Annotated in this window: 42 protein-coding genes, 3 pseudogenes and 1 riboswitch (2 of these 46 only partly in view); of the genes and pseudogenes, 39 read left to right on the top strand and 6 right to left on the bottom strand. The window is 49.4% G+C overall.

The genetic code is table 11. From position 1 onward, the window contains the following. Both PaeBR_RS03335 and PaeBR_RS03340 read left to right on the top strand, forming a co-directional pair. A protein-coding gene (locus tag PaeBR_RS03335) for a GH32 C-terminal domain-containing protein (RefSeq protein WP_410513498.1) crosses the window boundary here: on the top strand, positions 1-298 show its end. 2,027 nt of this gene lie to the left of the window's left edge; 298 of the gene's 2,325 nt are visible here — the last part of the coding sequence; its start codon lies beyond the left edge, outside the window; its stop codon occupies positions 296-298. A 23-nt stretch (positions 299-321) separates the two neighbouring features. Then, the gene (locus tag PaeBR_RS03340; protein WP_410513499.1) at positions 322-1,806 is read left to right on the top strand and encodes a glycoside hydrolase family 32 protein; all 1,485 of its coding nucleotides are present in this window, start codon (positions 322-324) and stop codon (positions 1,804-1,806) included. Between the two features lie 111 nt (positions 1,807-1,917). On the opposite strand, the gene PaeBR_RS03345 is transcribed toward PaeBR_RS03340, so the two are convergent. Then, complete coding sequence (locus PaeBR_RS03345; protein WP_410513500.1) at positions 1,918-2,775, bottom strand: DUF6544 family protein; 858 nt, start codon at positions 2,773-2,775, stop codon at positions 1,918-1,920. A gap of 324 nt (positions 2,776-3,099) precedes the next feature. Then, on the bottom strand, positions 3,100-4,110 hold the full coding sequence (locus tag PaeBR_RS03350) for a LacI family DNA-binding transcriptional regulator (protein WP_410513501.1): 1,011 nt from the start codon (positions 4,108-4,110) through the stop codon (positions 3,100-3,102). A gap of 207 nt (positions 4,111-4,317) precedes the next feature. On the opposite strand from PaeBR_RS03350, the gene PaeBR_RS03355 reads away from it, so the two are divergent. From PaeBR_RS03355 to PaeBR_RS03410, 12 genes and pseudogenes are all read left to right on the top strand, one after another. After that, positions 4,318-6,411 carry a glycogen debranching N-terminal domain-containing protein gene (locus PaeBR_RS03355; RefSeq protein ID WP_410515061.1) on the top strand — a complete coding sequence of 698 codons (2,094 nt, stop codon included), beginning with the start codon at positions 4,318-4,320 and terminating at the stop codon, positions 6,409-6,411. Between the two features lie 104 nt (positions 6,412-6,515). Next, the gene (locus tag PaeBR_RS03360) at positions 6,516-7,781 is read left to right on the top strand and encodes an ABC transporter substrate-binding protein (RefSeq protein WP_410515062.1); all 1,266 of its coding nucleotides are present in this window, start codon (positions 6,516-6,518) and stop codon (positions 7,779-7,781) included. A gap of 75 nt (positions 7,782-7,856) precedes the next feature. Beyond that, positions 7,857-8,756, top strand: a complete 900-nt coding sequence (locus tag PaeBR_RS03365; protein WP_410513502.1) for a carbohydrate ABC transporter permease — start codon at positions 7,857-7,859, stop codon at positions 8,754-8,756. Between the two features lie 12 nt (positions 8,757-8,768). Further along, the gene (locus PaeBR_RS03370) at positions 8,769-9,599 is read left to right on the top strand and encodes a carbohydrate ABC transporter permease (RefSeq protein WP_410513503.1); all 831 of its coding nucleotides are present in this window, start codon (positions 8,769-8,771) and stop codon (positions 9,597-9,599) included. 439 nt (positions 9,600-10,038) lie between these two features. After that, positions 10,039-10,200, top strand: coding sequence for a hypothetical protein (locus PaeBR_RS03375; RefSeq protein ID WP_410513504.1), 162 nt, complete (start codon positions 10,039-10,041; stop codon positions 10,198-10,200). Positions 10,201-10,497: 297 nt separating this feature from the next. Next, positions 10,498-11,523 (top strand): LacI family DNA-binding transcriptional regulator, encoded by a 1,026-nt coding sequence (locus tag PaeBR_RS03380; protein WP_410513505.1) that lies wholly within the window; start codon positions 10,498-10,500, stop codon positions 11,521-11,523. 18 nt (positions 11,524-11,541) lie between these two features. Then, positions 11,542-12,426, top strand: a complete 885-nt coding sequence (locus tag PaeBR_RS03385; RefSeq protein ID WP_410513506.1) for a carbohydrate ABC transporter permease — start codon at positions 11,542-11,544, stop codon at positions 12,424-12,426. After that, complete coding sequence (locus PaeBR_RS03390; RefSeq protein ID WP_410513507.1) at positions 12,416-13,243, top strand: carbohydrate ABC transporter permease; 828 nt, start codon at positions 12,416-12,418, stop codon at positions 13,241-13,243. The genes PaeBR_RS03385 and PaeBR_RS03390 overlap by 11 nt, the downstream gene beginning before the upstream one ends. Before the next feature lie 6 nt (positions 13,244-13,249). Next, positions 13,250-14,605 carry an ABC transporter substrate-binding protein gene (locus tag PaeBR_RS03395; RefSeq protein ID WP_410513508.1) on the top strand — a complete coding sequence of 452 codons (1,356 nt, stop codon included), beginning with the start codon at positions 13,250-13,252 and terminating at the stop codon, positions 14,603-14,605. Positions 14,606-14,715: 110 nt separating this feature from the next. After that, positions 14,716-18,429 (top strand): TIM-barrel domain-containing protein, encoded by a 3,714-nt coding sequence (locus PaeBR_RS03400; RefSeq protein WP_410513509.1) that lies wholly within the window; start codon positions 14,716-14,718, stop codon positions 18,427-18,429. A gap of 46 nt (positions 18,430-18,475) precedes the next feature. Further along, positions 18,476-20,548, top strand: a pseudogene (locus PaeBR_RS03405) (TIM-barrel domain-containing protein); the annotation flags it as partial. Between the two features lie 456 nt (positions 20,549-21,004). Further along, complete coding sequence (locus PaeBR_RS03410; RefSeq protein ID WP_410513510.1) at positions 21,005-21,472, top strand: HEAT repeat domain-containing protein; 468 nt, start codon at positions 21,005-21,007, stop codon at positions 21,470-21,472. A gap of 107 nt (positions 21,473-21,579) precedes the next feature. Here the strand turns inward: PaeBR_RS03410 and PaeBR_RS03415 are convergent, their stop codons facing one another. The 3 genes from PaeBR_RS03415 to PaeBR_RS03425 are packed head-to-tail and all read right to left on the bottom strand — an operon-like array spanning position 21,580 to position 24,463. Then, positions 21,580-22,239: a methionine ABC transporter permease gene (locus PaeBR_RS03415; RefSeq protein ID WP_410513511.1), complete on the bottom strand. Its 660-nt coding sequence runs from the start codon at positions 22,237-22,239 to the stop codon at positions 21,580-21,582. Further along, positions 22,236-23,261, bottom strand: a complete 1,026-nt coding sequence (locus PaeBR_RS03420) for a methionine ABC transporter ATP-binding protein (protein ID WP_410513512.1) — start codon at positions 23,259-23,261, stop codon at positions 22,236-22,238. Before PaeBR_RS03420 ends, PaeBR_RS03415 begins: the two co-directional genes overlap by 4 nt. Further along, positions 23,258-24,463 carry an amidohydrolase gene (locus PaeBR_RS03425; RefSeq protein WP_410513513.1) on the bottom strand — a complete coding sequence of 402 codons (1,206 nt, stop codon included), beginning with the start codon at positions 24,461-24,463 and terminating at the stop codon, positions 23,258-23,260. Before PaeBR_RS03425 ends, PaeBR_RS03420 begins: the two co-directional genes overlap by 4 nt. Positions 24,464-24,681: 218 nt before the next feature. Between PaeBR_RS03425 and PaeBR_RS03430 the strand changes: the two are divergent. The 16 genes and pseudogenes from PaeBR_RS03430 to PaeBR_RS03505 form a co-directional block, all read left to right on the top strand. Next, a pseudogene (locus PaeBR_RS03430) lies at positions 24,682-25,362 on the top strand (uroporphyrinogen decarboxylase family protein); the annotation flags it as partial. Further along, positions 25,362-26,186: a MetQ/NlpA family ABC transporter substrate-binding protein gene (locus PaeBR_RS03435; protein ID WP_410513514.1), complete on the top strand. Its 825-nt coding sequence runs from the start codon at positions 25,362-25,364 to the stop codon at positions 26,184-26,186. The pseudogene PaeBR_RS03430 and the gene PaeBR_RS03435, both read left to right, overlap by 1 nt. 12 nt (positions 26,187-26,198) lie before the next feature. Next, a complete protein-coding gene (gene proC, locus PaeBR_RS03440) occupies positions 26,199-27,011 on the top strand; it encodes a pyrroline-5-carboxylate reductase (protein ID WP_410513515.1) in 813 nt (270 codons plus the stop codon). Further along, on the top strand, positions 27,008-27,706 hold the full coding sequence (locus PaeBR_RS03445) for a VOC family protein (protein ID WP_410513516.1): 699 nt from the start codon (positions 27,008-27,010) through the stop codon (positions 27,704-27,706). Before proC ends, PaeBR_RS03445 begins: the two co-directional genes overlap by 4 nt. Positions 27,707-28,147: 441 nt before the next feature. Continuing rightward, a complete protein-coding gene (htpG, locus tag PaeBR_RS03450) occupies positions 28,148-30,028 on the top strand; it encodes a molecular chaperone HtpG (protein ID WP_410513517.1) in 1,881 nt (626 codons plus the stop codon). Between the two features lie 193 nt (positions 30,029-30,221). Further along, positions 30,222-31,151, top strand: a complete 930-nt coding sequence (locus PaeBR_RS03455; protein WP_410513518.1) for an ATP-binding cassette domain-containing protein — start codon at positions 30,222-30,224, stop codon at positions 31,149-31,151. Between the two features lie 2 nt (positions 31,152-31,153). Next, positions 31,154-32,272: an ABC transporter permease gene (locus PaeBR_RS03460; protein WP_410513519.1), complete on the top strand. Its 1,119-nt coding sequence runs from the start codon at positions 31,154-31,156 to the stop codon at positions 32,270-32,272. A 129-nt stretch (positions 32,273-32,401) separates the two neighbouring features. Beyond that, the gene (locus PaeBR_RS03465) at positions 32,402-32,542 is read left to right on the top strand and encodes a hypothetical protein (RefSeq protein WP_410513520.1); all 141 of its coding nucleotides are present in this window, start codon (positions 32,402-32,404) and stop codon (positions 32,540-32,542) included. A 99-nt stretch (positions 32,543-32,641) separates the two neighbouring features. After that, the gene (locus PaeBR_RS03470; RefSeq protein WP_410513521.1) at positions 32,642-34,069 is read left to right on the top strand and encodes an NAD-dependent malic enzyme; all 1,428 of its coding nucleotides are present in this window, start codon (positions 32,642-32,644) and stop codon (positions 34,067-34,069) included. 4 nt (positions 34,070-34,073) lie between these two features. Beyond that, on the top strand, positions 34,074-34,778 hold the full coding sequence (locus PaeBR_RS03475) for a DUF554 domain-containing protein (protein ID WP_410513522.1): 705 nt from the start codon (positions 34,074-34,076) through the stop codon (positions 34,776-34,778). Between the two features lie 26 nt (positions 34,779-34,804). Next, entirely contained in the window at positions 34,805-35,068 is a 264-nt protein-coding gene (locus PaeBR_RS03480) for a zinc ribbon domain-containing protein (RefSeq protein WP_410513523.1), read from the top strand. A 153-nt stretch (positions 35,069-35,221) separates the two neighbouring features. Beyond that, on the top strand, positions 35,222-37,345 hold the full coding sequence (locus PaeBR_RS03485; protein ID WP_410513524.1) for a methyl-accepting chemotaxis protein: 2,124 nt from the start codon (positions 35,222-35,224) through the stop codon (positions 37,343-37,345). A gap of 70 nt (positions 37,346-37,415) precedes the next feature. Then, positions 37,416-37,521, top strand: a riboswitch (TPP riboswitch). A 108-nt stretch (positions 37,522-37,629) separates the two neighbouring features. Continuing rightward, the gene (gene thiC / locus PaeBR_RS03490) at positions 37,630-39,414 is read left to right on the top strand and encodes a phosphomethylpyrimidine synthase ThiC (protein ID WP_410513525.1); all 1,785 of its coding nucleotides are present in this window, start codon (positions 37,630-37,632) and stop codon (positions 39,412-39,414) included. Positions 39,415-39,777: 363 nt separating this feature from the next. Then, positions 39,778-44,847 (top strand): AAA domain-containing protein, encoded by a 5,070-nt coding sequence (locus tag PaeBR_RS03495; protein WP_410513526.1) that lies wholly within the window; start codon positions 39,778-39,780, stop codon positions 44,845-44,847. Position 44,848: 1 nt separating this feature from the next. Next, complete coding sequence (locus tag PaeBR_RS03500) at positions 44,849-45,016, top strand: hypothetical protein (protein WP_410513527.1); 168 nt, start codon at positions 44,849-44,851, stop codon at positions 45,014-45,016. Between the two features lie 642 nt (positions 45,017-45,658). Continuing rightward, entirely contained in the window at positions 45,659-47,113 is a 1,455-nt protein-coding gene (locus tag PaeBR_RS03505) for an ATP-binding protein (protein WP_410513528.1), read from the top strand. Positions 47,114-47,369: 256 nt separating this feature from the next. Here PaeBR_RS03505 and PaeBR_RS03510 read toward each other — a convergent pair whose 3' ends face one another. Beyond that, positions 47,370-47,648 carry an AAA family ATPase gene (locus tag PaeBR_RS03510; protein ID WP_410513529.1) on the bottom strand — a complete coding sequence of 93 codons (279 nt, stop codon included), beginning with the start codon at positions 47,646-47,648 and terminating at the stop codon, positions 47,370-47,372. 129 nt (positions 47,649-47,777) lie between these two features. Here PaeBR_RS03510 and PaeBR_RS03515 point away from each other — a divergent pair, with 129 nt between their 5' ends. From PaeBR_RS03515 to PaeBR_RS03555, 9 genes and pseudogenes are all read left to right on the top strand, one after another. Beyond that, positions 47,778-48,827, top strand: a complete 1,050-nt coding sequence (locus tag PaeBR_RS03515) for a Wadjet anti-phage system protein JetD domain-containing protein (protein ID WP_410513530.1) — start codon at positions 47,778-47,780, stop codon at positions 48,825-48,827. Then, positions 48,818-50,347 carry a replicative DNA helicase gene (locus PaeBR_RS03520; RefSeq protein WP_410513531.1) on the top strand — a complete coding sequence of 510 codons (1,530 nt, stop codon included), beginning with the start codon at positions 48,818-48,820 and terminating at the stop codon, positions 50,345-50,347. Before PaeBR_RS03515 ends, PaeBR_RS03520 begins: the two co-directional genes overlap by 10 nt. Further along, complete coding sequence (locus PaeBR_RS03525; protein WP_410513532.1) at positions 50,331-51,110, top strand: DUF6063 family protein; 780 nt, start codon at positions 50,331-50,333, stop codon at positions 51,108-51,110. The genes PaeBR_RS03520 and PaeBR_RS03525 overlap by 17 nt, the downstream gene beginning before the upstream one ends. Beyond that, positions 51,094-55,539, top strand: coding sequence for a chromosome segregation ATPase (locus PaeBR_RS03530; protein ID WP_410513533.1), 4,446 nt, complete (start codon positions 51,094-51,096; stop codon positions 55,537-55,539). Before PaeBR_RS03525 ends, PaeBR_RS03530 begins: the two co-directional genes overlap by 17 nt. Before the next feature lie 300 nt (positions 55,540-55,839). Further along, positions 55,840-56,298 (top strand): helix-turn-helix domain-containing protein, encoded by a 459-nt coding sequence (locus PaeBR_RS03535; RefSeq protein ID WP_410510947.1) that lies wholly within the window; start codon positions 55,840-55,842, stop codon positions 56,296-56,298. Between the two features lie 14 nt (positions 56,299-56,312). Next, positions 56,313-56,969, top strand: a complete 657-nt coding sequence (locus PaeBR_RS03540; RefSeq protein ID WP_410515063.1) for an IS630 family transposase — start codon at positions 56,313-56,315, stop codon at positions 56,967-56,969. Between the two features lie 82 nt (positions 56,970-57,051). Further along, entirely contained in the window at positions 57,052-57,294 is a 243-nt protein-coding gene (locus tag PaeBR_RS03545; protein WP_410513534.1) for a hypothetical protein, read from the top strand. Positions 57,295-57,312: 18 nt separating this feature from the next. Continuing rightward, positions 57,313-57,510, top strand: a pseudogene (locus tag PaeBR_RS03550) (helix-turn-helix domain-containing protein); the annotation flags it as partial. A gap of 14 nt (positions 57,511-57,524) precedes the next feature. Next, positions 57,525-57,671, top strand: partial view of an IS630 family transposase gene (locus PaeBR_RS03555; protein ID WP_410515064.1) — the 5' end (the start) only. 510 nt of this gene lie beyond the right edge of the window; 147 of the gene's 657 nt are visible here — the first part of the coding sequence; the start codon lies at positions 57,525-57,527; its stop codon lies off the right edge, out of view.

Below are 57,671 nucleotides of genomic sequence, written 5' to 3' on the forward strand. Positions count from 1 at the left end.
CATCCTGTTTAACCGTCCGGAGCAGCGGCTGCTGGTCAACCGGACCAAGACGACGCTGGACATGAGAGAACGTACCCGGGGAATTCAAGGCGGCAGTCTTCCAATCGGGCAGGAAGAGCTGAAGCTGCATATTTTCATAGACCGGTCTCTGATCGAATGTTATGCCAACGGATTGAAGAGTCTGACCACCCGGGCTTATCCCTCGCGGGAAGATGCACTGGGGTTGCTGCTTCTGGCGAGCGGCCCCGCCGGACTCATCCGTATGGACATTTGGGAGATGAACCCTGCCTATCAATGACAGTGATTAGAGGAGATGTTGAAGTGTTGAAGACAACGACAACGTATGACGAGCGGTTTCGTCCGCAATATCATTATACGCCGGAGGCCAACTGGTTGAATGACCCCAATGGCATGGTTTGGTTTGAAGGGGAATATCATTTGTTTTACCAGTATCATCCCCATAGTACCGTATGGGGGCCCATGCATTGGGGACACGCGGTAAGCAAGGATCTGGTTCATTGGGAACAGCTTCCCATCGCACTTTGGCCCGATCATAACGGGGCTGTATTCTCGGGCAGCGCTGTTGTGGACTGGCAGGATACGACGGGGTTTTTCGGCGGGTCCGCCGGCCTTGTTGCGATGTTCACTCATGCAGATCTGCATCCGGAAACTGGAGAACCGCGGCAGCGGCAAAGTCTTGCCTACAGCAACGATAAAGGAAGAACCTGGGTTACCTATGCAGGCAATCCCGTACTGGAGGATGAACGCTATACCGATTACCGGGATCCCAAAGTGTTCCGGGATGAAAAAAGGAGCCGTTGGGGCATGGTGCTGGCGGCGGCGGACCGCGTTCTGTTCTATCACTCCACAAATTTGATTCATTGGACGTACGGTGGTGAGTTCGGAGCCGCAGAGGGTTCGCATGACGGCGTTTGGGAGTGTCCGGATTTGTTTGAGCTTCCGGTTGACGGAGGCCAAAGTGAATCCAAGTGGGTGCTCATTGTCAGTATTGGGGCCAATGATGCACTGGCTGAGGGTTCCCGGACCCAGTACTTCATTGGTGACTATGACGGCGTCTCATTTGTAAACGACAACCCTCAGGACACCGTGCTTTGGCTCGATCACGGCCGGGACAATTATGCCGGAGTCAGCTGGTCGGATATCCCGGAGCATGACGGGCGCAGGCTGTTCATCGGCTGGATGAACAACTGGAAATACGCCAACCTGGTGCCGGCCGGCAGTTGGAGAGGCGCAATGACTTTGCCGAGAACGCTTGAGCTGGGGACCTGCGAAGACGGAGTCCGGCTTCGCCAATCGCCTGTAGAAGAGCTTAAGGCATTAAGAACGCCCCTGTTTCAGCTTGAAAATTCAGTCGTGGAGGCCAGTGATGGTAATATCCTTAAGGATATCAAGGGAAATACACTGGAGATAGAGGCGGAAGTCAGAACAAGCGGTGCGGAGGAATTTGGATTTCGGGTTCATGGCTCAGGGCATCGGGGAATCATTATCGGTTATCATTCAGACAGCGAATTTTTGTTTATAGACCGCACGAATGCCGGAGAGACAGGCTTCCACCCTGAGTTTTCCTGCAGGCACGGCGATGATCTCCAGCCTTCAAACGGAACGGTCAAGCTGCGGATATTCGTGGACCGCTCTTCGGTTGAAGTATTCGCGAACGACGGCTGTCTTGCCTTGACGGATCAAGTCTTTCCGGACCCCGCTCATCAGGAGCTGGAGTTATATGTTCGGGGAGGCAGCATTGAAGTCCTGTCTATGAACATATACGGCTTACGCTCCATCTGGTAAGGCTGAACTGCATTTGATTGAAATATCCTTTCTTGGCAAGTTTAGCGTAGCTGCTAAAATCCCATAGAAAGGATATTTTTTTGTAAAATTATTTTATTGAAGCAAAGAGTTTTAATATAATTCCGGTTTATTGTACTCGATTTCTGTAATCTCACACTGGAACCAGTTGAAATCCCCGGTTTTCTCTTTCCAAATGATATCCGACTTTGAGGGAATGCGTATTCCGTTAAACTCTTTGAACTCTTTATTGACTCCTCCCCAGTCGCTTAATTGATATTTTCCGTTTACTTCCTTGTATCTTTTGGCGGTAAAGCTGATCAGATCGCCTGTCTCATTGAAAGTGAACACCCCGGAGGCTTTTACCCCTTTGTAGCTCATGACAGCCCGTGCGGAGTTCCCAATAATAGGCTCCCATTTGATGTAAGGATTTAAGGCCGCAGTCGGAAACCAGGGCAGCTCGGCCAGATACCGCAGCAGTGTGCTTAAATTCATTTCAGGGCCGCTCGCATCGACAACCGGAAATAAGGAGAACAGCTTAATGCTCATCTTCCCCTTGCCTTCCTGGTAGTTATCCAAGCCGGATAAATGGAGAAAAGGGGCCATTTGGACATCGGCTTTCCATACAAATCCCGGTTCATCCGCTCTAAAATATTGTTCGGCCTGGGCCGGCATCCAGGGTCCTCCTTCTTGGGTTCGCATTACCCCTTGTTGTTTCAGCCGCACGGATGTGATTTTTTCTTTTCCGATGATATGACAGTTCTCCAGCCATTTCTGAACGGGAAGCGGCAGACCCGCCAGGTCTTCTTCGCGGATGATCCCGGTATTTCTTATTGGGCTGGTTTTAAACAGCCGCTTCACTTGCTTCTTTGCTTTTCGGTTAAACACCAGATTGGCAATCGTTAGTGCAATGCAAAACACGACAACAAGAACTAGGAGAACCACTAACACAATGAATAGCCATTTAGACATACACATGATCCTTTCTTACTTGCACTGTGGTGCGATGACATCTATTTTAGTATATCCGGGGTTTTGTTTAGTTGAACCGACATGACTTCAATCAGGTATTTGGAGTGATCTTGCGGTAGCTGTTGGTCATCAGGTGGTTGGCACCGGGGGGTGTATTTTTGAACGTTGTTTATATTTTTATCGATGTTCAAAATTAATTTACTACGTTAATAGTTAATTGTCAATTTTCTTTTGTAGGCGTTCTCTCAGGGATTTTCCAATAAAAGAACGCCTTTTGTGTAAGACCAAACCCGTCTCCTTCGCTTGCAAAGGCAAAACTCGACATTATCTTTTACAAACGCTATCTCTTTGGATTAGCTCGGTAGCAAGCATGATATGATGAATGGCTTGTTGTGTCTCCAACAGATCAATGAGGATCTGAGCGGCATGGTAACCCAACTCGTATTTATGCTGATGAATTGTGGTCAACGCTGGTGTGCAATAGGCTGTCAGGTCTATATTATCGAAGCCTATGATGGAGATATCCTCAGGTACCAACTTCCCTGATTCCTTAACGCTCTGTAATGCCCCTAAAGCCATTAAATCACTAGCGCAAAAAAAGGCAGTGACATCAGGGCGGGAGGACAGTATTTTGAAGGCAGCTTCTTTTCCGCCATGTTCGGAAAATAATCCGTCAACAACGAGTGATTCGTCGAATGGTATGCCGTAATTCTCTAGCGCCTGACGATAGCCCTCCAGCCGCAGAAGACTTACATCCGCTTGGGTATGGCCATTAATCATGGCAATATGACGGTGTCCTGACTCCAGCAGATGGGTTACTGCGGTTAGGGCACCATTCGTATTGTCCGATGTAACGTAACCGACATTAGGTCCCTGAAGTGTAATATCGATGAGGACGCAAGGAATATCAGAGGAGACAATCTCCGTTAAATAGGGATCATCCAGCCGGATCCCCATAATAATGACACCATCTACACCTCGTTCCTGGCATAAAGTTTTATATGATTTCACTCTCTGTTTCTGCGGGGTCGTGCTGAACAATACCAGGTCATAATCCAGTTCTCCCGAACGGTCATTGATACCGCATAGCACTTCATACGCAATATTGTCTTTAGAGCTGTCCCTTGTAACGTTGGAGAGAAGAAGACCAAGTGTCTTGGTCTTCTTCGAAATGAGCGATCTGGCAGCCATGTTGGGACTGTAGCCCAACTGGTCTGCAATGTTTCTGATTTTGAGCCGAGTGTCCTCGTTTACGTCGCTATATCCATTCAAGGCACGGGAAACCGTCGTAACGGATACGCCGGCCGCTTTGGCAATATCTTTAATGGTAATCATATGGATACCTCCGGAATAGTATGATACAGGTGATATTTGATAGTCCCAAAATTTTATAATTCAGACTTGTAAATGCTTTCATTATGAACTATAATTCGATTATAACTGATCCGAAACGTTTTGGAAAGATTCCCGTATTCATAGTTATTTTTTTTGAGAAATTTCCGAAACGTTTCGGATTTAATGAAAAGAAATGAGGGGGAAATTTTGGATTATCGAGTCATCAAAGAAAACGATCTGTTCCTTATGACGGATAAGAACGGGGACATTGTGGGAAATGATGTTTCCGGTCAGGGTCTCTATACGAGAGATACCCGGTTCCTCAGCAGGATGGAGATCCGAATCAACGATCAGAAGCCTATCTTATTATCCTCCGCCGCCGACGAGAATTATATCTCTACCATTCGTCTTACCAATCCACATATGGAGGAGAACGGTGAGCTGATTTTGTGGCGTGAGTCCGTAGAAGTTGAACGCACGCGTTTTATCTATGAAGGTGCGTTATATGAAACCTTCAAGCTAACAAGCTACTACCCCAAAACCATTCGCTTCGATTTCTCTGTGCTGCTAGATGCGGACTTTGCTGACATGTTCGTCGTTCGCGGCTTTCAGCATGGGGAGTTGGGAAGGAAGACGGCCGAGCGGAGGAGTTCAGGCGAGAGGGTGATTGGCTATCTCGGGGCAGACGGCGTGCGGCGTGAGACAAAGGTGAAGTGGAATACGAAAGAAAGCCGAATAAGTGAGACAGGAGAGCTGCATTTCGACGTGGAACTGAATTCTCAGGGAAGTATTGAAATCGCTTTCTTTATCGCTCCGATTACGGATGGAAACGAGCCGCTTCAACATGAGCCTAAGGATGCGATGAACAAACTTAGAGCCTCTTATGCCGGTTGGAATGCTTCATCAACTTCGATCTCCAGCGATTTGCCGCTTTTCAACAACCTGTATCATCGAAGTGTTCAGGATTTGCGGGTGCTGCTTACCGATCTTGGGTACGGCCCATTTCCGGTAGCAGGCTTGCCTTGGTACTCCGTTCCCTTTGGGCGCGACAGCATCATTGCAGCCCTGCAGATGTTATCCTTGAATCCTCAAATTGCAAAAGGAACCTTGCTGACAATGGCTGCTTATCAGGGCCAGAAGGAGGATGTGTGGCGTGACGAGCAGCCGGGCAAGGTTATGCATGAAATTCGGTACGGTGAATTAGCCGGTACAAATCAGGTTCCATTTACGCCATATTACGGCACGATCGATGCGACACCGCTATTTCTGATGCTTGCCGCCGAGTATTATCACTGGACGGGAGATGCCGATTTTATAAGCTCGTTAATGCCGCAGCTCACAGCAGCGCTGACGTGGATTAAGGAATATGGCGATGATGACGACGATTCCTTTGTGGAGTATTGTCAGAAGTCCTCCAAAGGCATTGCAAACCAGGGGTGGAAAGATTCCGCGGATTCGGTTATTCACCGCAACGGTGACTACGCGGAAGCTCCGATCGCACTGGTTGAGGTTCAGGGCTATGTGTATCAGGCACTAACCCGGCTTGCACCCATATTCAGGTACTTGGGCCGCGATGAGCAGGCGGACGTTATGGAGAAAGACGCGTCCCTGCTTCGAGCCCGTTTCGAGCGCGACTTCTGGATGGAGGATGAGCAGTTTTACGCGATTGCCTTGGATAAGGATAAAAAGCGGGTGGATTCCGTCACTTCAAATGCAGGACATATTCTAATGTCCGGAATCGCTTCGCCGGAGCGGGCAAGGGCTGTAGCCGCACGATTGGTAGCTCACGATCTCTTTGGGGGTTACGGGATTCGGACCATGAGTACGGCTGCCGCAGGCTATAACCCGATGAGCTATCACGACGGAAGTGTATGGCCGCACGATAACTCCCTATGCCTGCTTGGCCTTAGTCAATCCGGTTTCACAGAGGAGGCGATCACGGTCATGCAAGGATTATTGAAGGCTGCCGGCAAATTCGAATATTACAGGCTGCCTGAATTGTTTTGCGGGTACGATGATTTACTTGGCGCTCCTGTTCCATATCCGGTTGCCTGCTCACCACAGGCATGGGCGGCCGGGACACCACTGACATTCGTGCAAGTGCTGCTTGGTCTTCGGCCTGATGCTCTATCCCGCCAAATCAGGATCAAGCTATCTCTTCTGGAAGAGATGAATGAGCTTACGGTGGAGCAGCTTCAGATTGGCAGCGGTACTCTCAGCCTGCGTGTCACTCGCGTTAACAATGGGCCACAGGTGGAGATATTATCTAATCAGACCGGGTATGAGCTGCTGATTTTATAGGATTCTAGCAATTTTAATATAAGGTTTACATTACAAAGGAGGTTATATCGATGATGAGAAAATCAGGTCTTGTTATTCTGTCTTTGATGTTGGCTGTCGTTCTTATGTTAACCGCATGCAGCAGTAATAACGGGAACACCAACGCAGGGGCTGTGGAAACAAACCAGGGCACAGAAAAAGAACCGGCAAAAAAGTCAGCTGATGAGGAGGTTACCGTTACGCTTGCAGGCTGGGGATCAACCCCGGAAGAGCAGGAATTGCTTAACCAGACGCTGAAGGAGTTCGAAGCCAAAAATCCGAATATTAAGGTTAATTACGAAGTCATTGCCGATCAATATATGGATGTTATTAAGACAAGACTTATTGGCGGAGATGGCCCTGACGTCTTTTACCTGGATGCATTCGAGGCTCCCGGACTGATTGAGCGCAATGTATTGGAGCCGCTGGACAGTTATGTGACACCGGAATTTGACGTTGCGGACTTTGAACAGCCAATGGTCGATGCCTTTAAGAAAGAAGGCGCAACCTACGGATTCCCCAAGGATTTCTCTACCCTTGCCATGTTCTACAACAAGAAGGATTTTGCCGAGGCGGGAATTACAACTCCTCCGACAACATGGGATGAGCTAAAGGCCGACGCGATTAAGCTGACCCAAAAAGAGGGTGACAAAATCACTCGTTATGGCTTCGGCGTTGCGCCTGAGCTTGCACGTCAGATGTTCATGATTCAAGCGTTCGGAGGCAAAGTTTCAGATGAAGAAGGCAAGGCGACTTTTGCATCCGCAAATGCACTCCAAGGACTGCAGCTTGTTGTAGACATGCATAACGTGGACAAATCATCCGGCGAGCCGAAGGAAGTAGGTGCTGGATGGGGCGGAGAGATGTTCGGTCAGGGCAAAGCTTCGATCGTATTCGAAGGCAACTGGGCGATTCCTTTCCTGGAAATCAACTACAAGGATCTTGATTACGGCACCGCTGAGCTTCCGACTGTAAACGGTACTAAAGCTACAATGGCCTTCACAGTTGCTTATGTAATGAATAAGGAATCGAAGAAGAAAGAAGCGGCTTGGCAGTTAATCTCTTACTTGACAGGCAAGGAAGGAATGAAGACGTGGACCAGCAAAGGTTTCGCACTTCCTACGCGGAAGTCGGTCGCACAGGAACTGGGTTACGACAAGGATGAACTGCGCGGCGCGATTGTAGCGGGTGCTTCTTATGCGACGCCATGGCAAGCCGGTCCCACCCTGCCTACCATTATGAATAATTTCAATAACCAATTTGTAGATGCATTTATGGGCAACTCCAAACTTGAGGATGCAATGAAGAAAGCGGAGGATGTCGCTAATAAGGAAATCGAAGCAGCGAAGTAAGCGGATTGCGGGGTGGGATAGTCATATGTCCCATCCCTTCATTCTTTCATTATGATACGAAAGGAAAAGTGAAGCATGACCCAAGTCTCATCATTTCGAAAGAAGCTGAAAAATAATGTGACCGCCTATCTGTTCCTGCTTCCAACCCTTCTGGTGCTGGGTACTTTTTTGTTCTTGCCTGTTGTTTATTCACTTTATTTATCAGGGCATAAGGTCGACCTGCTTGGTGAAGTCAGTTATAAATGGGTCGGATTTGATAATTTTGCCCGTATGGCCAGTGACGAAAGAGCCTGGATCGCGTTAAAGAATACGGCATCCTTCGCGCTGTTCGTTGTGCCGCTGCAAACGGCGTTTGCGCTTTTGCTTGCCGTTATTTTGAATGCCAAGCTGAAATATAAAAATTTCTTTCGAATCGTATTCTTTATGCCGACCGTAACCTCTTCGGCTGTATTGTCGCTTATTTTTATGTGGATATACAATTCAAACGGTCTTTTAAACCGGGTGCTGGAATTCGTGGGTTTGCATGGTTACAACTGGCTTGGAGATCCTGCGGTCGCCCTCAAGGGGATCATGCTTATGAATATATGGTCTACCGCTCCATTCTTTATGGTTGTCTACCTGGCTGCGCTGCAAGATATCCCTGACGCGCTATATGAATCTGCGATGCTGGATGGGGCAGGAGCCTGGAGGCGGTTCATTTCCATTACAGTCCCGATGATTAAGCCCGCCACCTTCTTCACCGTCGTTATGGGAATCATCGGGACCTTTCAGCTATTCGATCAATCGTATATTTTTTCGGCAGGCTCGGGTGGTCCGAATAACTCCACCTTGACGGTGGCGCTGCTTATTTATCAATACGCTTTCAAAAATCTCGACTTCGGCTACGCATCCGCGCTGGCTGTCATGCTGGCTGCGGTCATAATGCTCGTAACGTTGATTCAGCGCAAGCTGTTCGCCGAAGAGAAGCTGAACTAGGAGGATGATTAGGTGGTATTTAAACATTCCAAATGGGGAAAGGTGATTCTTTACGTTCTGTTGTTCGGATACGGTTGTATAACAGTTACACCCTTCCTATGGGCCTTGTCCTCTTCATTTAAGCCGTTAAGCGAGATCGTGTCTGGGGGCATCAACTTTATTCCGAAACAGTTCACCTTTCAAAACTATTATGATATCTTCGTTAAAGAACCGCTGTTCCTCAGGTGGATGTTTAACAGCGCATTTATTGCGGTAGTTTCGACGCTTTGCAATACCTTGTTCAACTCCATGGCAGGCTATGCGCTTGCCCGTATTGATTTTACCGGAAACAAGGTGATGTTCTTCCTAATCTTGGCGGTACAGATGATCCCGGGCCAGTTAACCATCGTGCCAGCGTATCTGATCATGAAACAACTGGATTTGTTGAACACCTATGCTGCATTGACCCTGCCGATGATGGTGAATGCGACATTTATTTTTATGATGCGGCAGTTCTTCCTGAGCTTTCCGAAAGAGCTGGAGGAGGCCTCCGAGATGGACGGCCTCAATAAGTTCGGGACCTTCTTCCGTATTGCTCTGCCGTTGGCCTTACCGGCATTAGCGGCCCAGACGATCTTCGTATTCATGGGAGCATGGAACGAATTCCTGAAGCCACTCATGTTCATGTCTGACAAGTCGATGTTCACGCTGACGCTAGGGCTCAATACCTTCAAGGGGCAATACATCAGCCATTGGAATTATATTATGGCTGCGTCCATGGTGTTCACGCTCCCGGCACTGCTGATCTATGCGTTCTTCAACCGCTTCTTTATTAAGGGAATTACGTTCACCGGCAGTAAATAACAGGAAAATAAGAGAACGGAATAACTCGCAGTAGTTAAGAGTCGAAACGACTAAGCTTAGACTATATAATCTGGTTTAGAAAAACATTGAAATAAAGCCTTAGATAAGTTGAACTAAAGAATACCGGCTCAAAACCAAAATCAGCGGTTGACCGATCGTGAATCAAGCGACTAAGGGTTCGGAGCGGTCCTCCGATCGCTGTTATAGGCGAAACTATCGTATCTCCAGAATCCCGTAGGGTCCTCCGCTGTGTTGCGCGTTATTAAATAACGGGAATTTCTCCCTCTAATGTGAGTGTTCGCCTCATTATGGCCGGATTAGTGGTATAAATTCCCTTTAATTCTCTAAAAAACGGTTTATTGCCTGAATTAAAGGGAGTTTTTCCTGCTAATGCTCATACGCCAAGGCAAGGCCAGTAAACCAAAGAGCAAAGCTTGAGATGGACCTGAAGGGTTACGCTGAACCGAGCAGAGAGGACGGAACGATTGCCGAAAAGCGGCAGCGGTCGCATGGGTCTCCGGATTTCAACCGCGGACAGCGGTACACATCAAGAAATCTGGAGATGGGCAGCGGCCGGAAGTCCAACATTCATTGTAGTTAGCGGGTAAATCCATTTTAGAAAATTCATAAGTTCAACTTATATAGGCTATAAGCTGCATCCGGTATTCTGCCGATGACAGCTTATTTAGCTTTTTTTGCGTTATAGGCTGCTCAAATCCTTTCTCATAGCTCTCGACAACTCTAGTAGTGATGCGCTTAACTAGAAATATTCATATAACGGAATTATTTTTCAAAAATATCTTGAATAATAGCGCTTACATACATATAATTAACTTAAGCGGTTAACCAAGTATGATCAGATACATAGCTAAATGATTTTTCAAGAAGAGGTGCAGTGATGAAGCGGACAACAATCAAGGATGTGGCGGAGAGAGCCGGAGTTTCCACCGCCGCAGTTTCCTACGTACTGAACGGCCGGGAGGGTAAGGTCTCTGAAGATACATTGCTCAAAATTCAGGATGCGGTTGCAGCCTTGAATTATATCCCGGACTATTCGGCGAGAAGCTTGGCGAGCAATCGCTCCAATCTGATCGGAGTTGTTATTCCGCAGACTGAGGATCAGAAGAGACTACTGCTGGAGAATCCTTTTTACAGTGACTTGATCTGCGGAATTGAGTCGGAGGTGCGTCAGCGCGGATATCACATCCTCATGTCCGGCGTAGATAAAGGCCAAAGCTATCTGGACCTGACCATGCAGCGCAATTTGGATGGGGCGGTCATTATGGGGATTTACCAGGAAAGCTTTTATGAAGAATTGAAAAAGGTGGATATTCCGATTGTGCTGATCGACAGCTACATAAATGATGATTCTTTCAAAAAAATCAGGATCGACGATGAGTTGGGCGGTTATCTGGCTACGAAGCATCTGATTGACAACGGTCACACCAATATTGGTCTGGTGACGGGGATGATCCGTAAAGACGGTGTTGTGGAGAAACGGTACCTCGGCTATAAAAAAGCCCTTCAGGAGGCGAATTTATTTTACGATCATGATCTTGTCCTGGAAGGTCAGGTCAGTTATGAATTCGGCTTGGAAGCCGGAGGTTTGATCGCAAGTGAACACAAGAATATGACCGCTGTATTTGTTACGGGGGACATGATGGCCTTTGGGGTCATTAACGGTCTGCGACAGGCAGGATTGCAAGTACCCGCTGATATCTCGGTGATCGGCTTTGATGATATTTCCTTATCGAATATTTTCTATCCAAGACTGACAACGGTGCATCAGGATATTAAGGCTCGTGGTATTGATGCAGCCAAACATCTGATGGATGTGCTCGTGGGTAAAAAGGATTTGGATCATAGCGTGACTTTGCAGCCGATTTCAATCGTGGAGCGGGAAACGGTGAGAAAATTAAACTGATCCGAAAGGAGTCATCACATGGTTGGTCAGAACAAATGGTTGAAGCGTACAGCAATCGTTGTGTTTTTACTTCCCAGTCTATTAGGCCTGCTGCTGTTTCAGCTCATTCCTATGATTACATCGGGCGTTATCAGCTTCACCGACTGGAATATGCTCTCCTCACCCAAGTTTGTGGGTTTTGCTAATTTTGCAAAGGTGTTCACGGATGAGAAATCATACACCTCGTTATTGAATGTATTCAAGTTTATTGCCGGTTATTTGCCGCTGGTGCTTATCCTGGGCACTTTTCTCGCCGTATTGCTGAACCGCAGAATGAGGGGGGTCAAATTCTACAGGGCCATGATCTTTATCCCTGTGATTACCTCCTGGATTGCCGTCTCCATTGTATGGCGGTGGTTCTTGAACGGTCAGAGCGGACTCATTAATTATTTCCTGTCGCTGGTAGGCATTGACGGCCCGATCTGGCTGCAGGATTTCCACTGGGCACTGCCGGCTGTAATCGGAGTTACGGTGTGGAAGGATGTCGGCTTTATTGCGGTGATTCTATTGGCGGGGCTGCAGGAAATTTCGGATGATTACTATGAAGCCGCCCAGATGGATGGGGCCAGCTCGCTGACGCAGCTTTTCCGGATTACACTGCCGCTGCTCACTCCCGCGTTATTCTTTGTCATGACGATTTCGCTCATAAATTCGTTCCAGTTATTCGATCAGGTCATTATTATGACGGGCGGCGGACCGGCCGGAAGTACGAGCACGATTGTGGAACAGGTCTATAAGAACGCTTTCATGAATAATAAAATGGGCTTCGCCTCTGCACAATCCTGGGTGCTGTTCGCTATTATTTTTGTGGTTACGGTAGTTCAGAACCAATTGCAAAAAAGGTGGGTTGTATATGATAAGTAACTCTAACTTGCGCAAAAACATTACAACTCATTTCTTCTTAACCGTGGCTTCCATTATTCTTGTATTCCCGTTTATCTGGATGGTCAGCGGGGCTTTCAAAGATAGCCTGGAGGTTGTCCAAATGCCGCCGCAGTGGATTCCATCTCATTTTGACTTTGCAAATTTCACGGAGATTCAGAAGTATTTCCCGATCTTCAAGTCGTTATGGAACAGCGTAATCGTATCCGTTATTTCAACGGGTCTGCAATTACTGGTTTGTTCCATGGCAGCCTTCGTGTTCGCCAAGATCGAATTCAAAGGAAGGGAAGCCTTGTTCTTCTTGTTCCTGATCACTTTGATGGTGCCGATGCAGGTAACGATGACCCCGCTGTTTATTATTTTTCAAAAGCTGCATTTGGCAAATACGATGGCGGGCCTGATTCTCCCGGGAATCTTCAGTGCGTATGGCACTTTCCTGCTAAGACAGCATATGATCGGCATTCCAAACTCATTGTTGGAGGCGGCCTATATTGACGGTGCATCCTACTTCCAGGTGTTCCGGAAGGTAATTCTGCCACTGAGTAAGCCGGTACTGGCTACCTTATTGATTTTCTCATTCATGAGTTCATGGAATAACTTCTTATGGCCCCTGATTATTACGAGTGATACCGATCTGATGACCTTGCCGCTGGGTCTTAGCAGGCTGCAAGGACGCTGGGCCACAGAATGGAACGTGTTAATGGCTGGCAACGTGATTTCGTTTATTCCGATATTCATTGTTTATCTTTTCGCCCAAAAGCATTTTATAAAGGGCATTACAATGAGTGGAATAAAATAGATGGAAATGCAGGGCACAAGAATTTTAAAGGAGAGATGCGAAGTGGTCAAAAAGGGTCTGGCATGTCTTGTATTGCTCAGTCTGATGGTAATGACAGCAGCTTGTAATTCTTCGCCGAAACAGGAATCAGGGAGTGTCAACAAAAGTACAGAAACGGTCAAAGCCAGTCCGGAAACGACAACAACGATCAAGTTCATGCAGTACACCGCAAGCGGGGCGCAAGAAGAAACCTTGAAGGGTATGATCCAGAAGTTTGAAGATCAGAATCCGAACATCAAGATCGACCTGGAAATCGTAGATTATGCGAACTACACAACTAAGCTGAATACGACGATTGCTTCCGGTACGGCTCCTGATGTATTCGAAGTGGGCTATGAGAATTTTATGATCTATGCCTCGCAAAATGTGCTGAAGGATCTGTCGGATACCATTGCCAGCGACAAGGATTTCAATGCCGATCAATACAAGAAGCTTGCTTATGACGCATTCAAATATAACGGCAAGCAGATGGGGATCGTGGAGAGCTTCTCGGACGTGGTGCTCTTCTATAACAAGGATCTGTTTGATCAGAAACAGGTAGCTTATCCGCAGGATTCCTGGACCTGGAAGGATGAGCTCGCAGCAGCACAGAAATTGACCGATGCGAAAATGGGGATCTGGGGGACTTATTCACCAATCCAGTTCTATGAGTTCTACAAAACTATCGCCCAAAACGGCGGCGGGATCTTTGATGCCGATGGTAAGCCGACTGTGAATAGCCCGGCTAACGTGGAAGCCCTGCAGTGGATGATCGATAAAGCCTCCAAATATAAGGTATCCCCGCCGCTGAACGACGATACGTTCTCTCAGCCGGATGCGGATGTAAACGCGTTCAAGGCCGGACAAATCGCGATGTACCGCACGGGTATCTGGAATATGGCACGTTTTGCGGATGCCGGCTTCAAGTGGGATATTGCTTTGGAACCGGGAAATACACAGAAGGCGCATCACTTTTTTGCGGATGGGTTAGTCGTGTCGGCGAACACCAAGGTTACGGATGCGGCGTGGAAGTTCCTGAAGTTTATGTCTTCAGATCCTTATGTTGTGAATACCCGAATCGAGAAAAACTGGAGTATTCCGGCGATATCCGATGAGAAGATGCTGGATACGTATTTCAAGCAGACGCCACCTGAATCGAAAAAGAAAATTATCGAAGCACTGGATTCCCTGGTTCTTCCTCCTGTCGGTCCGAAGCCTGAAAAGTGGGGTGAGCTTTCGACAGCAGTAGGTGAAGAACTGGATAAAGCAAGACTCGGCTCTTCAGATGTTCCAACGGCTCTGGGCAATGCACAGAAAAAGTTGGAAGCCATTATGAAAGAGTAGTACGAAGGTTTGGATGATCCGGTTAAAGAATAAGGGGTCGTCGTTTAGGGACGATCCCTTATTTTTCTTGCAGCTTTGGCCTAAAGTTACCGATACGGGGTGAATGAGACATGACAAAAATATTGGAGAACACTCAGCTGATTCGTGATCAAGCGTTCAACTGTTATGCGGAGCTCCGGATGAAGAATTCAGCGCAGACCGTGAGCTTTTTGCGTGAAATGGATATTATTCTCCGGGGTCAGGATGCGCCGGGCTTGCTGGATCTATCCTATTGGCTGTGGATTTTGGGCGAATATACGAATGTGACGGAGGATATGTCGCTGATTACCACTTTGAAAGAAGGGGCGGCAAGGGCGCTGCTGGAGATAAGCCTGCACTGGAAAGAGCCTCAGCTTCATTGGCTGGAGGTTCCCGGTAAAGAGCCTGCGGTTTATTTGAGCAATCTGGCGATTATGTATGGTGCTGTGCTGGCTGTGCAGCCGTCCTGGTCCAATCAAGATGGGGCAGATCCTGTTACGGCTGCCGGGCTGCAGCTGCTGCTGAAGAATATCCGGGAATTGCTGTTTGCGAACCTGCTTAAGGATGGCAAAGTGGTCAGCTGCTTGGGCGGACGGGAGATTTATGGCGATATTATACTGGCAGCCGTTCCATTCGGTCTGCTCGGGATCGAGGACCGCATCTTAATCGAAGCCTTGTTTGTCGTGGAACGGGAGCTGCTATTCAAGGGAGTGCGCTTCTCAGAAAGCGATTTATATTTCGGAGGTTGTGAGCGTCCTGACCTTAGCAGCCTGTTGGCTTGGTACTATACGGAAAAAGGCGATCTCGCGAAAGCAAAGCTGTTAGTAGAACATACGGCAAAACTGCAAACAAGCGTCAATGCATTGGAGCTGCCGGTGGTGGATTGCGGTACGGTCAGGGAACAGCTTTACTACGATTACGACTTAAAAAAGAACAACGGTACAGTTCCGGCAAGTCCGCTGGCTTCCACATTGTACGGCATTGCAGCAGAAGCGCTTAACACGGCAATACGGGGAAACGGCAGCCTGTCCGATACGGAACTTGTTCATATGCAGCATGAACCTGCCGGTACGGATGATCCATATATCTATGCTCCCCATGAACGTACGCCGCGTTACCCGCAGGCTGGAGAACTGGTGTTCCTTCATATGATGACAGTCCCTTTGCGTCAATTAACCCAGAGGGTATGGGTAGAGTATAGCGTAGATGGCGGGGAGTTCAGGGAAACCCCGATGACACTGGAAAAGGCGGCAGACGGCGAGGAGGTGTGGCAGGCTGCGATTGGCCGTTTTCACTACAGCCAAGAGGTCGTTTACCGCTTCAAGGTGCAGGAGGCCGAAGCTACGGCAGTCTCGGAGTCCTTTGCTTTTCGGGTAAGAGATTGGAAACCGCTGGGCGAGATTACCGGAGTAGTCTCTGAAGCAGATCGCGTGCTGCTGCAATTTGCTGCTCTGCCGGAAATGAACACGATGCCGACATTGCAATTGATCAAAGGGCAAAATCATGCGCTGGAGCTGCAGCTGAAGTGGATGGCGGAGCGGGTGGAAGGAGCGGGCGCTAAGGCAGAGGCCCATTATTCATTGCCGCTTGGTGGGTATACCTTGGAAATCTCCCAGACAGCAGGGAAGACTTCATGGCAAATTACCGGGGACTTGAATGAAGCCGTTGTGCAATCGGTTCAAGGTTCGGGAAAGGTTCCCTTCGAAGTGTTGACGGATGGCAGCCCGGAGGTTTACAAAGCCCGCATCAATCTGTTACTCCAGGACGGTGAACACATGTACGGCATGGGGGAACGTTATGCACGCATGGAGTACCGTGGCTACAGCCTCGATAATCATGTATATAACGAATACCGCAGTCAGGGATTAAAGACCTATATGCCGGTACCCTTTTACATGAGTTCATCCGGATATGGCTGCTTTTTGGATACGACGATGTATTCACAGTTTCATTTTGGTTCCCGGGAGTCGGATGTACTGGAAATTGAAGCGGATTTAGAATCGTCGCAGTCGGGTTTGTCGTTATTTTTATTTCTGGGTAAGCCGTTAGTCTTAATTCAGCAATTAACGAATGTGACCGCCAAACCGGTTCTGCCGCCCAAATGGTCGTTCGGACCCTGGATGTCCAGCAATAATTGGGACAGTCAGGCCGAAGTGATGAAGCAGGTTGAACTTACGAATCAATATGAGATCCCTTCTACCGTCATTGTGCTGGAACAGTGGAGCGATGAGGCTACTTTCTATATCTTCAATGATGCGCAGTATGAAGCAGTAGAGGGTGATGAGATGCTGTCGTACAGCGACTTTACCTATCCGGAATGGGGACGTTGGCCAAATCCGAAGCAGATGGTGAAGGATCTCCATGACAACGGGTTAAAGGTGCTTCTATGGCAGATTCCCATTCAGAAGTATATGTACGGCATTACGCATGAGCAGAAAGACAACGATGAGAAGGCAATGCTGGAGAATCACTACCATATTCACCGGTCCAACGGTGATCCTTACCGTATTCCGTATAATTGGTTCAAGGATTGTCTGCTGATCGATTTTACAAACGAAGCGGGCCGTGAGTGGTGGTTCCGCAAGCGTCAATATTTGCTGGATGAAGTGGATATTGACGGGTTTAAGACGGACGGCGGCGAATGCATTCTCGGACATGATCTGGCCTTTGCGGACGGAACGTCTGCGGCGGGCATGCACAATCGTTATCCGCTGGATTATATCGGCAGCTACTACGATTATGTGCAGGAACACAGGAACGGCAACGGTCTCACCTTCAGCCGGTCCGGCTACAGCGGAGCGCAGAAATATCCGATGCACTGGGCGGGGGATGAACGGTCTACCTATGAGGCTTTTCGGGCCTCGATAATTGCCGGCCTCACGAGCGGAATGTCCGGTATTCCTTTTTGGGGCTGGGATTTGGGCGGATTTCACGGGGATATTCCGACAGCGGAGCTTTTTATCCGCTCAGCGCAAATGGCAGCGTTCTGTCCGGTCATGCAATATCATGCCGAGACAAAAGGTGAATTTAACCAGGACCGCACCCCGTGGAATATCGCAGCGCGTACAGGCAAACCGGAAGTAATCGGGCTATACAAACAATACGCGGATATCCGGATGAACATCCTGCCGTATGTATATGCAGAGGCTATGCACAGCAGTGAATCCGGCGAACCGATGATGCGGGCGATGTTTGTGGAGTTTCCTGAAGAGAAGGCGTGTTCAGCCATGACGACTCAATATATGTTCGGAGATAGTCTGCTGATTGCGCCTATTACGGATGAAGGACATTACAGTAAACGGGTGTATTTTCCGCAGGGAAGCTGGATTTCGTTGTTTGGCGGCGAACGGATAGAGGGCGGCCGGTCGCTTGCAGTAGCGGCGGATTTGGATCAGATTCCTGTATTTATACGCCAGGACCGGGTCATTGCTCTGAATCTGGATGAGCAATTGCAGCTCGGCGCACACGTGGGAAATAGGGTGGATGGTTATGAACGATTGGCCTTTATGATGTTCCCGGTGAAGGAACTGAATTATGTTTTTCAGGATGATTTGGGCTGCCAAATTTCACTGCACGGCAGGTTGGAAGACGAAAGCATGCATTTTACAGTGGTCTCTAATGCGGTTGAACCCAGCTATTGGATTGTACGGGGGATGGAGGAGGTGCGCTCTGTAGCTATCCATGGGACGGACTTAAAGCGTGTGGACGATGTTCTGGCCCTGGATGAGCAGAGCTACTGTGTTCGCGGTAAGGATGTATTGATTACATGTTTGCCGGGAGAGCAGCAAGTTCGTATAAACCTGTAAGCGGGGGAGGGATCAGCATGTTAAAGGGCAGAATGGGACGATTCTGGTGCAGTGGGTTAACGCCTATGTAGTGCGGATTACAGGGACATCAATTTCGCATGATCCCACAAACGTGCTGCCTGCTTATGCAGCGATACTTTCCGGGAATGGTGATTCTTTTCCTATACAGATTACCGAGACAGAAACACAGGTCATTATTCATGGCGGTGTGCTGAACGTTCGAGTGGATAAGGTGCAGATGTGTTTTGATATCGTGGATCTGGACGGCATAGCCGTATGCAATAATCACCAATATTTCAGCGGAGAGCAGCACCTTCAATGCCGCGGCAGGATGACGGCGGGCTCACAGATATACGGACTTGGAGAGACTACGGGTTACCTGAATAAACGCGGCGAACGGTATACGATGTGGAACTCGGATGTATATTCGCCCCATGTGGCGGATACCGAGTCGCTATATCAGTCCATTCCGGTGCTGGTTCATCACTATGAAGGCAAAGCCTATGGACTTTTTCTGGACAATCCGGGGAAGCTCACCCTGGATATGAGGGTAGATGCAGATACCTACCGGATTGACCTGGAAACGGGTGTCCTGGATGGCTACTATATTGCCGGGCCTTCGTTAAAAGAGGTCACTATGCGCTATACCGGACTAACCGGACGCATGGATATGCCGCCTTTGTGGGCAGCTGGGTATCAGCAGTCCCGTTACAGCTATATGAATCAGGAAGAGGTGCTGGAGCTTGCCCGCAGTTTCCGCGCCAAGCAAATTCCCTGCGATGTGATTTATTTGGACATCCACTATATGAATGAATTTAGAGTTTTTACATTTGATCCTGTTCAGTTTCCTGATCCCGGAGGCATGATTGCCGAGCTGAAGCTGATGGGCTTCCGCATCGTACCCATCGTAGATCCGGGTGTGAAAGTGGAAGGGCAGTTCAAGGTATATCGTGAAGGGGATCGGAACGGATATTTTTGCACCAAGGATGAAGGCGTTCCGTTTACAGGTGAAGTGTGGCCCGGCCCCAGCGTCTTTCCGGATTTCTCGGATGACGAAGCCTCCCGCTGGTGGGGAGATCTCCACAAGTTTTATACTGATATGGGGATCAGCGGAATCTGGAACGATATGAATGAGCCGAGCGTGTTCCGCTGTGATTCCAAAACAATGGATCTGGATGTAGTGCACCGGAACAATGGAAATCCCATTTCGCATGGGGAATGGCACAATATGTACGGTCTCGCCATGTCGAAGGCCACCTACGAAGGGTTGTCCCGTTCCCTGCGCGGAGAGCGTCCATTTGTCCTGACGCGCGCCGGCTATGCCGGTATTCAGCGGTACGCAGCCGTGTGGACAGGGGACAACCGCAGCTACTGGGAGCATATGGCGATGTTCATGCCTATGAGCATGAATCTGGGGATATCGGGGGTTGCCTTTTGCGGATCGGATATCGGAGGCTTCGAGCATTCGACATCCGGTGAATTGCTTGTCCGCTGGACACAGATGGGGATATTCTCATCGCTCTGCCGCAATCACAGTGCCCATAAGACGCTCTATCAGGAACCCTGGCGCTTCGGGCCGGAGGTGGAGGAGATTTGCCGTGAATTCATTCATATGCGGTATAGGATGCTTCCGTATTTGTATTCATACTTCCGGGAAGCCTCATTAACGGGACTGCCCATTATGCGGCCGCTGGTGATGGAGTACCCGGATGATCACAACACGTATTATCTGTCTGACCAATTTTTGTTCGGCACCGCAATCCTTGTTGCACCCATTTATAGGCCCAACACAGAGCACCGCATCGTCTATTTGCCCAAAGGAATTTGGTTCGATTACTGGACGGGGGACCGTATGGAGGGTGGGCAGCACTTGATGGCTTTTGCTCCGCTCAACCGGATTCCAATGTATGTGAAAGCGGGAGCGATTCTCCCGGAAACCAGCGTGACCCCACATACAACCGATGCCGGCTGGCAGACGTTAACCGTGAATTTTTACCGCAGCGGGACATCAGTCGGGAACATTCCTGTAAGTGAATATGAAATATATGAAGACGACGGTTTAACCGGCAGTTATAAGCAGGGGGACTATAACCGTTTGAATTTTGTTATGGATGAGCAAGAGGCAACTCTTGATCTAAGCTATCACTATGAGCACAAAGCATATGAGAACCGGCGCGAATTCCTTACCATGATTGTGAAAAACCTGCTGAAAGAGCCGCAGTCAGTGGGGAAATTGCTACAGGTTCAATCCGCAGAGGAGCTAAGTACCGTCAACGCAGGCTGGTATTATGACAGTATTCATTATCAATGTGTCATAAAGTCCCCTCAGCAGGATAAATGGGCATGCGTGATTCAAAAATAAGTTAGGCTGCTGAAAATAGGCATGGAACGAGCCGCGGTCACGAACCGGGGTTCGTTTTTGTATAGGATGGATAAGCAAAGGATAAAAAAACCATTATAATTATAAATCCGCAAATAAACAGTTTTAGTGAAAAGATTGTAAACAACGAGTACAGTGCGGTAAAATGTACTATCGGCTACAATAAAAGATTGAACAAGAAGGGAAATGTGTCATTTGGATAACGAAGAATCAAAATATGAACTGCCTGAAAATTATGAGGAACTGAAAAAGGCGGCCAACCGCACATCGGATTGGAGAGCACGTCTGGCTGCGGTCGAAGAGCTCAGCCAGTGGAAGAACAAACAAACGATCGATATCCTGACACGCTTAGTGACCAGTGATCCTGTATATACCGTTCAAGAAGCAGCATACCTGAAGCTGAAAGCATTCGACGAAGATATAAAGGCACCGTCCAAGAACAAACCTGAATTGGTTAAAGGCGTATCCAAAATCGTATTAAGAATCAAGAAAAGCCTGCCGAAAGACCATACGTATGAAGAGTTCAAAGAGAAGCTGAAGAAGATGAGAGTTGACGTATACGACATCTACGAAGGCGAAAAGGGCGCTGATTTTGACAAGTGGCTCGAAAAGATCTGGGCATCGGCACCTGCAAATGGCAGAAACGGCAAAGACGTGAAGTAAGCAGGAGTTAGGCTTGGAACTATAAGATATGAAGTAGATGCAAAAACCTCTCTTTTAGTTTTAATAAAGAGGTTTTTTGCACTGCTTCTCGTTGTTAAACCACGAATCTAGTGACGTCGAACTTTCCGCGCAAGCCTGTTTCCGAGGGATTGAATGCCTTGTACAAAGACAATCAACACAAACACCGTAACCAGCATAATAAAAGTGTCAAAGCGTTGATACCCGTAAGATATCGCTAAGTCGCCAATACCTCCGCCTCCGACCGTTCCGGCCATCGCAGTCGCGCCGATCAGCCCGATGGTAGCCGTCGTCAATGTCAGGATCAACGAACCGAATGCCTCCGGCAACAGGAAATGCCAGATCACCTGAAAGGGTGTAGCCCCTAAAGCTTCCGCCGCTTCCAATATCCCTGGGTTTACTTCGAGCAGCGAGTTTTCCACCAATCGCCCGATATATGGAGCTATGTAAATAATCAGCGGCACAATCGCTGCATTCGTCCCGATGGACGTATGCACCAGGAAGCGTGTAAACGGGATAATAGCGACTAACAAAATAATAAAAGGCAGGGAACGGATAATGTTCATAAACGGATTGAGGATCGAATAAACCGCTTTGTTTTCCAGCACGCCGCCGGAACGGGTAACGACCAGCAAAATGCCGAGCGGAATCCCGATCAGGGACCCGATCAACAGGGAAGCCCCTACCATATATATGGTTTCGTAAATCGCCTGTAAAAACTGATCTATTGTTATCGTTGTCGATATCATAGCTCTTCCTCTACCTCCTTCACCTTAACCCCGCGCTCTTTCAGAAAGAAAACCGCCCGTTCAACCGCTGATGTTTCCCCGTTTAGCTGAATGATCATGCTGCCAAGTGTCGTTCCCTGAATTTCCGATATATTGGCGAATAAAATATTCACGTCCACTTCATACTGCCGAATCAAAATATTCAGAATGGGCTGTGATGCGGTTTGTCCGATAAATTCCAACTTGAAGAACCGCCGGCCGGCTACCTCCTGAAGCGTCTCTTTGACACTGCCGGGAACACTGTCATGAAGCACCGTCCGCACAAAATTACGCGTCGTCGGGTGCTGCGGATCTCCGAACACCTCCAGAACCGTTCCTTGCTCAATGATCTCGCCATTCTCCATTACCGCTACCCGATTACAAACTTCCTGAATTACGGCCATTTCGTGCGTAATGATCATAATGGTAATGTTGTACTCGGCGTTGATCTTTTTCAGCAATTGTAGAATAGATTGCGTAGTCTGCGGATCCAGCGCCGAGGTTGCTTCATCGCATAGCAGAATCGAAGGATTGGAAGCTAGTGCCCGCGCAATGCCAACGCGCTGCTTCTGTCCGCCTGACAATTCATCCGGGTAACTGCCAGCTTTGTCGCTGAGGCCGACGAATTCGAGCAGTTCGGTCACCCGTTCATGAATTTCTTTCTTGGATTTCTTCAGCAAAATGAGCGGTATCGCGACATTATTATATACGGTTTTGGAATCAAGCAAATTGAAAAGCTGAAAGATCATACCGATTTGCTTCTTGATCGCCCGCAATTGATTGATGTTCAGCTCGTCCAGAGGCTGGCCATCGACAATCACCCGACCCTTTGTCGGTCTTTCTAAATAATTGACCATGCGGATCAGGGTGCTTTTGCCTGCTCCGCTGTAGCCGATTACGCCAAAAATGTCTCCTTTCTCCACCTTTAGACTGACCCCTCTTAGCGCTTCATTAATCATTTCTTTTCGCTGAAAAGTTTTATTAACTTCTATCAACTCGATCATAGGTTGTTATTCCTCTCGTTTCTGTCTTCATATCGGAATGCAGGTTTCAAAACGAGCTTGGTCAGTGCAGCTTCCGCCAGCAAAGCGAAATAGCGTGCCGCAGGCACTAATGCAGCTTCATCCACGGTGAACTGCGGATGATGAAGTGCAAAACGACTGGCTGTGCCGATATTTACGAATGCGCCTGGAATGGTCTGCAGATATAATGCGAAATCTTCACCGCCCATTTGCGGTGCCAGGTCAACGACTTCATAACCTGCCCCGGCGGCTGTTTCTTTGGTGAAATCGGCCCACTCCGCGTCGTTAATCGTAGCAGGAGGCCCCGGAGTCCACAGCAGCTCGGCTTTCACACCGGCGGAGGCTCCGACGCCTCGAATAATTTGCCGGATTTTCTCCGGAATCATGCGCCGGATTTCCTCATTGTAAGTGCGAACGGTGCCTTCCATTTCCACTAATTCCGGTAAAACATTCCATGTGTTCCCAGCCTGAATTCTTGTCACGCTTAGAACAACCGGTTCTATTGCGCTTGTGACCCGGCTGGCTATCGTCTGCAAGGCCATGATTATCTGCGCTGCCGTGACGATTGTATCTTCGCCGCGTTCCGGTGTAGCGGCATGAGCGCCTGTTCCGCGAATCGATATTTCAAACCTGTCGACTCCTGCCGTTAAAGCGCCTGTCCTCGTCCCGAAGGTCCCTACCGGCAAGTCCGGATTATTATGTAGTCCAAAGATGGCGCTCACATCCGCCAGGCCGCCAGACGCCAATACCTCTTTAGCCCCGTGACCCGTCTCCTCGGCGGGCTGGAACAGAACACGAACGGTGCCCGGCAGCTCGGACTCCCGGGATTTCAATATATAGGCAGCGCCTAATATCGTCGCCGTGTGAAAGTCATGGCCGCAGGCATGCATTTTACCGGGAATTTCCGAAGCGAACGGCAAACCTGTTTGCTCTTGAATCGGGAGCGCGTCAATATCGCACCGGATCACCACCACGGGCTTATTACCTGTGCCGATCTCGGCGATCAAACCCGTCTTCAGCGGCAAGTCGAGAATCCGAATATCCGCTTCAGTCAGCCATTTCCGCAATTTTTCCGTCGTTTTAATTTCCTCATTGGAAAGTTCCGGTTCCCTGTGCAGGCTACGGCGAACTTCAATTAACCGACTCGTTAAAGCTGGTTCCGATCCGAGCAATGAATACTCCATTATATCCCTCCTGATTAACTTGCTTCCATTCATCCAGTCCAAAATTCATTGACGTTTTCATTTCAGGTATGCTAATATCCGATTAATCCAATTAATTATATGTGTTTTAACGGGATATGTGAAGAGGCCAGTAGCGTTTTGTTGGGAAAGGGAGGAAACATGATGGGAGAATGGCAAAAGAAAGAACGTTTTGAAGCTCTGAACAGCTTGAGGCAGCGCGATTAATCAGACAAGGGCTACCAGATACTCCGCTGCTACAGACAATTTTTTCGCCATTAACGGTTTTATTGTTCCTTGCCGGTCAATCGGCATATATCAGGGATACGGTTTACGGTAGTGAACATCCGGTTTCCCTTACCTCTCTGTTTAGCGATAACAGGGCGGGCGTCCATCATGCGCTCCATGCTATAGCATGGACACTGGCGGATTACGTACAGGAACTGGGCAAGGTTGGACTGGACGGCTTGTTCTACGCCGTGACCGGCACCGCTCATCCGGAGTTGTTTGATGAGGCGGCATTCAACGAGTTTTCGCGACCTTACGATTCGATCGTACTGGAGGCAGCTGCCTACGGGAAAACCATACTACATACATGCGGAGCGAATTCCCAGCCGCAGCGGTTCAACGATTATCGCATCGACGGCATAAGCTGGGACACGAAGGCACCCGGTAATGTCAGTCTCGATGCCCCGCTGAAAGCAACAAAAGTGGGCGGCGTCGACCACGCCTTGTTTGCGGGAAATGACATCGCCCGTATTCGCGAACAAGCTAAAGAAGCTTTGGAGCTGATGGCAGATCAACCGTTTATTTTGGCGCCGAATTGCGCAATTCCAGTTAGTGTAACCGATGAAGCTCTGCAACAATTCCATGATTCTATACATGAAAAGGGGAGAAAGTAATGAAAAAATGGTTAGTGGTTGTATTGGCGGGGCTTATTCTGGTACTGAGTGCTTGCGGAAAGCAAGATGCAGCGAGCGGAGATAAAAAGGAGTTTACCGTCGGTTTTGGTGTTGGTACGTATGAAGATCAATTCCGCAATGGCATACTGCCGATCTTGGAGGAAAAAGGCTACAAAGTTGAAATTAAAACATTCTCGCAGAATATGCAGGTCAATCCGGCCATGAAAGAGGGCTCCATCGACGCCAGTATTTTTCAAAGCACGGCTTACATGGAAGCTATTAATAAGGAACTGAACGCGGACATGGCGAGACTTGCATTCTCCCCCGGTGCGCCGCAGGGTCTTTACTCCGAAAAACACAAGTCTCTGGATGAAGTAAAGGAGGGTTCAACGGTAGCGCTCCCTCAAGACCCGGTTAACCAGGAACGCGCTGTTCGTATTTTGGAAGAGCTCGGTTGGGTAAAAGTAAAAGCCGATGCGGGTACGACAGATTTCAACCTCAATAGTGTTGAGCCGGGCAGTGTTAATCTTAAGCTTGAAGTGCTGGATCCGGCCCAAATCCTGGTATCTTTGAAGGATGTGGATTTTGGGGTAGTTAACGGGAACTATATTGCTAATGCCAACAGAAAAATTACGGAAGCGTTGAAAATCGAAAATACCCCGGAGCAGCACCGTATTATCGTATCCATCAACAAGAAAGACGAAAACACCCCATGGGCGAAGGACTTGAAAGCCGCTTACGAATCCAAGGAGTTTGAAGATTATATCAATTCCCAAGAAAAATATAATGGCTTCATTCTTCCGGAAGCCTGGAAAACCAACTAAGGAGTGATGGGCATGGCGTCGAAGCGAATTCATTTCATCGGCGGTGGCCAAATGGCTGAAGCGATTATTCGAGCGATCATTAGCAACCACACCGCAGCGGCTGAGCATATCAGCGTGGCAGACATCAATGACGAACGCATCCGATTTTTAAACGAAACCTATGGTGTTCAGACAGGAGTCCGTCAGGAAACAGCGCTGGCCGAAGCTGATCTTATTATCATTGCGGTCCGGCCCCAGGACAATCTGGCCGGAGTCGGCCGAATCATTAGTCAGCATGCCGCAAAGGAAAGTGCAATCGTGTCCATTGTGGCCGGCGTGACAATCGAGAAGCTCGTCGGTTACATCGGCGACGACCGCTCTATTATACGCGTTATTCCGAACACATTGACCGATACGGGTTTGGGATACAGCGGAGCGGCCCTAAACGCTCTTGCCGCCAAAGAACAAGTGGACGATTTCTTAAACGGATTCGGGAAAGTGCAGTATCTGGACGAATCGCTTATCGATATTTTCACCGGATATGGCGTAGCCGGACCGAATTACGTTTATTATTTCATCGAATCCTTGGCCGACGCCGGCGTGCTCGCCGGTCTCCCGCGGGAACAAGCGTGGCAGGTCGCTCTTGAGAATGTAACGGGAGCTGTCGCGATGTTGCGGCATACCAAGCTGCATCCGCGACAACTGCTCGACATTAATAACTCACCGGGAGGCGTCGGGATTAACGGGCTGTATGAACTGAATAACAGCGATTTTGCGGCTGGTCTGCAGCGAAGCGTACTGGCTGCGGTCAAGCGGACAACCGAACTCGGAAAGGGTCATTCATGACAACCATTCTTTGGGATCATACCGTTCATTATGTCAATGACTTTGACAAGGCGATCAGGTCGTTTCAGGAAAATGGACTAATTGCATTCCAGGGCGGCTCGCACAAGCTGTGGGGCACATATAATGCGCTCAGCTATTTTGGCCTGACTTACATTGAATTTCTGGGTATTGAAGACCGTGAATTGGCATCGCAGGTCGGAACATCCAATCTCGTTGTTCATGATGCCCTCCAGTCACTTCCGGAACGTGAAGTTTTTAGCCGTGTTTCGCTCCGAACCAATGACATTGAGCAGACCGCAGATTGGTTAACAACGCAGGGGCTGACGGTGTCGCCCATTCTGGACGGTAAACGGCTGAACACGCACGGGCAGTGGATTGAATGGCGGATGATGACGATCGAGGGAGACTATCAAGGTCTTGTGTACCCGTTCGTTATTCAATGGAAGGAAACCGACGCCGAGCGCCTGGACAACCTCATCGGCTCGGGGATAGTGAAGCCTCATCCGGCAGGTAACGTAGAGATCCGTCTGGCAGTCTTCTCCGTATCCGACCCGGCTGCGGTTGCAGCGCATTGGCAGAAGTTATTCGGGCTGTTCGCTGCCGCATCCAGGTCTGCGGACAAAAGTTCGGTGGAACTCGGCATCGGCGACAAGACCTTTGTGTTTCAGCAAGGAGATGCCCAGCGGTTAACGTAGCTTGTATTCAGTACAGAGACACCCGAATTACAAGGGAAGACCCTAGTCATAGGTGAAGGGGAATATGTTTTTACGTGAATATGATCATAAATTACTGAATTTAGAGAGATTCCTAGCGATGATATGGTAAAGGGTTCGATCCTCGTAGACTTGATTCGGAAAACGGCAGAAATGCCGTTCAGCTTGTCGAGAAACCCAGTCATTTTCATGACTTAGGGTTTCTCTTTTTTTCTGGCACATGTAAAATTGGGAAATCGAGGGGTTACCCCCTCTTTTCCCAGCTTCATTCTTGACTCCCCAATCTGTATATGTTATATAAAAAGAAGAATTAGCACTCTGCTCTTTGGAGTGCTAATTCTTCGACAGGCTGATCAGCAGCTACATAACTTTTTTCCTTCACCCATCTTATTTTCCTATATTGAAAGGAGACTTAACCGATCCATGGCCAAAAAAGAGTTTAAAGCCGAATCGAAACGACTGCTGGAAATGATGATTAACTCCATCTACACGCATAAGGAGATCTTCCTGAGAGAGCTCATTTCCAATGCCAGTGATGCCATCGACAAAATCTATTACAAAGCCTTAGCCGATGAGCAGCTGGTATTCAACAAAGAGGATTACTTCATCAAGGTTGCAGTAGACAAGGCCAACAGAACCCTGACCATTTCCGATACAGGTATCGGCATGAGTAAGGAAGAGCTGGAGAATAACCTCGGGGTAATCGCGAAGAGCGGATCCCTGGCTTTCAAGAAAGAGAATGAAGCCAAAGACGGGCATAATATCATTGGTCAATTCGGGGTTGGTTTCTACGCCGCATTTATGGTAGCGGACACTGTTACTGTAACCAGCAAGGCTTTGGGCAGCGATGAGGCCTTCAAATGGGAATCACAGGGTGCAGACGGATACACGATTGGGCCTTGCGAGAAGGATTCCGTAGGAACCGAGATTGTTCTTAAGATCAAGGAAAATACCGAAGATGATCAATATGATGAGTATCTGGAAGAATACCGCCTGAAGTCGATTATCAAAAAATACTCTGATTTCATCCGCTTCCCGATTAAGATGGATGTGAAAAGCCAGCGTCCTAAAGAGGGCAGCGGCGATGAATTCGAGGAAGTCCTTGAAGAGCAAACCGTCAACAGCATGGTGCCGATCTGGCGCAAAAACAAGAGCGAGCTGACCTCTGAGGATTACGAGAATTTCTATGCGGAGAAGCGTTACGGCTTCGATAAGCCGCTTAAGCATCTTCATATCAGCGCCGATGGAGCAGTGGTCTACAATGCCATCCTGTTCATCCCGGAGAATACGCCATTCGACTATTATACGAAAGAATACGAGAAGGGCTTAGAGCTGTATTCCAACGGTGTCCTCATTATGAACAAGTGTTCAGACCTGCTGCCTGACTACTTCAGCTTTGTTAAAGGGATGGTAGATTCCGAGGATTTGTCCCTGAACATCTCCAGAGAGATGCTGCAGCATGACCGACAATTAACGATGATTGCCAAGAACATCAAGAATAAAGTCAAAGGCCAACTGCAAAGCCTGCTGAAGGATGAAAGAGAGAAGTATGAGCAATTTTATAAATCCTTCGGCAGACAATTGAAGTTCGGCGTATACAACGACTATGGAATGAATAAAGAAACGCTGCAGGATCTGCTGATGTTCTACTCCTCCAAGGAGAAGAAGCTGGTCACTCTGGATGAATATGTGTCGAGAATGCCGGAAGATCAGAAGTATATCTATTATGCCTCCGGTCCATCGATTGAAAGAATAGAGAAGCTCCCGCAAACCGAACTGGTAGCCGATAAGGGTTACGAGATTCTGTACTTTACGGACGATATCGACGAATTCGCCATTAACGTAATCATGAAATATAAAGAGAAAGAGTTCAAATCCGTATCCAGCGGCGATCTGGGAATTGAAGCGGATGAGAAGGATAAGCCTACGGAAGCGGAAGAGAATGAGAATAAGGATCTTTTTGAATCGATGAAAAGCATCCTGTCCGGCAAGGTGACAAACGTTAAAGCGTCCAAGCGTCTGAAAACCCATCCGGTCTGCCTTTCCACAGAGGGCGAAGTATCCATTGAGATGGAAAAAATCCTGAAGGCCATGCCTAACGGCCAGGATGTTCAAGCGGATAAGGTGCTGGAAATCAACATCAATCATGAGGTGTTCCACTCCCTGAAGACCGCCCATGCCAATGACAAAGAGAAGCTGGGCCTGTATACGAACCTGCTGTACAATCAGGCGCTGCTGATTGAAGGCCTGCCTGTCGGTGATCCGGTAGAGTTCACTAATGATATTTGCAAGATCATGGTTTAATGATTGGACCTGCTAACAGATAGTTGAGAAATAACCCGTATTGGTTCCCGCCAGTGCGGGTTATTTGTGCCTGATCCGCTTAGGATCTAGACCCCAAGACCGATATTAATTCCTCTTACAGGCGGTTCAAAATGTTCAACTGGCTGGAATATAATAAAGCTGTGTTAATAAGTGGATAAGCGGGAGGGATACAATGTCTGTGCTTATAGTAAAGAACCTAAGGAAGTCGTTCGGGACGGTGCAAGCCGTGGAGGACATCAGCTTTTCGGTAGAAGCGGGAGAAGTATTTACAATCATCGGTCCGAATGGGGCGGGAAAGACTACCACGCTGGAGATGATTGAAGGATTACAGCAGCCGGACGCCGGCACGGTTTCGATCAATGGGCTTTCCTGGAGCAAGGATGAGAGTGAAATAAAGACTATAATCGGTGTTCAACCGCAGTCGGGTGCCTTATTTGATCTTTTAACCGCCGAGGAAAACCTGGATTTGTTCGCCTCATTTTATCCTAAGTCCAGGGAACCTAAAGAAGTGCTGGAGATGATTAACATGACGGATCATCGAAGCAAGCGGGTAAGGTCACTCTCCGGGGGGCAGAGGCAGCGCCTGGCGATTGGTCTGGCAATGATCAACGACCCTAGCGTGATCTTTCTGGATGAGCCAACTACAGGGCTGGATCCCCAAGCACGCCGTAATATATGGGACATTATCATGAAGCTGAAGGCGCTTGGCACAACCATCATACTGACCACGCATTATATGGAAGAGGCGGAGAAGCTGAGTGACCGCGTCTGCATCGTAGACCAGGGGCACATTATTAGCCTGGATACACCGGCTGCTCTGATCAGCAAATTGACGCAGGAACGGGAAGTACGTTTATCTTTTCACGACGGAGAGGAAGCGGCCAGGCAAACCGAAGAAGCCATCCGGAGTCAGCCTGATATTGTTCGTATGGAACGGGAGGGAGCCCATCTGTCGCTGTGGTCGGTGCAGCCGGAACAATCCTTGTACGACTTGCTTGGTATTACTAAGGAACGGGGCTACCGGGTTGAGCATGTGTCCATTCGCGAGATGAGCCTTGAAGACGTCTTTATTGCCTTTACAGGCAAAGAATGGAGGGATTGACGATGACGAATGGCAAGCAGCTCATGAAGCTGTTCACCGCTCAGCTGAAGACTATGTTCCGGGAGAAGCAGGTCTGGTTTTGGAATTTATTCTTCCCGGTCATTCTGATGGTGCTGTTCATGATTATCTTCGGCGGAGGGAGCAGCAGCGACTTCAAGGCAAAGGTTGCCCTTGTTAAGCCGCAATCGAATGCCGCAGCCGACACCCTGGAAGCCGGGCTTCGGAAGATGCCGGTATTGGAATGGAAGACAGAGCAAGCGGTCAGCAGAGAACAAGCCGACACCTGGATTAAAGACAAGGACGTTGATGCTGTCATTATTCTTCCCCAGCGTGAGAACGCAGGTAATATCCAACTGATTGTTAATGCCGAGAATGAGACCAATGCCACGTCACAGGCTGTAGCAGGGATATTGCAACAATACGTCCAGCAGGCCAGCTATGCGGCTGCAGGCGTTGAACCGGCTTTTACATTAGAGACCTCTGTGCTATCAAGCGGGAGTAAGGACTTAAGCAGTGCCGATTTTTTGCTCACGGGGATGATTGCCCTTTCCGTCGCCCAGGCGGGCTTGTTCGGGATGGTCGATATGGTTGAGATCCGCAGGTCCGGTCTTCTCAAGCGTCTCCGGATGACACCTCTAAGCATGGGGCTGTATGGAATGGGCGGAATGATGGTGCGTTTCGTGCTCAGCTTTGTACAAATTGTACTTCTGAGTCTCATCGGGGTATACGGTTTCGGCGCCAACCTGCATATGGATCTTCCGACATTAATTGTTGCTTTCTTTGTGGGAGTACTGGCCTTTAATGCACTTGGCTACTTGTTCTCCTCCTTCAGCAAATCTATCGAAGCTTATATGGGTATGGCCAATATTGCAAGCTTCCTAATGATGTTCCTGAGCGGCATCTTCTTCGCCACAAGCGGATTACCGGATTGGCTGAAGCCGGTTACCCAAGTCATTCCGCTAACTTATTTCGTGGAAGGCATGAGGGGCGGTATGGTATACGGGTCCGGATTTCTTACTTCATCATTCTGGAGCGGCATGGGGATTCTGGCGCTGTGGGGCGCGATGGCATTCTCACTGGGTGCACTGATCTACCGCAAAGGCAAGGCGGAGGCCCGTTAAAGTTTTAGTCCAGCTTGGTTTTAGCCATAATCCGTAACCCGTAAAGGCTCGTGCCTGTGCGGGTTTTTTTTGGTGTTCTCAACCACTCCAATTGCTTGATATAATAAAATTTGAAATAAAGAGCTGAGTTTGCATGAAGATGATCCCGGGGAGCAAAGCCGGATTCTGACACGAATGAAGAAAGGGCTCTGGCTGTTTGTGGTATTCACAGGTGGAGGCTATTTGCTGACTTATTTACTGTTTAAGCGATGGTTTAATAAAGATGTCTAAACCCCGGCTTTGTGATACGATATCTGAAAGATTATGATGATTACAAAAGCTTCTTTCCACGCTGGTATCCATAGAAACCATTCCTAGGAGGCTATATCCATGTCGATCTCAACCACGATGATTATCCGGCTGGAGATTCGGAAGTCCATAACATCCTTTGGGGACGTAGCTTCCCGGATAGCGGGGGCCGGCGGGGATATAGTAGCCATTGACGTTATCCGTGCGGGCAAGGAGGTAACGACCCGGGATATCACGGTGAATGTGCAGGATGCGGGGAATGAAGAGGTTGTCCGTGAGTTGTCGGATATGCCGGGGATCAAGGTCATCAATGTATCGGACCGGACCTTTCTGGCACATCTTGGCGGCAAGATTGAGATTATGCCCAAGATGCCGATCAAGAACCGGGAGGATCTGTCACAGGTTTATACCCCCGGCGTTGCCCGTGTGTGTACGGCGATTGCAGAAGATCCGAATAAGGCCTACTCACTGACGATGAAGCGCAATACGGTAGCGGTCGTTACCGACGGAACGGCTGTCCTGGGTCTGGGGGATATCGGACCTGAGGCGGCGATGCCGGTGATGGAGGGCAAGGCTATGCTGTTCAAACAGCTGGCCGGGATTGACGCTTTTCCACTGTGCCTGAATACGAAAGACCCGGATGAGATTGTGAGTATTGTTAAAGCGGTATCGCCCGGCTTCGGCGGCATTAATCTGGAGGATATCGCTTCGCCCCGCTGCTTTGAGATTGAACGTCGGCTTGCCGCTGAACTGGACATCCCTGTCTTTCATGACGACCAGCACGGCACGGCGATTGTAGCGCTTGCGGGCCTGCTAAATGCGCTTAAGGTTGTCGGCAAATCCATAGAGACGGCCCGAATTATCGTTGTCGGCATCGGCGCGGCGGGGGTGTCGATCTGCAATCTGCTGCTGGCGGCGGGCGCAACCCATATCGTTGCTGTTGACCGCGAGGGAATCATCCGACAAGGGAAAGCGTACAGCAATACGCAGTGGCTGCGGCTCGCAGAGGTCACGAACCCGGAAGGCAGAGCAGGCGGTTTGACCGAAGCCATCCATGGCGCGGATGTGTTTATCGGCGTTTCCGGGGGAGGCATCCTGACGGTTGATCATGTGAAAAGTATGGCTCAGGACAGTATCGTGTTTGCTATGGCGAATCCCAATCCGGAAATTGAGCCTGAACTGGCGGAACCGTACGTCCGTGTTCTTGCTACCGGAAGAAGCGATTATCCGAATCAGATCAACAACGTTCTGTGCTTTCCCGGTATTTTCCGCGGCGCTCTCGACTGCAGAGCCAGGTCGGTGAATCTGGAAATGAAACTGGCTGCTGCCAAAGCCATTGCTGCTGTGGTTCAGCCGGAGGAACGGAATGAGCAGTATATCATTCCGAGTATTTTTAATGACAAAGTAGTGGAAATGGTGCGGATTGCAGTGATTGGGGCAGCAATTTTGACGGGTCAGGCCCGGCGTGTGCCACCGGATTTTTTTGTAGGAGAGTCATCGGAGAGGTGAAGTAATGGTTTTGCTAGGGGCATTAGTAAATGGAGTAACCGTGGTATTCGGAACGTTATTGGGGCGTTTGCTGCGGCGTATACCGGAAAGTATGAAACAAACGGTAATGAACGGAATCGGGCTGGCCATCATCGTCCTGGGAATCCAAATGGGATTTAAAAGCGGGAATTTCCTGATCGTTATTCTAAGTCTCGTCATCGGGGCTGTTATCGGAGAATGGATCGCTTTGGAGGATAAGTTTACCGCTGTGGGACACTGGCTGGAGAACAAAATCGGCTCGAATGAACCGGGGAGCATCTCTCAAGGATTTATTACAGCCAGCCTGGTGTTTGTCGTCGGGGCCATGGGTATTCTCGGTGCTTTGGATAGCGGGATTAAAGGCAATCATGATATTCTGTACACGAAGGCTATAATGGATGGATTTATAGCGATTATTTTAACGACTACACTTGGGGTAGGGGTGTTGTTTTCGGCGATTCCCATCATTTTGTATGAGGGGGCTATTGCGGTTTTCGCCACACAGATTACCCGATTTATTCCTGATGCATTAATGAATAATTGTATTAGCGAGCTTACGGCCACCGGTGGCATTATGATTGCGGCAATAGGGCTAAATTTGCTGGGGATCACCCATATCAAAGTAGCCAACCTTCTTCCGGGAATACTAGTGGCTGTACTGCTAGTTTCAATACTATATGCAATCCAGTGATAGAAGCGAAGAGGAGCCTGACGAATATGGAAAAGGAACACAAGAACTGCCAAAGCTGCGGCATGCCGTTAGCCCGTGACGAACAGCGGGGCGGGTCTGAGAAGGACGGCAGTAAAAGCAAAAAGTATTGCAGCCACTGCTACCAGAATGGCGAATTTACACTGCCAGATCTCACGCAAGAACAGATGAAGGAAAGAGTCAAGCAGAAGCTGGTCGAATTTGGCTTCCCAAGGTTTCTGACAGGTGTGTTTACACGGAATATCCCCAAGCTGGAGCGTTGGGCGAAGTAAAGGAATGAAATATGAACGCGATGACTGCCATCTGCTTTAGGTGGCGGTTATTTGTGTTATGAGAAATTTTCCAAAGAGCTTTTATTGATAGCGCTTTCTATACGATAATATGCATATATATTAATTTTTCATAAAAATAAAAGGTGGTTATGTATGTTGTTTCGTTCATTTTTAAGGCTATTGGCTCCGTTTACTTTTGTAATGTCGCGTCTGAAGTATGCACAAAAGTTTATTCTAACCAGCATTCTTTTTGCGGTGCCCCTCGTTCTGGTGCTCGGTTTATGGCTTCAGGCGGTTCAGAGCGATATCGGATTTGCACGTGAAGAGAGGAAAGGGGTTACAGCCATCCAGTCCGTGATGCCGCTGCTTCTTAAGTTCCAACAGCACGGAGCACTTGTGGAAGCGTATATAAATGGGGATGAAACCGCTAAAGCGCAGATTGCCGCAAATGAGCAGGAAATCGAAAAGCAAATCAGCAGCGCTGGTACCGATATTGCAGAAACAGGATTTTCCCGTACGGCGGCTGCGCTGCAAGCATTGAAGCCCGAGTGGGAGAAACTTCAGGCGGATACTCAGCAGTTGACCCTGGAAGAAAGCCTCTCACGTCACACCGGGATTATCGGAAAGGCCGGGAAGCTTATAAAAGATACAGCAGATGAATCCAAGCTGACCCTGGACCCTGAGCTTGATTCCTTTTATATGATGGATATTATGGTTAACCGTGCGCCGGATCTCATTGAGCTGACCGGACGAGTTCTCGGGATGGGGAACCAATTATTAATCCGAAACCAAATCAGTGAAGCCGAAAAAATGGATGTGAATGTAATTAAAAGCCAAATGGAAACAGCAGGAGAAGGCATTCAGACCTCCTTACTACATATCTATGATTCCAACACCGCTTGGAAATCCGAGCTGGATCAATCCGGCAATCAATCCCTCGCCTCCACCAAGGCTTTTGTTTCCCTTATCAATGATAAGCTGATCAAGGATACACAACTGTCGATGAAGCCCGAAGAGTTCTATCCGGAAGGGTTGAAGACAGTAAATGATATAGCCAGTTTGTTTGCCGCAGATTCTGATACGCTCTTCAACTTATTAAGCGGGAGAATCAGTCATCTGGAAAATAGCCGCAATACGATTCTAGCCATTACATTGGCCGCCGCGGTTCTGATTGTACTTTTTTATATTGCTTTTTACCGGAATGTAAAAGTGACCGTACAGCTTATACAAGGGAAAGCGTCAAAAATGGCAGCAGGGGATTTCTCGGGCAAATTAACGGTTGCGAGCAAGGATGAATTGGCGGATATCGGAACCTCTTTCAATTTAATTAATGACTCGCTTAACGAGCTGCTGAGACGTAATCAGGACCTTTCCGAGCAGTTAACGGCTTCTTCTGAGGAATTAACCGCTGTATCCACGGAATCCGCACAGGCTATGGAGCATATCGCCAAGGCGATTCAGTCGGTATCAGACGGAAATGAGATTCAGAATAGAGCATCCGGCGAAATATCCGGTGCATTGACTGAAATGGCTATTGGTGTGCAGCGTATTGCAGAAAATGCCGGTGAAGTGGTCGGCTCTGCAGCCCACGCGGTACAGAATGCCGAGGAGGGAGCCAGACAGCTGAAAGCTGCCGTCGATCAGATGCGTACGATCCAGTCTTCCGTCATAGACTCGGGCAAAGTCATCGGGCAGCTTGGAGAACTCTCCGAGCAAATCGATTTTATTGTAGCGGCTATTGTTAATATTTCTTCCCAAACACAGCTGTTGTCGCTAAATGCCAACATCGAAGCGGCTAGAGCCGGCGAGCATGGACGCGGATTTATGGTCGTTGCATCGGAGGTATCCAAATTAGCCGAACAAACAACGACATCCGTCAAGTCCATCTCCGAGGTTATTGGCCACATCAGGGGGCTGGTGGATCAGTCCATCCAATCAGTAGAAGTAACATCTCGGGAAGCTGACAACGGACTGAAGTCCATTCATGCGGCGAATGGTTCCATTGATACCATTATGGGAGCTATTCAATTGGTTACAGAGCAAATACAGGAGGTCTCGGCGGCTGCTGAAGAAATGTCCGCAAGCAGCCAGCAGGTAAGCGCATCGGTGAGCGAGGTTGCGGCTATCTCCCGTCAAAATGCCGGTGAAGCGGAGACGATTGCCGCAGGCGCACAGCAGCAGCTCGCGTCCATGCAGGAGATTCAAGCCTCGGCGGCAACCCTGAGCAGCAATGCGCTGCAACTGCAGGATGACTTGGGCAGATTTACTCTTGAATAGCGGTTAAAGCAAATGTCTATCATCAGTTGACAAATGCTAGACTTCTCTGTAACTTATAACTAATTAAATAAGAAACCACTAGGGGAGCCTGAATAGGCTGAGACGGGAAAATGAATTTCCGGACCCTTGAACCTGATCTGGATCATACCAGCGTAGGAAAGTGGAGTCGGACCCTTTTTTTCTCATATTGGCCTTGGCCGTTTATGGATAGAAGCCGCTCCATTGTGGAGCGGCTTTTTTAGCGCGCACTCTTATTTATAATACTTTTAATAGGAGGAAATAAGATGCCAAGCCAAGAGAAGAAGGATACGGTTGATTTGTCTGCTTTTCCAGGAAGTCATAAGGTGTATGTGGAGGGGTCACGGCCGGATATTCAGGTGCCTATGCGAGAGATTACGTTAAGCCGAACTTCGGGTACTGCCGGAGAAGAGGAGAATGCCCCAGTTCGTGTCTATGATACCAGCGGAGCTTATACCAACCCTGAAGCGGAAACCGATATCCGCCAGGGGCTGACGCCCCATCGTTTTCAGTGGATCAGGGAGCGGGGGGACGCGGAGGCCTATGAGGGAAGAGCCATCAAACCTGAGGATAACGGGAATGCTACAGGTAAATCGGAGGTGGAGGTGTTTCCGGGGTTGCAGCGGAGTCCGCTGAGAGCCAAAGAAGGCCGGAATGTCAGCCAACTGCATTATGCGCGCAAAGGCATCATTACGTCCGAGATGGAATTTATAGCGATCCGGGAAAATGTTGCGCCAGAGTTTGTTAGAGATGAGGTAGCCAGCGGTCGTGCCATCATTCCGGCAAATATTAACCATCCGGAAAGCGAGCCGATGATTATCGGGCGGAATTTCCTGGTGAAGATCAACGCGAATATCGGCAACTCCGCCGTGTCCTCGTCCATAGAGGAAGAAGTGGAGAAGATGAGATGGGCTATCCGCTGGGGCGCGGATAACATCATGGATCTTTCGACCGGCAAAAACATTCACACCACCCGGGAATGGATTATCCGCAACTCTCCTGTACCTATTGGGACGGTGCCTATCTATCAGGCATTGGAAAAGGTGAACGGGAAGGCCGAGGACCTAACCTGGGAGGTTTACCGGGATACGCTGATCGAGCAGGCGGAGCAGGGAGTGGACTATTTTACTATTCATGCCGGGGTGCTGCTTCGTTATATTCCATTGACCGCCAAAAGAATGACAGGTATTGTCTCACGGGGTGGATCGATTATGGCGGCATGGTGCCTTGCTCATCATCAGGAGAATTTTCTCTACACGCATTTCGAGGATATCTGCGAGATTATGAAGACTTATGATGTTGCGTTCTCCTTGGGAGACGGGCTGCGTCCGGGTTCCATCGCAGATGCCAATGATGAGGCCCAGTTTGCGGAACTGGAGACGCTGGGAGAATTAACAACGCTGGCCTGGAAGCATGATGTTCAGGTGATGGTCGAAGGTCCGGGCCATGTGCCGATGCATCTGATCAAAGAAAATATGGATAAGCAGCTTGAACTCTGCCATGGTGCTCCTTTTTACACACTCGGTCCTCTGACAACGGATATTGCACCCGGCTATGACCATATTACCTCTGCGATTGGAGCGGCGATGATCGGTTGGTTCGGCACGGCAATGCTTTGCTACGTCACCCCCAAGGAGCACCTTGGTTTGCCTAACAAGAATGATGTACGGGAAGGCGTTATTACCTACAAAATTGCGGCCCATGCCGCCGACTTGGCGAAGGGACACAAGGGTGCACAGGACCGGGATAACGCGCTTTCCAAAGCTCGCTTTGAATTCCGCTGGCGGGACCAGTTCCATTTGTCGCTTGATCCGGAGCGGGCGCTTGAATACCACGATGAGACCCTTCCCGCAGAAGGAGCCAAAACCGCTCATTTCTGCTCCATGTGCGGACCCAAGTTCTGCAGCATGCGCATTTCCCATGATATCCGGGATACGGCGAGACAGCAGGATGGGCTGGAGCAAGAGCAGCCGGAGAAAGAGGTTATCGCTGCGGGGATGCGAGAGAAAGCGGTGGAGTTTAAAGAAGGCGGAAGCGTGATTTATAAGTAGAACGTGAATATTTTGACTATAAACTAAAATTGTATGTGACTATATTGGGATACTGGCTGACCTAATAATACAAAATCGCTCCTTTGAAATGGTTGGGTGGTACCTCCATTCCATAGGGCGATTTCTTTTTGTTACTTAAATTCTTGCACCAAGCAGAAGGAGCGTCTACCCAGCAGTAGGTGAAGTAACTGGAAATTCTCCCGCTTTAACGGGAATTTCTCCATCTAATCCGGTGCTTTGGAGCCCTTTAAATTTCATCTCATCCCCGTTTATGAATAATTTGGTATTTAACTAGAGGGGTTTGTATTATAATAGGTTCAAAAAACGGGACTTTTGTCATAATTGGACGAAGGAGAATCATTTATGGAAGTGTTAGGGGAGCAACGTAAGATAGTTAGACAGAAGCTGATTCAGGTATATACGCATCTACAGGCACTGAACCAATTAAAACAACCGGTCGAAAAACAAATTTCGAAGCATCTATGGTCATTGCAGCTAACGGACCTGCCTGTTGATCCTCGTATTATCTGTGATTTTGTGGACGGACGGAGCCCTTTCGAAAGGATAGATGACCCGATACCGGATGTTTTGTTAACGGTAAGAAAGCCTGATCTTACGCCATGCCCGGAGCCGCCAGAAGTGCTCAAACGCTGGCTGGAGCCGGAATGGGAGAAGATCCACAAGCAGCCGCGGTTCATTGAACGGTTCGAAACTTATGTGGAGAACGAAGAGACAGGGGAGTATGAGCCGGTTCAGGAAAGATTCGATCAGGATGAACAAAGAGTACGCTCCTGGGAAGAATGGCTGAAGGTACGCGGTGAATGGAAACGGACGGAAGAGCCTGTACGTGAAACGAAGAAGCTGTTCGAGAATTTATATACCCTCCACTCCTGGATAGAACGTGAGAATGATGCTGTCGAGCTTATGATCGCCGATGGCCTCCTGCACTGGGATCTCCTGCCGGAGAAAATTCACCACCCGTTGTTAATGCAGAAGGCTCAGCTCATCTTTGATCCAGATGTTCCGGAATTCCGGCTTGTTCCGTCCGATACGGAAGCGGAGTTCCATAGCGCCATGTTCAGGGACACATTAGAGGTAAGTGCCCTCTCCGTTAAGAAATGTGCTGATGATTTGTTGGAAGAACCATGTTCTCCCCTGGGCTATGCTGCTACAGACAGTTATTTAAAAAGAGTAGCCAGTCACTTAGCAGCTCATGCACAGTTTATTCCTTATGGGACACGGCCTGTAGCCGCATCGTCGGAGGAAGAAAATGTATATATACAGCGAAGCCCGTTAATCTTGTTGCGGAAACGTTCTGCCGGCTTCGATCACGCCATAGAGGAAATCATTAAAGATTTAAACGACAGCGACCATCTGCCGCAGGCGGTTGCCAGGATTACCGGGATTGATTTGGGAACAACACCTGAGGGTGATTCAGCGGTCTCTTTTTCCAATCTGGATATAAATGGAGAGAATGAAGAGATTCTGTTCACCAAGGAAGCAAATTCGGAGCAACTCGATATTGCGCTCAAGCTAAGCCGATTCGGCTCCGTTCTTGTTCAAGGCCCGCCAGGCACAGGCAAGACGCATACGATCGCCAATCTACTGGGGCATTTTCTGGCTGAGGGCAAAAGCGTCCTCGTAACGAGTCACACTTCCAGAGCCCTATCGGTCCTGCGCGACAAGGTTGCCGGTCCGCTGCAGGACCTCTGCGTCAGTGTGCTGGATGAAGCAAGCGGACAGAAGCAGCTGGAGAACTCGATAGATGTCATCACCTCCAGGTTAAGCTCCATATCCACCGAGGAGACGGAGCGGGATATACTCGCGCTGGCAGCAAAACGCAGGTCTATGTTAGATGATATCAAGGTGCTAAATGCTGATTTAAGAACGTCCAGAGAAAGCGACTACACGCCGATAATTCTATGGGGCTCCGAATACGATCCCTCTACGGCAGCGAAGATGATTTCTGCAGGACAAGAGGCGATGAAGCTTATTCCGGGTGGGATCACGGCAGGCCATGAGTTTCCGCTCACATCTGCCGAGCTTGAAAGCCTCTATCGAAGCTCCGGTGAGATCACGCCGGAGGAAGTAGCTGAATTTGAGCAGTTAAAGATTCGGACAGAGCAGCTTGTCTCTCCCGAAGAGTTCAACAGTCTGGCCAAAGTGTATAAAGAGTTGGTACATGCCGAGAGAGATAAACATAAGGCTTACTGGAACAATAATGATCAGAATTTGAAAATAGACGAACTACAGTCTGCATTGGACCAGCTGCGCAGAGCGGTAGCGGTTATTTCGCAAGGGGAAGAGTGGAAGCTGGAACTGATTTCTTTCTCCACAGAAGCAGCGGGCGGCAGAAGCGACTGGGATGAGCTGATGAACGAGGTGGAGGAGTGGCTTGCCTTATACCGGGCGGCCAGAACCGCTAAGTACAAGTATGGCTTTGAGCATTTGGCCGATACCGAGTTGCAGCCCCTTTTTCCCGTAATAAATGAAATAAAGAGTTACCTTGAGGGCGGGAGTAAGTTGACTTCGTTGCAACTGCTGCTTAAACGGCAGTGGAAGAAGGCCTGTGATTTTCTATTCCCGGGAGACAAAGGGCTTCAAGGTCTGGATGCTGCTTATCTCGATGCTGTGCTGACAGTCATCCGTTATCAGGATCAACGCTCCAGGGTTATGACCCGCTGGAATCGGCAAGTAACGGCAAAGGGAGGGTATGATCTTTCCACTCTCGGCACGGAGCCTGAAGAGTACATGCCAACCATTCAAAAAGAGATGCGCTTTTTGCTGGATTGGCAGCAGGAGAGCTTCAACCCGCCGTTACAGACTCTGCTTAAAGGGGGGGTTCTGTGGGAGGAGCTGCTTAAGTCCAAACCTGTCCCGGTGGGAAAGCATGCTGAATGGATTCATCTTCGAGACACGGTAGAACAAGAGATTCCTGTCATAGTAGATTCCTGTATTAACGAATATAAATGGAATGAAGTCTCCCGAAGCATCCACGAGATCACGCAGACCGTGATTTCTTTGGCAAATTACCGTTCTATATTAATGGTTGCTCTGCAGGAGAGCATCAAGCAGTTGGACGAGCACGGATATGAGCAAGCCTGTCATGCTATAGATGAACTATGGAGTAAGCAAGTTCAGATCCGGCAGAGGCAGAAGTTGCTCCAGCAGGTACAAGCCGTTGCTCCTGGTTGGGCGGAGGCTGTCCGGGAGAGGATCAGTGTACACGGAGAACCCCGGGTTTCGGAGGGACTGCAATCAGCCTGGCTGCTGAAGCAATTGGATATGGAGTTGGACAGAAGGACAGCCCTTTCTGCGGAGACGCTGCAAGAGCAGCTTGCGGGAATTCGGGAACAATTCAAATCGATTACCCTTCAATTGGTGGAGAAAAAGGCCTGGCTGGCGCTAGCCCGCAAAACCACCCTGAAGCAGCAGAATGCATTGCATGGCTGGAAATTGCTGATGAAAAAAGCAGGCAAGCGTACCGGGAAAGCGGCTCCGCACTTGATTGCAGAGGCCCGTAAGCTGATGCCCGTCTGCCAGACGGCCGTTCCAGTCTGGATTATGCCGACATACCGGGTAGTGGACAGCTTTAGTCCTTCGGAGAACCACTTCGATGTAGTGATCGTTGATGAAGCCAGTCAGGCGGACATTATGGCCTTAACGGCTCTTTATCTCGGCAAGCAAATCGTGGTCGTGGGCGACGATGAGCAGGTGAGCCCGGAGGCGGTTGGCCAGAGGCTGGAAGAGACTAGAAGACTGATGGAGACCCATCTGGAGGGTATCCCCAACGCAGCTTTGTATGATGGAAGCACCTCGATCTATGACTTGGCTAAAACTTCTTTTGCGGGTATGACCCAACTGAGGGAGCATTTCCGCTGCGTAGAACCGATTATCCAGTTCAGCAACAGCTTGTCCTACAACGGGACGATTCTTCCGCTTAGAGATGCAAGCGGAGTGTCTACTAAGCCGTTCACCGTTGAGTACCGGGTGGAGAGCGGAAGCAGAAGCTCTAAGAAAAATGAGGCCGAAGGCCAGGCCATTGCTTCACTTATTCTGGCTGCTATCGAAAGAGAAGAATATAAGGATGCGACCTTCGGGGTTATCACCCTGCTTGGTGAGGAGCAGGCTGTATGGATTGATCAGTACTTGCAAAAGCATATGCCGGCTACCGAATACAAGCGGCGCAAAATCCGCTGCGGCAATTCCGCCCAATTCCAGGGCGATGAACGGGATGTTATTTTCCTGTCCATGGTAGACGCTTCCGACGAATCGGTTCCCATGCGGCTTATATCCGATCCCGGTAACCGGACCAAGAAACGCTACAATGTTGCCGTAAGCCGTGCCCGCGACCAGCTTTGGCTGGTCCATTCCCTGGATTCCTCCACACAGCTTAAGGATGGGGACCTACGGAAACGCTTAATCGAATATGTCAGAAATCCTTATACCGCCGAAGAAGCCCTGAAACAACATGAGCCTGTGCTGGAGTCAGAATTTGAACGTCAGGTGATGTCTCGTCTGTTGGAGGAAGGGTATAAAGTAACGCCTCAGTGGAAGGTGGGGGCTTACCGCATTGATATGGTCATTGAAGGCGGAGGCAAACGTTTAGCTCTGGAATGCGATGGGGACAAATGGCATCCACTGGAGAAGCTGGGTGAAGACATGTCCAGACAAGCCATACTGGAGCGGCTCGGCTGGACGTTTATCCGCATCAGAGGCGGGCAATTCTTCCGCAATCCTGTACAGGCCCTGCAACCGTTATTCCGGAAGCTGGAACAGCTCGGAATTCCCCGGGAACTTCATCTTCAGGGCGGCGAGATGAATACTGGCGAGTCTCAGCCACTGGCGCTTAAAGACAGGGTTATTAACCGGGCAGCGCAGATCAGACGGGAATGGCTGGAACCTAAGGAAGCCAGCCAAGAGGTGTCTGGTCGAGAGGTAATCAGTGAAGCTGGTCAGGAAAAGTCTGGCGAAGAGCCAACGGACGACACTTCTACGGCTCAAGATGACTTTGAGGATGTCTTTTATGAAGAGATTAGCACCGAACCTAACCTGACCTATTATTGGACCGACGAGATGAGAGACGCAGAGGATGAACGGCAGGCTGTGATCGAAATGGAGCTGGCTACCCTGCAAGCGGCGGCTGGAGCGGAGGAGAATCCTCGGCAGAACTCAGCGGCTGTGCTCGGGCTTAATGGGGAAGGGATTGTACCGGATTCCGGGTTCAAACTGACTGATTTTTTGGCGGCTCAGGGTCTTAAGTACATCGATCAAAGAGAGCAGGACGGTGCAATCTGGGTGATTGGGGATTGGCGGGTGGCCCGACACGTGGCTGATCTGAGACATAGAGGGATAAAGTTTGTCTACCGAGAAAGAGGAAATCACTTCACCAGGTGGAGATCGGCTTGGTTTAGTTATTATAGGGAGGATTGAGATGGGAACCTTGCGAAATCATGAATCCCTCATTCATTTGGTGGCATCATCCGCATGTGATCGAGTGGTTATTCTATGCTTTATGGGTGAAGACTCTGCGGAAGGATTAGATATTTTGATCCGTAGTATTCGGGTGGTCTGCAATCAGGTCTTTCTAATCACAATCTAATCACAAGCTTCCCTCATCTATTTGAAGGCAGAAGAAAACAGGCAGCCGCGAAAGAATGTCTTTCTACGGTAGCCCATCTACTGAACGGATTGTATCTTTTGGATAGGAATGAAGCCTTATTATCGATGCGTGAACGCAAGAGTACGTCTACGTTAATGGATTTTTTTCAATTCTGCGATACGCTGATTATTAAATTCTTCGAAGAGTTAGTTTACTTGTTGGAAACATTGAAGGAAACAGAGCGATATATTTTTTTTCTAAACTCTCCCATGGAGTTGAAAGTTCAAATCGTTCCAAGCATTCGGGGGGTTCTGGCTGAGAAAGGGTGTATATGAAAGATATATAGTGGGACTGACCGCCGATGCATTCAATTATTCAACTGTGAAAGGGAGAATGAGCCGCTTCATAAAGTGGGTGGATTGATACTGCTAGAGTATCTTCAAAGAATTTGGCAGGCTAAAGAATAGCGAAGATTAAGTGTACATTCAAGTACTTTACTAAGCTGGGCTCAGATCAATCGAAGTATGATGTGGTCAAAAGTTATGAAAGGCTCTCGAAATCGTGAATTTTCAATTCAAATCTAGTTTATAAGATCCGTACGAATGCAATAATAGTAATGACATGAGGAAAGGAGATTTGCTAATGTCTATCTTGTCCCAATACGATCCGCGGATCACAGAAGAATTTTTGCAAACTGCGGAAGAAGATCAACGGTTTGACAGAAAGAGAGCTAACATTGCTTTTAATGACTTAGCCACACACATTGTTGGGTTCGCAAACGCCGACGGTGGAGTATTGGTTATTGGCCAGACTAACAGTAAAGAGTTGCAAGGCATTGATCATGTAGGACAAGATAAAATAAACGCTCTGATGAAAGTGTCCCTCACTCTTTGTGTCCCTTCTGTTCTGGTTAAGACAGAAGAAATCTCTATTCAAAACATAAAGGGAGGACCGGATCGGTTATTACTCTTACATGTTGAGCAAAGTGAGCGATTGCACACAACAACAGATGATCAGATCTACTATCGAAAAGGTGATTCCACCCTTCATATAGTGGGAGAAACACGCAGGGCTCTCGAATATGATAAAGGGAACAGACATTATGAGCTTGAAGAGATCCCAGACTGTAGTTTGGATGACCTCGACGATACGATATTCCAACGGTATAAGGAACTTACCGGATACAGCGGCACTTTAATCAACCTTCTGATAAATCGTGGACTTGCTGTCCATAAAAACGGCAACCTGATCATGCGAGTTGCCGGAGTTTTGTTGCTCGCTAAAAACCCAAGCACTTACCTGCCGCAAGCCTGCATCCGGTTTATCAGGTTCGAAGGGATGAAGGCTAAGACTGGAACGAGAGCAAATGTTGTTAAGGAGTATATGTTCGAGGGACCTTTAGTAAAGCAAATTGAACGTACGAAAGAAGTCGTCCAAATCCAATTAAGAGATTTTACCGCTTTGGGGCAGATGGGAATATTCGATACGGTACCGGAATATCCCGAATTTGCATGGGTTGAAGCTGTAGTTAATGCCGTCACCCACAGGGCATATAATTTAGGCGGAATCGAAATTATGATACGAATGTACGATGACCGACTAGAGTTTGAAAGTCCTGGGAAACTTCCAGGTATGATTCGCTTGCATAACATTAAAGATCTAAGATATTCGAGAAACCCCAGAATTGCAGTTATGTTATCTGAGTTCAAATACGTACGTCGCTGGGGCGAAGGAATTGACCGGATATACGATGAAATGCAACTGTTTCATCTGGAACCGCCAGAACTTGCAGAAACAGATCAGACTTTTACTCTGACTCTTAAAAATAACATTGAAGTGCGGCGGTTACGGAGAGAGTCGTCGGTAGCATTAAGCATCGGAGGGGAACGGTGGCTTGACCTTTCTCCTGAACAAAGACAGGCTTTAGAGTTAGCCTCGATTCGTAAGAAAGTTTTTACGAAGGATTTTGGGGATTTTATAGGAAGAAGCAGAGTGACAGCCAAATTAATACTGGAATCACTCGTTGAGGAAGGATACTTAGAACGTATCGGTTCAAAGCCAACAGACCCGAAACTACACTATATCTTAAAGCTCTAAAGCTCTAAAGCAACTCTAAAGCAACTCTAAAGCAACTCTAAAGCAACTCTAAAGCAACTCTAAAGCAACTCTAAAGCAACTTCTAAAGCAACTCTAAAGCAACTCTAAAGCAACTCTAAAGCAACTCTAAAGCAACTCTAAAGCAACTCTAAACAGACTTAATTGTTATTTGCAGAAGCAGATATTCGCCTCATTATGGCCGGATTTAGAGGTATAATTTCCTTTTAATTATCTTGAAAACGGTTTAATGCCTGAATTAAAGGGAGTTTTTCCTGCTAATGCGCATACGCCAAGGCAAGGCCAGTAAACCAAAGAGCAAAGCTTGAGATGGACCTGGGACATTTTCTTTGTTTTTATTCAACTGAGGACGGTTAAACAACCATTCTTCGAAAATGCGTTTTTTATCAGCAACAAATCCGTATCTATAGAGGATATTTTGATGAATAAACACAACCTCAAACATACCAGGTTTGTTTTCGTTTGCTGTATTGAGCTTGAATGCCTCAACGTCCAGATCTTCAGTTGCTTGTTCCATGTCATGTTTTTATTTCACTCCACTTATTTTCCAACAACTTCTCACTCCCCCCTCTCCCTATAATTGCTATAATCAAATCATCAATCCCAACAAAACAAGACAAATTTCACCCTTAGCAGGAGCTGACACATGAACGAAGTGAAGCAAAAAATGTTAGGCTATATCAGCGCGGGAAAGCAGGCGACCGTCCGGCTGGAGCAGCTGGAGCAATGGTTTGCGGGGGAAGCGGTAGAGTATGAAGTCTTTGCCGAGGCAGTGCAGGAGCTGGAGCGGGAAGGTGTGCTCAGCGAGGTAAAAACGGAGGGCAGGACTGGAAGATCACCCGATCTGGCCCGGCGCTACCGCATTGAACGCACCAAGCTGAGAGGTGATTTTCAACTGCGGGTACACCGGCTCAGGCTGGAGCTGCATCCATTGATTTCGCTGGACCGGTATTTTTCGCTCGGCGAGGTGGCGTTGGAGCAGGACATCCCATATCTCCGGCTGATCGACTCTTATCTGAAGGAACACGGTTTGCCTCATCATATCGTCGCCGCACCGGAGCGAAGCTACGCTATTGTGCAGGACGAGAAATGGATCACCGACAACGGCGGCAGGGCGCTGCTGACACGAATCGGACTGTGGGACAGGCTGATGGTTGCGGCGGAGTATGACCCGCTAATGATGGCAGTGAACCCGGAGTATCTCGCTTCGCTCCAAGCTCTACCCCAATCGGAACCCTGCCTTCACCTGATCGTGGAGAATAAAACAACGTTTCAGGCTCTGCTGCCGGCGCTGCCGGACACAGTTTTTCACACTTTAATCTACGGCTGCGGCAACAAAATCACTGGCAATATCGAGATGTTTCCGAAGCAGTATCCACTACCGGATCGGAAGCACCAGTTCTATTATTTTGGAGACATTGATCATAAAGGAATACAGATCTGGAGCGACCTGGCGCGCAAGGTGGAGGCCGTTCCGGCGCTCGCCTTTTACCGGGCGTGCATCGCCAAGGCTCCTGCCGTGGGCAAAGAGTACCAGAGGCCGAATACGAAGGCGCTGAGCAGTTTTACAAGCTTTTTCTCCGAGAGAGATAAAACGCAAATGGAACACTGTCTGTCAGACGGACAGTATTATCCGCAGGAGACGTTATCTACAAGGGAATTGCAGGCCATATGGAGGGACACACCGTGGAATTGAATGTAATGGGAGATGTGAACCAGGCGCTGGCGGGCTTTCAGGAGCGGATGGCCAAGGTCGCGTTGTTCGATCCTCTGTTTGAGCTGCAGCGCAAGAAACAGAGTGACGGTCAGGGACAGAGTATCGAAATGATGGAGCTGGGGCTGCTGACGCTGCTGTTCTTTTTCGAGCAAAAGCTGATCCGCAACGCGAGAGCCGGCGTGAAGGATTTGGCCAGCTATCTGGGGCAGGTGACGAACGGGCGGTATCAGCTTAGCGAGGAGGATTATGAGGATTTGGCCCGCTCCGTGATCGGCGTGTTTCGCCCAACCTCAGGGAAGAAGAGAGCCTTCGCTTTCTACAATTGGGAGACGCTGCAGGAGGATGAGGTCTATACGTCCATACTGCGAGCCAGCGCCTTTGACAGCAAGAGCAATACGCAATTCTATGCGCTAGATGAAGACGGGCTTGAGCTCGTCTTTGCCACCAAAGAGTTTTATGCCGAGTTCCAGCTCTCGATTCACCAGTTGGTGCTGCGTAAACAGCTGGAGAAGGGCGAGTTCCAGGGAGCGCTGCGCCAGATTAACGAGATGCGGGTGGATGTGGAAACGCTGCAGGAACGTATGGTCAAGCTCAGCCATGAGATCAAACGCAGTATCGTTTCCGAGGATACGCTGGGGAAATACAGCTCGCTGCTTGACGATATCTACATCCGTCTGCAAAGGGAAAATGAAGAGTTCGAAGAGCTGCGGGATTTCGTTAAGGAGACCAAGGACCGCATCTATTCGGACACGCTTCAGGACAAGCAGCATCATGCCTATGAATACATACTTCGCATTTCGGCGGAGCTTGAGAAAGTGCACGGCGAGCATACGATGCTGCTGCAGAGAAGCATGCAGCTGAGGACCGGAGCTCTTCAGGCGGCTAAAGAATCGTTATATTACACGGGAATGAACTCCTTTAACTTTGATCAGGATTTGAGCAGCCTCATCTTCGGTTCGCCCCTGCCTTTGGAGGCGCTGCGTGGTGTATTGTCTCCTTTTATGGGGCTGGAGCAACGGCCGTCCTGGTCGCTGCTTACGGTATTCAGCGAGCAGAACATTGCCGGGGACAGTGAGGAGGACAGCCGGGAAGAGGAATTTATGGAGGCTGCCGAGGAAGACCCACGTAATGAATTCGTCAAACAGAGAGGGAAGCTGTTTGCACTACTGATGGAGGATTTGATTCTGGCGCTGGAGCGGCTGTCCAGTGTGCGACTGTCGGAGCTGGTGGAGACGTACAGGGAGCGGGAAGACAGGCGAAGGCTGCTGGAACTGCGCGCATTTTATGATTTCTGGCTCATTCTTCATCAGCGGAGCCCGGTGCTCGCGGGTTCCAAGGGAGAAGAGAGAGAACAGGTGAACGGGATGGAAGAAGCGCTGCAAAGACTCGGGGGCCGTTCCTTGCGGGTGCGGGAGGGGCAGGGAATCGTCCGTGCCAGCGGGCGGTTTTCCATCCAGGAGATGAATATTTCATGGGGAGATGATGCCGGTGCTTTATGAGAATGAGGTTGTATTGAAGGCATTCCGGATTTATGCGGAGCTGGCACGTCAGGGGCTGACAGAGCGTGAAGGGCTGCAGCAGTATTTGGCAGACGATGAGGTGCGGGGACTGGTAGACCAGTTCGCCAGGGAGGTGGACTGCGTCGCGCTGCCTGTGGGGAATCAGCTGCATCTGGTGCCGCTTGTACGCCTGTCGCCTTTTCACGTATCCAATGATTATTTGAAGAAGACATATTTGCGCGCCCAAGCGGTCAATGCGGATTTGTATCTGCTCTATGTGGCGATTATCGCCTTTATCGGCGCTTTCTATGACAGCTACCAGACGATTGAGCCGACCCGGGATTTTATCCGAATGGATGAATGGCTGTCGCTTGTCCAAGAGCGGGTAGAAGGGCTTAAGGAGCATGATCCAGAGCGGCTTAGGCAGTATGAGAAAGAGTTCTCCTACAACTGGGCACTCATTATCGAGAAATGGGATGCGATGGATGACATCAGGGAGACGGCCAAAAGGCAGAGCGGAAATACCATCAGCCGGATGAGCTTTATGGATACCGCCAGACGGTTTCTCATGGATCAGGGACTGGCGGAGCAGATCGGCGACGGCGAGCTGGCCATCACAGAGAAAAGTAAAATAATCGTCCAGCGCTATTTCATGGAGTTGCAAAATAACAGGGGCATTCTGCAGTTTCTGTATCAGTTTGAGGGTGGCCGCAAGCAGGAGCAGCCCGTTAAGGAGGAGACCGGCGATGCCATCGATAGCTAAGATCCGTTTTACCCATGTAATCTATGAAGGCGGGAACAAGAGGTACAATGATGAGACGTTTATTTTTGACGGACATAACGGAGCGGTGGTGCTGGAGAATGGCGGTGGCAAAACCGTGTTTATTCAGACGGCGATTCAGGCGGTACTGCCCCATGCCGATCTGGCCGGACGCAAAATAAAGGACACATTGACGCTGGATCACGGACCCGCACATGTGGCGATTGAATGGATTCTGAATGACAAGCCGCGCCGCAGATATGCGCTGACCTGTGTCAGCTTGTTTCAGAGCGGAACCGGCGTCGACTCCTTCCGTTATGTCTACGAATATGGAGAGCATGACGCACACAGCATTGACGAACTTCCTTTTGTCAGACCCTATATGAACAAACACCGGGCTGCGGACAAGGGTGAAATGCAGGACTACTACGCTTCCATGGAGCAGCGCTACTCCCTGCAGGCGAAGACCTTCCAGACAATCAAGGAGTACAAGGCTTATCTGGAGCAGCGGTTTCAGATCATCTCCGGCGAATGGGAAGCCATTGCCAAGATCAACGATACCGAGGGCGGCATTGAAGCTTTTTTTGATGAATGCAAAATGACCAATCAGTTGTTCGACCGACTGCTGATTCCGACGGTGGAGCGGTCCATCGAGGGGTATGAGCAAGGCTCCTTTGCCAAGATGTTCGAGACGCACAGGGAAGGCTTCGAGAACTACAAGCAGCTCAAGGAACAGATTGATGAGAATACCAAAGTCTTGCAGGAGCTGGAAGGGTATGTCCGGCTGTATGAAGCATTGGACCTGCGGCAGCGGGAGTATGATGGAATCCGCGGTGAAGCTAAGGCGTATTGGCAACTGTCCGAAGAGCAGCGCAAGGAGCTGGATGCGGAGCGGGAACGGACGGCTGAACTGGAAGCGGATTTGAACCGGCGTCATGGAGAGCTACTTCGGAGGCGTCAGTCGCTGTTAATCAAACGCGAAGAGCTGGAGATGGACGCGCTGGAAACCTCGTTGTTTACAGTTGAAGAGGAACGAGGCCGTACGAAGGAGCGGCTGCATCAGGAGCGGCGGCAGTATTATTCTTTGCAATACGGCGAAATCCGGGACAAGTCTATCCGCGTACAGGCGGCCATCAGGCAGCTTGAGCATCAATTGGCAAGTCTCTCTTATACGGAGGACGAAGCCGCGCTGGAACGCAACTGGGAGAAGAACGGGGCGAAGCTCCGTTATGCCTTTGCAGCGGCGGAGCAGGAGCTGGAAGAAAAAGGCGCCATCAAGGCGAAGCAGTTGGAGGAGGCGCAGGAGCGGACCGAAGCTGTCAGCGATGGATGCCGGAGTCTGGAGCAGGAGCTGCGGGGTCTGGAGCGGCAGCTGGCCGAGAAAGAGACCGAGCGGCGAATCAAGAGAGAGCAGCAAGAAGGGATCTCCAGGGAACTGTTGGCCAATCCGCAGATCGAGAAGGTGGAGCAGCAGATGCCGCTGTGGATCAGCGAAGAGCAGCAGCAGGAACAGGAGCGTCTGGGACTCCTCCAGGAGCTGAAGCGGCTGGTAGAGGAGCGAAGTTTGCTGGAGAACAGACGCCGGGAAGCTGGTGAGGAGCGCACGGAGGGCGAACGGAAGTTGGCCAGATTCCATGAGCAGGAGGAACAGTTGCGGGCGGAGCAGGAGGCGCTTAGGCTGGAGCTAGCCGGACTGCGGCGCTCCTGGGAGCGTCCTGGCTCCCTGTATGAGAAGCAGACCTCGATCCGGGAGCACATGGAGGAAATGATCGAGCGGTTGAGGGGGCGGAAGAGTCGGCTGCTGATGTCCGAAAGGCTCGCTTTCCGGTATGTGGATGATCACGGGGAGCAGGAGATTTTCTTTGCCGATGCTGTTGTTTCCAGACTGTGCCGGCAATGGGGTCAGCAATTCTCCCTGCTGCAGCGCGGTACGGAATATCTTAATGATCTGTCCGGATATACGGATGGCGGTGAACATGCCGACCGGCTGTGGGCGGTAACGCTGATTACTACAGATTATGAGAAAGAGACTTTAAAGAGCAAGCTTGCAGGAATAAAGGAAGGATATTCTTTTCCCATCCGGGTCTTGAGCACCGGGGAAGCGGCGGAGCTGCTGCAGGGACAGGTCGTTCGGCGGCCTGATTTCGGGGAATGGGTCGTTCCGGCGCATTGGGCAGAGAATGAACGGTCCGAGCGGTTCGAATTATGGAAGGCACAGTTGTCCGAACAGGCGGAACAGGTCAGAACCGAGCGGGAGAGCGCCGAAAACGAACTGGTCAACTGGCAGAACGCAAACCGGAAATTCAACGTTTTTCTGCAGCGTTTTCCGTTGCAGGTTCAACAGGAGTTGGAGCAGCAGCGCCTGCTGGAACAAGGGAAGCTGGCTGAACGGGTTCGCGAGCTTGAGAACCTGGAATATAAGCTGAAGACAAATCGGCAGTCCGAAGAGTCCCGCAGGGGGACGGCAGAGGAGATGACCGCACGGATTTTGCGGCTGGGGCAGCTGATTCAGGCCGGTGGAAGATATATGAACCTCGCAGGCGAGGTTGCCCGGCTCGAACAGGAGACGATCCCTCTTCATGGCCGAATGGAGCTGATGAAGAAGCAACTTGGCGCTTTGGACCAAGAACGCCAGCAGGCCCAAGTGGAGGTGGAAGGTCTAAGGCAGCAACTGCAGGACCTGCGCAACGGTCGGCAGCTGCTGAGGAGAGATGAACGGTATGGGGAAGTTCTGCAATGCGAAATGGAGCGAACCGAAGAATCGCTTGAGCAATTGAAAGAGGAACGCAGAGGCCTCGAACTGCAGCGTCTTAAGATCGCCCAGGAGCGGACTCAGCTGGACAGACAGTTGGCTATGGAACGCGATAGAGAGCGGGATTATCGCCAAGGCCTTGAGCGGCTGAAGCTCGAACATCCGGAGCTGCTTCCGGATATGGAGCTGCCGCTGGATGTGGAAGAGCGTAAATCCGCACTGTGGACAGAGATCGGGCATGTGTCCGGGCAACTGGACAAGGTAGAGAACGAATATCGCCGGATGGATCGGGAGCTGCAGAATAAGCAGGGAGGACTTCTTAAGCTGCGGGAGCAATTTCAGCGGCAATATCCGCAGGAAGTACCGGAGATATTTCTTGAGCCTTTATCCACAGTGGAGCAGCGCATCCGGGAAGAAGAGAAGTCGCTCGGCGGTGAACAGGAGCAGCTGCGCAAGCATCAGCGACAGTTGGAGCGCCAGGGACAGGAATTTGATGAAATCCTCAGTCTGTGGAACAAACATCTGCTGCTGCATGCGCTGGAGGATGTAAGGCTGGCCACGACCATCATCGGCGAGAATGAGGTGTCCGAATTCAGGTATAAGCGGAAAGAGTATACCCGGCGCTGCATCACGCAGCTGAGTGAAAGCCATGGCAGGCTGTCCGAGGAACAGAGGTCCGTCCACAAGGGCCGACAGCGCCTGAAGGACTTTTTCGGCAGTGAAGTGAAGGACGTCAAGATGAGGCAGATGACGCTCCAGGGCATTGAAACGAGGGAAAGCTATACCGAAATCATGGATTTCCAGAAATCCATGGATCAGCGCATCCAGATGGCGATTCATCTTTGGGAACAAGACCTGCAAACGCATGACCGGGGGCTGCAGCAATATATACAGCATATCCACGCTCATTTGAAGCTGATTGTGCAGGAACTGAAGGAAATTCCGAAGAAAACGCGGGTGAAAAGTGACGACGGCTGGAAGGAAATATACAGTTTTGCTATTCCCTCGTGGGAGGACCAGGACGGCAAGGAACGAATTCGCAAGCATATCGACTGGATCATGACCCGACTGGAGCGGTATGCAGAGATGGAAGGGCAGGATGCTAGCGGACAAGACCAGCAGAACCTGATCCGCCGCGATCTGGAGAAATGGCTGGATGCCAGACAGCTGCTGCAGATCGTAATGATGGGCGAAGGCATGAAAGTAAGCTGCCGCAAGGTAGGCAACGATCAGCAGGTGAGCCGGGTCGCTTATTCCTGGGAACAATCGAACCGCTGGTCCGGGGGCGAAAAGTGGAGCAAGAACATGACCCTGTTCCTCGGTTTGCTCAATTATGTGGCGGAGCGAAAGCAGTACATTCAGGGCCGAATGAAGCGCCATCGGACGGTAATTCTGGATAATCCGTTTGGCAAAGCTTCGAGTGAGCATGTGCTAAGCCCGGTCTTTTTTATCGCCGAACAGCTGGGATTTCAGATCATCGCGCTCACCGCCCATGTGGAAGGCAAATTTTTGCAAGATTATTTCCCAATTGTCTATAGCTGTCGTCTACGTCATACGTCGGACGCCTCCAAGCAAGTGATCGAAGCCGTCCAGCAGATCCAGGCCGCCTATTTCCAGGATCATGAACCGGAAACGCTGGAGCGCTTGGGAAGCAGGGTGACGCAGATGGAGCTGTTTTGAAGGTAGTTCTCAATATTATGCTATAGGCCCGACTTTATTAATTTGCTTTTAGCTGCACTATGTGCAATTAAAAGCTGGTGTTACTCACCGAATACCTTTTTAATTGCATTTCGTACAGCTATATCCGGAGAAGGGGAGTTAAAAGGCCCTTTTCCCAGTTTTTAGCTGCATAATGTGCAATTATTAGTCTCCAAAACACCGATTTACACTAAATAAGTGTATGAAGTACAACTAGTACCTTGACCGTGAATAATATTACCTTTAAGCTCTCCATATAGAGTCAAATGGGAGGGCTTACCAATGAACAAAAAATACGTGGTTGAACTGAAAGACGAAGAACGCGAACGGCTTCAGCAACTTCTTCATGCGAAGGAGACTTCACGGGGAATTCGAAATCGCTGCCTCATCCTCATGCTGGTAGATGAAAGTCAAGGAGCCATTCCCAAGCAGATGGAGATTGCCCAGCGAGTTGGTGTTAGTGACGTCACGATTCATCATACCGTGAAGAGTTACTGTACCCGCGGCTTAGAGGCCACATTGCAGTATCGAAAACGGTCGGAGCCGGGGCATCCCTCTGTGATTACCGGAGAACTGGAGGCCCGGATCATTGCACTGGCCTGTTCCGAGCCGCCGGTGGGCTATGCTCGCTGGACCATTCGTCTATTGACGCGCCGGGTCATCGAACTGAATATTATAGAATCGGTGGGACGAGAGACGATTCGAGCCACGTTAAAAAAACGAAACTTAAGCCTCACTTAAAGAAACAATGGTGTATTCCCGCCAAGTCCAGCGCCGAATTTGTCGCCCGAATGGAGGATGTTTTGGAGACGTATGCCCTGCCTTACGATCCTGAAATCCCACTAATTTGTATGGACGAACAGCCGATTCAGCTTCTGGAGGATTCTCGTCCATCCGAACCGATGAAACCTGGGCAAGTGCGGCGTGAAGATTACGAATACGTACGAAAGGGGAGCTGCAGTGTGTTTTTGTTTACGGAACCGTTAGCTGGATGGCGTCACGTACAGGCAAGCGAAAGACGAACCAAGGCAGATTGGGCACTTCAAATCCAGGAATTACTGGACGTTCACTATCCCGATGCGAAACGGGTTCGGCTCGTCATGGACAATTTGAACACGCACACAATCTCTTCGTTATATGAAACCTTTCCGCCAGAACAGGCCTTATCTTTAGCGAAACGATTGGAAATCCACTACACTCCCAAGCATGGAAGCTGGCTAAACATGGCCGAAATTGAACTGAGTTCTATGACGATCCAATGTCTGGATCGGCGCATCGGCTCTATCGAACAATTGCAACGCGAAATCACGGCATGGGAAGTTGATCGCAACCAGGCACAAAAGTCCGTGGAGTGGCACTTTACCACTCATCAGGCCAGAGGCAAATTGAAACATTTATACCCTGAAATTTGATGCGGTCAAGGTACTAGTACCTTGACCGTGAATAATATTACCTTTAAGCTCTCCATATAGAGTCAAATGGGAGGGCTTACCAATGAACAAAAAATACGTGGTTGAACTGAAAGACGAAGAACGCGAACGGCTTCAGCAACTTCTTCATGCGAAGGAGACTTCACGGGGAATTCGAAATCGCTGCCTCATCCTCATGCTGGTAGATGAAAGTCAAGGAGCCATTCCCAAGCAGATGGAGATTGCCCAGCGAGTTGGTGTTAGTGACGTCACGATTCATCATACCGTGAAGAGTTACTGTACCCGCGGCTTAGAGGCCACATTGTAGTATCGAAAACGGTCGGAGCCGGGGCATCCCTCTGTGATTACCGGAGAACTGGAGGCCCGGATCATTGCACTGGCCTGTTCCGAGCCGCCGGTGGGCTATGCTCGCTGGACCATTCGTCTATTGACGCGCCGGGTCATCGAACTGAATATTATAGAATCGGTGGGACGAGAGACGATTCGAGCCACGTTAAAAAAACGAAACTTAAGCCTCACTTAAAGAAACAATGGTGTATTCCCGCCAAGTCCAGCGCCGAATTTGTCGCCCGAATGGAGGATGTTTTGGAGACGTATGCCCTGCCTTACGATCCTGAAATCCCACTAATTTGTATGGACGAACAGCCGATTCAGCTTCTGGAGGATTCTCGTCCATCCGAACCG

It is taken from the genome of Paenibacillus sp. BR2-3 (assembly GCF_046529485.1).
In the GTDB taxonomy this organism is placed as follows: domain Bacteria; phylum Bacillota; class Bacilli; order Paenibacillales; family Paenibacillaceae; genus Paenibacillus_AQ.

Bases quoted from the DNA above. Each gene is read 5' to 3' on its own strand.
- PaeBR_RS03460 (WP_410513519.1), top strand. From the start codon at position 31,154: ATGACGAATGGCAAGCAGCTCATGAAGCTGTTCACCGCTCAGCTGAAG.
- PaeBR_RS03395 (WP_410513508.1), top strand. From the start codon at position 13,250: ATGCAGGGCACAAGAATTTTAAAGGAGAGATGCGAAGTGGTCAAAAAG.
- PaeBR_RS03475 (WP_410513522.1), top strand. From the start codon at position 34,074: ATGGTTTTGCTAGGGGCATTAGTAAATGGAGTAACCGTGGTATTCGGA.
- PaeBR_RS03390 (WP_410513507.1), top strand. From the start codon at position 12,416: ATGATAAGTAACTCTAACTTGCGCAAAAACATTACAACTCATTTCTTC.
- PaeBR_RS03345 (WP_410513500.1), bottom strand. From the start codon at position 2,775: ATGTCTAAATGGCTATTCATTGTGTTAGTGGTTCTCCTAGTTCTTGTT.
- PaeBR_RS03545 (WP_410513534.1), top strand. From the start codon at position 57,052: ATGAACAAAAAATACGTGGTTGAACTGAAAGACGAAGAACGCGAACGG.
- PaeBR_RS03500 (WP_410513527.1), top strand. From the start codon at position 44,849: ATGGGAACCTTGCGAAATCATGAATCCCTCATTCATTTGGTGGCATCA.
- PaeBR_RS03485 (WP_410513524.1), top strand. From the start codon at position 35,222: ATGTTGTTTCGTTCATTTTTAAGGCTATTGGCTCCGTTTACTTTTGTA.
- proC (WP_410513515.1), top strand. From the start codon at position 26,199: ATGGCGTCGAAGCGAATTCATTTCATCGGCGGTGGCCAAATGGCTGAA.
- htpG (WP_410513517.1), top strand. From the start codon at position 28,148: ATGGCCAAAAAAGAGTTTAAAGCCGAATCGAAACGACTGCTGGAAATG.
- PaeBR_RS03455 (WP_410513518.1), top strand. From the start codon at position 30,222: ATGTCTGTGCTTATAGTAAAGAACCTAAGGAAGTCGTTCGGGACGGTG.
- PaeBR_RS03380 (WP_410513505.1), top strand. From the start codon at position 10,498: ATGAAGCGGACAACAATCAAGGATGTGGCGGAGAGAGCCGGAGTTTCC.
- PaeBR_RS03420 (WP_410513512.1), bottom strand. From the start codon at position 23,261: ATGATCGAGTTGATAGAAGTTAATAAAACTTTTCAGCGAAAAGAAATG.
- PaeBR_RS03505 (WP_410513528.1), top strand. From the start codon at position 45,659: ATGTCTATCTTGTCCCAATACGATCCGCGGATCACAGAAGAATTTTTG.
- PaeBR_RS03445 (WP_410513516.1), top strand. From the start codon at position 27,008: ATGACAACCATTCTTTGGGATCATACCGTTCATTATGTCAATGACTTT.
- PaeBR_RS03350 (WP_410513501.1), bottom strand. From the start codon at position 4,110: ATGATTACCATTAAAGATATTGCCAAAGCGGCCGGCGTATCCGTTACG.
- thiC (WP_410513525.1), top strand. From the start codon at position 37,630: ATGCCAAGCCAAGAGAAGAAGGATACGGTTGATTTGTCTGCTTTTCCA.
- PaeBR_RS03510 (WP_410513529.1), bottom strand. From the start codon at position 47,648: ATGGAACAAGCAACTGAAGATCTGGACGTTGAGGCATTCAAGCTCAAT.
- PaeBR_RS03495 (WP_410513526.1), top strand. From the start codon at position 39,778: ATGGAAGTGTTAGGGGAGCAACGTAAGATAGTTAGACAGAAGCTGATT.
- PaeBR_RS03480 (WP_410513523.1), top strand. From the start codon at position 34,805: ATGGAAAAGGAACACAAGAACTGCCAAAGCTGCGGCATGCCGTTAGCC.
- PaeBR_RS03530 (WP_410513533.1), top strand. From the start codon at position 51,094: ATGCCATCGATAGCTAAGATCCGTTTTACCCATGTAATCTATGAAGGC.
- PaeBR_RS03385 (WP_410513506.1), top strand. From the start codon at position 11,542: ATGGTTGGTCAGAACAAATGGTTGAAGCGTACAGCAATCGTTGTGTTT.
- PaeBR_RS03415 (WP_410513511.1), bottom strand. From the start codon at position 22,239: ATGATATCGACAACGATAACAATAGATCAGTTTTTACAGGCGATTTAC.
- PaeBR_RS03535 (WP_410510947.1), top strand. From the start codon at position 55,840: ATGAACAAAAAATACGTGGTTGAACTGAAAGACGAAGAACGCGAACGG.
- PaeBR_RS03360 (WP_410515062.1), top strand. From the start codon at position 6,516: ATGTTAACCGCATGCAGCAGTAATAACGGGAACACCAACGCAGGGGCT.
- PaeBR_RS03515 (WP_410513530.1), top strand. From the start codon at position 47,778: ATGAACGAAGTGAAGCAAAAAATGTTAGGCTATATCAGCGCGGGAAAG.
- PaeBR_RS03365 (WP_410513502.1), top strand. From the start codon at position 7,857: ATGACCCAAGTCTCATCATTTCGAAAGAAGCTGAAAAATAATGTGACC.
- PaeBR_RS03425 (WP_410513513.1), bottom strand. From the start codon at position 24,463: ATGGAGTATTCATTGCTCGGATCGGAACCAGCTTTAACGAGTCGGTTA.
- PaeBR_RS03525 (WP_410513532.1), top strand. From the start codon at position 50,331: ATGCCGGTGCTTTATGAGAATGAGGTTGTATTGAAGGCATTCCGGATT.
- PaeBR_RS03375 (WP_410513504.1), top strand. From the start codon at position 10,039: ATGGACCTGAAGGGTTACGCTGAACCGAGCAGAGAGGACGGAACGATT.
- PaeBR_RS03435 (WP_410513514.1), top strand. From the start codon at position 25,362: ATGAAAAAATGGTTAGTGGTTGTATTGGCGGGGCTTATTCTGGTACTG.
- PaeBR_RS03400 (WP_410513509.1), top strand. From the start codon at position 14,716: ATGACAAAAATATTGGAGAACACTCAGCTGATTCGTGATCAAGCGTTC.
- PaeBR_RS03470 (WP_410513521.1), top strand. From the start codon at position 32,642: ATGTCGATCTCAACCACGATGATTATCCGGCTGGAGATTCGGAAGTCC.